The 41463-nt window shown below is 62.3% G+C and carries 32 protein-coding genes and 2 pseudogenes; 22 read left to right on the top strand and 12 right to left on the bottom strand.

From position 1 onward, the window contains the following. The 4 genes from ACWI6D_RS04490 to ACWI6D_RS04475 form a co-directional block, all read right to left on the bottom strand. On the bottom strand, nucleotides 1-481 hold a 481-nt coding region (locus ACWI6D_RS04490; protein ID WP_449133801.1), incomplete at its 3' end, for an ABC transporter ATP-binding protein. 231 nt (nucleotides 482-712) lie between these two features. Continuing rightward, a complete protein-coding gene (locus ACWI6D_RS04485; RefSeq protein WP_449133800.1) occupies nucleotides 713-1930 on the bottom strand; it encodes a sensor histidine kinase in 1218 nt (405 codons plus the stop codon). Beyond that, nucleotides 1927-2601 carry a response regulator transcription factor gene (locus ACWI6D_RS04480; protein WP_449133799.1) on the bottom strand — a complete coding sequence of 225 codons (675 nt, stop codon included), beginning with the start codon at nucleotides 2599-2601 and terminating at the stop codon, nucleotides 1927-1929. Before ACWI6D_RS04480 ends, ACWI6D_RS04485 begins: the two co-directional genes overlap by 4 nt. A gap of 189 nt (nucleotides 2602-2790) precedes the next feature. Beyond that, nucleotides 2791-3441, bottom strand: a complete 651-nt coding sequence (locus ACWI6D_RS04475; RefSeq protein ID WP_449133798.1) for a Crp/Fnr family transcriptional regulator — start codon at nucleotides 3439-3441, stop codon at nucleotides 2791-2793. A gap of 96 nt (nucleotides 3442-3537) precedes the next feature. On the opposite strand from ACWI6D_RS04475, the gene hcp reads away from it, so the two are divergent. Continuing rightward, nucleotides 3538-5112, top strand: a complete 1575-nt coding sequence (gene hcp / locus ACWI6D_RS04470) for a hydroxylamine reductase (RefSeq protein WP_449133797.1) — start codon at nucleotides 3538-3540, stop codon at nucleotides 5110-5112. Between the two features lie 523 nt (nucleotides 5113-5635). Here hcp and ACWI6D_RS04465 read toward each other — a convergent pair. Further along, the gene (locus tag ACWI6D_RS04465) at nucleotides 5636-6961 is read right to left on the bottom strand and encodes an ATP-binding protein (RefSeq protein ID WP_449133796.1); all 1326 of its coding nucleotides are present in this window, start codon (nucleotides 6959-6961) and stop codon (nucleotides 5636-5638) included. A 377-nt stretch (nucleotides 6962-7338) separates the two neighbouring features. Between ACWI6D_RS04465 and thrH the strand changes: the two genes are divergently transcribed. From thrH to ACWI6D_RS04445, 4 genes are all read left to right on the top strand, one after another. Continuing rightward, on the top strand, nucleotides 7339-7944 hold the full coding sequence (thrH, locus tag ACWI6D_RS04460) for a bifunctional phosphoserine phosphatase/homoserine phosphotransferase ThrH (protein ID WP_337368874.1): 606 nt from the start codon (nucleotides 7339-7341) through the stop codon (nucleotides 7942-7944). A 398-nt stretch (nucleotides 7945-8342) separates the two neighbouring features. Next, a complete protein-coding gene (locus tag ACWI6D_RS04455) occupies nucleotides 8343-10223 on the top strand; it encodes an NAD(P)-binding protein (RefSeq protein WP_449133795.1) in 1881 nt (626 codons plus the stop codon). After that, entirely contained in the window at nucleotides 10216-12927 is a 2712-nt protein-coding gene (gene fdhF / locus ACWI6D_RS04450) for a formate dehydrogenase subunit alpha (protein WP_449133794.1), read from the top strand. The genes ACWI6D_RS04455 and fdhF overlap by 8 nt, the downstream gene beginning before the upstream one ends. A gap of 394 nt (nucleotides 12928-13321) precedes the next feature. Beyond that, nucleotides 13322-14677, top strand: a complete 1356-nt coding sequence (locus tag ACWI6D_RS04445; RefSeq protein ID WP_449133793.1) for an ATP-binding protein — start codon at nucleotides 13322-13324, stop codon at nucleotides 14675-14677. Nucleotides 14678-14754: 77 nt separating this feature from the next. Here ACWI6D_RS04445 and ACWI6D_RS04440 read toward each other — a convergent pair whose 3' ends face one another. Next, a complete protein-coding gene (locus tag ACWI6D_RS04440) occupies nucleotides 14755-15804 on the bottom strand; it encodes a response regulator transcription factor (protein WP_449133792.1) in 1050 nt (349 codons plus the stop codon). A gap of 262 nt (nucleotides 15805-16066) precedes the next feature. Between ACWI6D_RS04440 and ACWI6D_RS04435 the strand changes: the two genes are divergently transcribed. From ACWI6D_RS04435 to ACWI6D_RS04415, 5 genes are all read left to right on the top strand, one after another. Further along, on the top strand, nucleotides 16067-17035 hold the full coding sequence (locus ACWI6D_RS04435; protein WP_449133791.1) for an ATP-binding cassette domain-containing protein: 969 nt from the start codon (nucleotides 16067-16069) through the stop codon (nucleotides 17033-17035). Between the two features lie 9 nt (nucleotides 17036-17044). Further along, on the top strand, nucleotides 17045-18274 hold the full coding sequence (locus tag ACWI6D_RS04430; protein ID WP_449133790.1) for an ABC transporter permease: 1230 nt from the start codon (nucleotides 17045-17047) through the stop codon (nucleotides 18272-18274). Next, the gene (locus tag ACWI6D_RS04425; RefSeq protein WP_449133789.1) at nucleotides 18261-19451 is read left to right on the top strand and encodes an ABC transporter permease; all 1191 of its coding nucleotides are present in this window, start codon (nucleotides 18261-18263) and stop codon (nucleotides 19449-19451) included. The genes ACWI6D_RS04430 and ACWI6D_RS04425 overlap by 14 nt, the downstream gene beginning before the upstream one ends. A gap of 132 nt (nucleotides 19452-19583) precedes the next feature. Next, a complete protein-coding gene (locus ACWI6D_RS04420; protein WP_449133803.1) occupies nucleotides 19584-20306 on the top strand; it encodes a GTP-binding protein in 723 nt (240 codons plus the stop codon). Between the two features lie 52 nt (nucleotides 20307-20358). Further along, nucleotides 20359-21498, top strand: a complete 1140-nt coding sequence (locus tag ACWI6D_RS04415; RefSeq protein WP_449133788.1) for an asparaginase — start codon at nucleotides 20359-20361, stop codon at nucleotides 21496-21498. 347 nt (nucleotides 21499-21845) lie between these two features. Here the strand turns inward: ACWI6D_RS04415 and ACWI6D_RS04410 are convergent, their stop codons facing one another. Next, nucleotides 21846-22184, bottom strand: coding sequence for a winged helix-turn-helix transcriptional regulator (locus tag ACWI6D_RS04410; protein ID WP_303251697.1), 339 nt, complete (start codon nucleotides 22182-22184; stop codon nucleotides 21846-21848). Between the two features lie 181 nt (nucleotides 22185-22365). Here ACWI6D_RS04410 and ACWI6D_RS04405 point away from each other — a divergent pair, with 181 nt between their 5' ends. The 9 genes from ACWI6D_RS04405 (at nucleotide 22366) to ACWI6D_RS04365 (ending at nucleotide 31437) form a co-directional block, all read left to right on the top strand. Then, on the top strand, nucleotides 22366-22761 hold the full coding sequence (locus ACWI6D_RS04405) for a pyridoxamine 5'-phosphate oxidase family protein (RefSeq protein ID WP_449133787.1): 396 nt from the start codon (nucleotides 22366-22368) through the stop codon (nucleotides 22759-22761). Between the two features lie 264 nt (nucleotides 22762-23025). Next, a complete protein-coding gene (locus ACWI6D_RS04400; RefSeq protein WP_449133786.1) occupies nucleotides 23026-23343 on the top strand; it encodes a PadR family transcriptional regulator in 318 nt (105 codons plus the stop codon). Beyond that, on the top strand, nucleotides 23336-24172 hold the full coding sequence (locus tag ACWI6D_RS04395) for a DUF1700 domain-containing protein (protein WP_302937104.1): 837 nt from the start codon (nucleotides 23336-23338) through the stop codon (nucleotides 24170-24172). The genes ACWI6D_RS04400 and ACWI6D_RS04395 overlap by 8 nt, the downstream gene beginning before the upstream one ends. A 487-nt stretch (nucleotides 24173-24659) precedes the next feature. After that, nucleotides 24660-25070 carry a large conductance mechanosensitive channel protein MscL gene (gene mscL, locus ACWI6D_RS04390; RefSeq protein ID WP_449133785.1) on the top strand — a complete coding sequence of 137 codons (411 nt, stop codon included), beginning with the start codon at nucleotides 24660-24662 and terminating at the stop codon, nucleotides 25068-25070. A 511-nt stretch (nucleotides 25071-25581) separates the two neighbouring features. Then, the gene (locus tag ACWI6D_RS04385) at nucleotides 25582-25869 is read left to right on the top strand and encodes a hypothetical protein (RefSeq protein WP_449133784.1); all 288 of its coding nucleotides are present in this window, start codon (nucleotides 25582-25584) and stop codon (nucleotides 25867-25869) included. Next, complete coding sequence (locus tag ACWI6D_RS04380; RefSeq protein ID WP_449133783.1) at nucleotides 25847-26128, top strand: hypothetical protein; 282 nt, start codon at nucleotides 25847-25849, stop codon at nucleotides 26126-26128. The genes ACWI6D_RS04385 and ACWI6D_RS04380 overlap by 23 nt, the downstream gene beginning before the upstream one ends. Before the next feature lie 8 nt (nucleotides 26129-26136). Then, nucleotides 26137-27507 (top strand): exonuclease SbcCD subunit D, encoded by a 1371-nt coding sequence (locus tag ACWI6D_RS04375; protein ID WP_449133782.1) that lies wholly within the window; start codon nucleotides 26137-26139, stop codon nucleotides 27505-27507. Next, nucleotides 27504-30761, top strand: coding sequence for an AAA family ATPase (locus tag ACWI6D_RS04370; protein WP_449133781.1), 3258 nt, complete (start codon nucleotides 27504-27506; stop codon nucleotides 30759-30761). The genes ACWI6D_RS04375 and ACWI6D_RS04370 overlap by 4 nt, the downstream gene beginning before the upstream one ends. Nucleotides 30762-31047: 286 nt before the next feature. Continuing rightward, nucleotides 31048-31437 carry a YbaN family protein gene (locus ACWI6D_RS04365; protein ID WP_288285041.1) on the top strand — a complete coding sequence of 130 codons (390 nt, stop codon included), beginning with the start codon at nucleotides 31048-31050 and terminating at the stop codon, nucleotides 31435-31437. A 36-nt stretch (nucleotides 31438-31473) separates the two neighbouring features. Here ACWI6D_RS04365 and ACWI6D_RS04360 read toward each other — a convergent pair whose 3' ends face one another. The 5 genes and pseudogenes from ACWI6D_RS04360 to ACWI6D_RS04340 all read right to left on the bottom strand — a co-directional run bounded on the left by ACWI6D_RS04360 (nucleotide 31474) and on the right by ACWI6D_RS04340 (nucleotide 37464). Continuing rightward, entirely contained in the window at nucleotides 31474-31935 is a 462-nt protein-coding gene (locus tag ACWI6D_RS04360) for a response regulator (protein WP_449133802.1), read from the bottom strand. Between the two features lie 42 nt (nucleotides 31936-31977). Then, nucleotides 31978-32244 (bottom strand): annotated as a pseudogene (locus tag ACWI6D_RS04355) (sensor histidine kinase); the annotation flags it as partial. Between the two features lie 181 nt (nucleotides 32245-32425). Continuing rightward, nucleotides 32426-34084 (bottom strand): annotated as a pseudogene (locus ACWI6D_RS04350) (transporter substrate-binding domain-containing protein); the annotation flags it as partial. Between the two features lie 370 nt (nucleotides 34085-34454). After that, on the bottom strand, nucleotides 34455-35798 hold the full coding sequence (locus tag ACWI6D_RS04345) for an ATP-binding protein (RefSeq protein WP_449133780.1): 1344 nt from the start codon (nucleotides 35796-35798) through the stop codon (nucleotides 34455-34457). Nucleotides 35799-35967: 169 nt separating this feature from the next. After that, the gene (locus tag ACWI6D_RS04340) at nucleotides 35968-37464 is read right to left on the bottom strand and encodes a response regulator transcription factor (protein ID WP_449133779.1); all 1497 of its coding nucleotides are present in this window, start codon (nucleotides 37462-37464) and stop codon (nucleotides 35968-35970) included. Between the two features lie 218 nt (nucleotides 37465-37682). Between ACWI6D_RS04340 and ACWI6D_RS04335 the strand changes: the two genes are divergently transcribed. The 3 genes from ACWI6D_RS04335 to ACWI6D_RS04325 all read left to right on the top strand — a co-directional run. Then, entirely contained in the window at nucleotides 37683-40580 is a 2898-nt protein-coding gene (locus ACWI6D_RS04335) for a molybdopterin-containing oxidoreductase family protein (protein WP_449133778.1), read from the top strand. Between the two features lie 15 nt (nucleotides 40581-40595). Beyond that, the gene (locus tag ACWI6D_RS04330) at nucleotides 40596-41264 is read left to right on the top strand and encodes a 4Fe-4S dicluster domain-containing protein (RefSeq protein WP_302937086.1); all 669 of its coding nucleotides are present in this window, start codon (nucleotides 40596-40598) and stop codon (nucleotides 41262-41264) included. A 3-nt stretch (nucleotides 41265-41267) separates the two neighbouring features. Continuing rightward, nucleotides 41268-41463: DmsC/YnfH family molybdoenzyme membrane anchor subunit (locus tag ACWI6D_RS04325; protein ID WP_449133777.1), on the top strand; the 196-nt coding region annotated here is incomplete at its 3' end.

The raw sequence follows: 41463 nt of genomic DNA, 5'->3' as shown, positions 1-41463 counted from the left end.
ATTTCTGCAGGACGTCCGTCACGCCGAGCATGTTCGCGGTGCTATCGACCTTCGCGCGGACGGCATCGGCCTTCTCGCCCTTGATGGTAAGGGCCAGGGCGATGTTCTCGAAACCGGTCAGGGTGTCCAGCAGGTTGGCGTCCTGGAAGATGAAGCCCAGGTCGTCGCGACGGAACTTTGAGAGCTGGCGGCTGCGCAGCTGCGTGATGTCAAGCCCGTTCAGGATGATGTTCCCGCTGGTCACGGTGTCGATGGTGGAGATGCAGTTCAAAAGCGTGCTCTTGCCCGAGCCCGACGGGCCCATCACGCCGACGAACTCGCCTTGCGCGATGTCGAACGACACGTCATCGAGCGCGCGGGTGACGGCCTCGCGCGAGCCGTATACCTTGCGGACGTCGCGCACGGATAGCAGGACGTTGCGGTTGTCGGACGCGCCCGCGTTCGCGATGCCTGCCGGAGGGGTTGCGGTAACCACGGTCATGGAGGATTCCTTTCTCTTCGATTCGGTATATCCCCATGATGCGGTGCTCGCGAAAACGGAGCCATCGAAGGGCCTTACCGCAAACTTACGATTCTGTAAGGTTAGCCGCCGTCGGCGCCTGTGGGCTGCGAAGCCGGCGGGAAGCGCAGGGACGCCATGGCCTGCGCTTCCCGGGCGCCTCGCGTCGCGCTGAGGGCGTCCGGGTTCGCCATGGCCCGCACCGAGCGGCTGCTAAATCCCAGCCAAATCCATGCGCGTGCGGTCGAGGGGGAAGGTCAGCGCGACGGTGGTGCCCGTTCCCTCTTCCGAGGAAATGCGCAGGCCGAGGCCCATTCTTTCGCAGGCCACGGCGGCTAGGTGCAGCCCCATGCCCGTTGCCTTGTGATGCGTGCGGCCCCGGCTTCCCGTGAAGCCTCGGTCGAACACGCGCGGCACATCGGCGGCGGGGATGCCGTCGCCGTCGTCGCAAATCGCTAGCTCGATGCAGCCGTCTTTCGTGCCCGCGTTCTTCACCGTGCCCTCGAAGCGGATGGTCTTCGCGCCGTACTTCGCCGAGTTCTCCAGGACCTGGCCGATGATGAAGTCGGTCCATTTCGCGTCGGCGAGTACTTCGAGCGCCTCGTCGATGCCGAACTCGAGCGAGACCCCTGTGCCGATGAGCGTGCGGGACCGTTGGCGGCATGCTTTGCGCGCGAGGGCCGCAAGGTTGAGCTTCTCGATGGAGAAGTCCTCGCTTAAGGTAGCCGAGCGTGCGTAGTAAAGCACCTGCTCAACGCGTGATTCGATGCGGTCGAGATCGCCGCGGACCTTGCCGATCTCGGGCCCGTGAAGGCTTGCCAACGCTAGCTGCGCCGACGCGATGGGCGTTTTGGCTTCGTGGACCCAGAGCTCGATGTAGTCGCGGTACTCCTTCATGTCGCGAGATCGTGCGGCTAGCTCGTCGGAGGCGGCTTTGCCCTGCACGGCGAGCGCGCGGTAGGCGACGAAGCCTTCCAAGGTGCGCGGCTCGTCCAGGATCGACGAAAGGTAGCGCGCGTTTTCGGGCGAGTCGCAGAACAGGTCCAGCTGCTGGTAGAACTCGCGATCGCGCAAAAAGCCCGCGGCAAGCGCAACGCAGGCGAACAGGGCTTCGCAGAGGGAAACGAGCGCGATCGCCGAAGCGTTCGAGCCGGTGACGGCCATGACACCCGCAACGACGGCTATCAAGGCGACCGCTCCGAGCGCGAACCCGGCGTGCGAGCGGAGGTGCGCGCCGAAGGAGTAGGCGCGCTCCGGGCCGTTGACCTGGCTGTCGGCGGCGGGCGGCGTGGGCACGGGCGAAGTGGGCGCGGGACCGTGCGGCAAGTCGGCCGGCGAGCCGGGCGCAGCAGCCGGCGAGCCCGGCGCCGGGCAGGCGGGTGGGTTGGGCACCTGCGTGGCCGCAGCGTTTCCCCGAATCGATGCGCTCATCGGACCACGTAGCCTAGGCCGCGGCGGGTGGTGATGAAATCCTCGGGCACGCCAGCGGATCGCAAGCTGCGGCGCAGGCGGTTCACGTTCACCGTGAGCGTGTTGTCGTCGACGAACGCATCGGTTTGCCACAGCTCGTCCATCAGCTCGCTGCGCGAGATGATGGAGCCCGCGCTCTCCATGAGGATGCGCAAGATCAACAGCTCGTTGCGCGACAGCTCCACGCTTTCGCCGCGATACGAGACCTCGGCCCGCACGGGGTCGAGCGAGACGCCGTCGTGCTCAAGCAGCCCGCGCGCCGGGTCGGCAGATCCGCTGCGCGTAAGCGCGCGGTCGATGCGGGCGAGCAGCGCGGCGGGGCGATAGGGCTTGACCACGTAGTCGTCCGCGCCGACGTTCATGCTCATGACCTCGTCGAACTCGCTATCGGAGGAGGTCAGGACGATGATGGGGACGTTGCTTCCCTGGCGGATGGAGCGGCAGACCTCGTGGCCGTACGCGCCGGGGAGCGAAAGATCGAGCAGGATGCAATCAGGACATGCCGCCAAAGCCTCGGCCGCGGCGTTCGCAAACGACCCGCAGCAAAGGCATTCGTGCCCCTTAAGTTTGAGCATGCGCACAAGATTTTCCCGCAAGGAGGCATCGTCCTCGACAATGAACAACCGCGCCATCGGTCCCCTTCCATATCGAACGGATGAGTTGATGATAGCGCAACGCCGCGGGTTGCCGGCGCTTCGTCATAAGCCTGACGCTTTGGGGACGTAGCGTTATCTGTCAGCGACGCGATTACCTTATCGGGTGCCGTTTCCCCGTTCGCTCGCGGCATTGACCGCAACGTGGCAGAGAATCGCCTGCGCGCGCTACAGGAGCCGGTACGTGCGGCCTTCGTAGTCGATGACGCCTTCCCTGCGCAGCTTCGACAGCTCGTTCGACAGCGCACTGCGGTCGACGCTGAGGTAGCTTGCCAGCTTGGTTTGGCTGTAGGGGATGGCGAAGGCGCGGGTGCCGGCCTTTTTCTGCTGTTGCGAGAGGAAGGCGAGGATCTTGCCCCGGATGGTTTTGGGGGTCATGGCGATGGCGCGGCGGTTCATGTCAAGGTTGCTTAGCGCCAAGGCGCGCATGAGGTTCGAGGAGATGTGCGCGTGGCAGCCGCACTGCTTGGGACAAGGGTGGATGATCCGTTCTGCTTTGAGCAGCACCACCTCGCAGGCCGAATCAGCCAGCACATCGATGTCAAGTGGCTCCATGCTGCAGGCGTATCCGTGGGCGAAAAGCGATCCAGGCCCCAGCATATCCAGGATCGTCGTCTCGCCCCAGGCGTCCGAGACCTCGATTCGCACGCGCCCGGACAGGACGACGCCGAGGTATTCGGTGGGCTGGCCGGCGCGCATGATCCGCTCCTCCCGGCTGAAAGCCCTTCTTGTCGCCCCAAGGCAAGGCAGCATCAGGTCCGCTTCGGCCTGGGTTATGCCGGCGAAAAGCATTGAAGAAGAAATGAGGATATCGTTCATTGGCTTCACCTGTAGGTTCTACAACAGAAATATATGAGATACCACAGTATAGTGCAGCCACACCGAAAAGGCACCCTATGATTGAGGAGCGCGAAAATGACTGACGGGAACATGTTCTGCTTCCAATGCGAGCAAACGGCGGGATGCACTGCCTGCACCGGAGCCGCCGGCGTATGCGGCAAGACCGCCGATGTGGCTCGATTGCAAGACGAGCTGACCGGGGCATTGGTCGCCCTGGCCCGATCGGAGAACGGCGGAAAGGGGGATTCCGAGTCCGACGGGCTTATGCTGGAGGGCATGTTCGCCTGCGTGAGCAATGTCAGCTTCGACCCCGAGGCCATCGCCGCCCTTGAGCGCCGCGTTCGCGCTAAGGCTATCGCCCTGGGCGAATTCGACCTGTACGACATGGGCTTGCTGTGGGACGCGCAGGAGGATATCCGCAGCCTGAAGAGCTTGCTGCTCTTCGGCATGCGCGGCGTGGCGGCGTATGCCTATCATGCGCAGATGCTGGGGAAGTCGGACCCTGCTGTGACGGCGTTCCTGTATGAGGGTATGCGGGCCGTCGGCTCCGACCTGGGCATGGACGAGCTGCTGCCTTTGGTTCTCAAATGCGGCGAGGTCAACTTGGCCGCCATGGCCGCTTTGGAGGACGCGAACATCTCCGCCTACGGCAAACCCGAGCCGGCGACGATTGAGCTCAAGGTCGAGGCGGGCCCTTTCATCGTGGTCACCGGCCATGATCTGCACGACCTCAAGCAGCTTTTGGAGCAGACCGAAGGCCGCGGCGTGAACGTGTACACCCACGGCGAGATGCTGCCTGCAAACGCCTATCCCGAGCTGCGCAAGTATCCGCACCTGAAAGGCAACTACGGCACCGCATGGCAGAACCAGCGCAAGGAGTTCAAGGACCTTCCCGCGCCGATCTTGTGGACTACCAATTGTTTGTTGAAGCCGGACGAGTCGTATGCCGACCGCGTGTTCACCACCGGCCCTGTGAGCTTCCCGGGCGCGCATGTCGTCGAGGCGGGCGAAGACGGCGCCAAGGACTTCTCGGCGCTTATCGATAAGGCGTTGGAGCTGGGCGGCTGGGCCGCCGATCGAACCTTTGCCGGCATCAACGGCGGCACCAGCGTCACCACCGGATTCGGCTACGACACCGTGATGAGCGTCGTCCCCGCTGTCATCGATGCGGTCAAGTCCGGTGACATCAAGCGCTTCATCCTGCTTGCGGGCTGCGACGGCATGCGCAAGGAGCGCAGCTACTACACCGACTTCGCCAAGCTCGCCCCCTCCGACTCCGTCATCTTGACCCTTGCCTGCGGCAAGTATCGCTTCAACGATCTGGACCTGGGCAGCATCGCCGGCATTCCGCGCCTGCTGGACGTCGGCCAGTGCAACGACGCCTACGGCGCGATCAAGATTGCTCTCGCGCTTGCGGATGCCTTCGGCTGCGGCGTGAACGATCTGCCGCTTTCCATGGTGCTCTCGTGGTACGAGCAGAAGGCGGTGTGCATCCTGCTCACGCTGCTGCACCTGGGCATCAAGGGCATCTACTTGGGCCCCACGCTTCCGGCGTTCGTGAGCCCCGGCGTGCTGCAGGTGCTGGTGGACAACTACGGCATTCGCCCCATATCCACTCCCGAGGCCGACTTTGCCCAGATCATGGGCTAGCCGATCGACCATTCCCCTTAGGCGGGATTCGTCCGTTGGCGGGGCCGCAACCTGCGTTGCGGCCTCCTCCTTTCGGAGAGATCGTCCGCGTTTCTTTCCGTGTCGGTCGGCATTGCTGTCGCGGTTGCGCTTGCCTTGAAAGAACGGAGCCTTCGTTATTCGCCTGGTCGCGTGAGGCGAGAATCGGCCTTCATCTCTTCATCTGTCGTCTAAGCATGCTGCCTTCTTGCCGTTTCCTCGTTTGCTCGCGGCATTGGCCGGAACGTGGTCGGGCGCATCGGCGAGTTAGCCTATGGTTATGCGCATAAGAGGCTTGCGAAAGCAACGACGGCGTGAAAGGGATCCTCATGGGAATGAATATCGTATGTCTGGACCTGGAAGGCGTGCCTGTACGCAAAGTTTCTTTCGATTCATCGAAAGAAACTGGTTCCAGAAGCCAAAACGTTCGATTCATCGAAAGAAATTAAAGACACTTTGGAACATTCGTCTGCCCTATTTTCATTGGAGTGGGTGGAATCGACGGCTAGAGATGCGGGTGCTGTTCCCGGCCAAGCAACTTCTCGAACTGCCCGATGGCCCAAAGGGGCACGTTCGTGAGCCGCCCGTCGTTTCGGTAAGGCGAGAGCGATGTTCGCAGCGCCTTGTCGAGTCCGAACTTGTCGCAGACAACTCGAAGGCTTTTCGAGCGGAGGTTTTCGCCGGCTTTAACCTCTATGGGAATTGGCTTGCCGTCAAACGCAATGCAGAAGTCGGTTTCGGCAGCGCCCGTGTCAGACGACCAGTACGCCGGCTGATATCGCTTGCGGCGCAGCTCCTGCGCGACGTATTGTTCCGTCAGCGCGCCCTTGAACTCGGTGAACAGGCGAGAGCCGTCAAGCACGGCGGCAGGATCAAGGTCGGCAAGCGCGCCGAGCAGCCCGACGTCCGTGCAGAATAGCTTGAAGGCGGACAGGTCTTTGTAGCTTGCGAGGGGCAGTCGAAGCGCCGACACGCGAGGGACTTTCGCGATTGCGCCGTAATCCGATAGCCACTGCAAGCTTTCTTCGAAATCGCGTGCGCGCGCGCCAGGCCGGACGGCCCCGTACATAAACTTTTTATTTTCGCGGGCAAGCTGGCCGGGGAGGGATTTCCAAACAAGCCGCATGCGCTCGAGAATGCGGCCAGGGGCATGTTTGCTGAAGTCGGCATCGTAGCTGTCGAGAATCTGCTGTTGAAGCCTTCGCGTTTCGGTAAAGCTGGCACCTTGCTGGTGTGCGCTAACGATTTCGGGCATGCCCCCCGTGATGAAATATTCCTTCAGGTGGCGCTCAAGCGTGTCGGAAAGGGCTGCGAGGTCATCCATCTGGGCGTTTTCAAGCGCGTCGGCCAACGGGTCGCCCGCTAAAGCGCGAAGATATTCCGAAAAGCAAAGCGGATACAGCGTGAGCTGATCAACCTTGCCAACGGGGAAGGACTCCCCTTCGCGCCTGATCGACATGCCCATATAGGAGCCGGCGGCGACGATATGATATTGTCGTGCCTGCTCACAGAAGTATTTCAGGGAAGTGAGACCACGTGGGGCCTCTTGGATTTCGTCGAAAATGATAAGCGTTTGCTCGGGGTCGATCGTCCGCCCATAGCGAAGCTGCATTTGTCGAATGATTCGCTGCGGGTCAAGGTCTTGCTCGAACAAGCTTTGCGCCGATTCGTCATACATGAAGTCGATTTTCACGTAGTCGCGAAATTCTTGCTTGGCGAAGGCCTCCATAAGCCACGTTTTCCCTGTTTGGCGCGCGCCGCGTATCAGCAAGGGCTTGCGGCTTGGGCTGGACTTCCAAGAAACCAGGTCATTCATCAATAATCTGCGCATATGATGCCTCCTTGCCGCTGTTGTCAGAGGGTACTATAGCAAGTTCCCTTGGAAAATGTGGGACTCTCACACAAAGTTCCATCGAAAAATGTGGGAGTCCCGCACAAAGTTCCTGGGAAAAATGTGGGAGCGCGCGGGCAGGGTGCGGGAGCAAGTCAGGCTTTTCGGTTTAGCGGCACTAGCGCGAGGGCGCTGGTTGGCGCGCGCGAATGGCACTTTCAGCTCGCTGGTATCCCGCAATTGTCACTCATTCGCTGCCGTTTCCCGGTCGCTGGTGGCCTTGGCCGATGTGCGGGACGCGCTGCGGTTGCGCGGCCGTATGCTTGTGCGCGTGAGAGATTCGCGAAAGCGTATGGTTGCGTGAAAGGATGCGCGGTATGGGAATGAACGTTGTGTGCCTGGACCTGGAAGGTGTGCTGGCGCCCGAGATTTGGGTTGCGTTTGCGGAAGCGGCCGGCGTGCCCGATTTGATGCGCACCACGCGCGACGAGCCTGATTACGACAAACTTATGCAGTTCCGCCTTGACGTGCTGCGTCGCAACGGCCTGGGCCTGCCGCAGATCCAGGAAGTCATTGCCGGTATCGACCCGGTGCCCGGCGCGAAGGAGTTTTTGGACGATCTGCGCGCCACCACGCAGGTGATTATCATCAGCGACACGTTCGAGCAGTTTGCCCAACCTATCATGGAAAAGCTTGGCTGGCCCACCATCTTCTGCAACACGTTGGAAGTTGCCGACGACGGCACCATCACCGGTTACAAGATGCGCTGCGACCAGACGAAGCTGACCACGGTGCGCGCGCTGCATTCATGCGGGTTCGATACCATCGCCTCGGGCGACAGCTACAACGACCTGGGTATGATTAAGGCGTCGAAGGCGGGCTTCTTGTTCCGCAGCACCACGGCCATCAAGATCGAGCACCCGGAAATTCCGGCGTACGAAACGTTTGAGGACCTGTCGCGCGCCATCAAGGCGGCGCTGTAGCGGGTTGCGTCTCGCCCGTTGCGTTACCGGAAGGTGACGTGAGGCGAGCGTGCGTTCGGCGGTGGGCCCGATTGACGAGGCGGGCTTGCGGCTGCCGGGCGGGCGGATGCTGTGGCTGCGGCGCTGGTTTGCGAAGGTTGCAAGCTGGCTTGGTCGATGCAGCCCGCGAAGGCCGACTCCGACGATCGGCTTCGCGAGCTTGCACGCGGTCGCCCGCTTTCCGCGTGAAGCCCTTGTGGTTTGTGCGGGCGGTTAACAAAGCTGAAACGCAAAACGGCAGGCGGTGCAATAAGCTACTGCACAGGTATCAAAACTCCACGATGAACAGGCGAGGCGGCGCCCAGCGCCGCCTCGTTTAAGTACTACGGCCTGTGAAAACAGGCGAAACGGGGGAAGAAATGACGAGATTGTCCATTGCGCCCGCCTCGGCGGACGACGCCCGCATCGGCGGGTTCCTGGACCGGCAGAAACGCCGCGTCGACGCCATGCCGCCGGGCATGTGCCCGCTGGCGCAGCAGTTGACGCTGCTGGAAGAGGGCGCGCTGCAAACGTGCGGCAAGTGCGTGCCGTGCCGCGACGGCCTGCCGCAGCTGGCCGCCATGCTGCGCCATCTGGTGGATTGCCAGGCCGACGCCGCCGAGGTCGAGCGCATGCGCGCGCTGGCCGAGATGGTGCGCGACACGTCCGACTGCGCCATCGGCTACGAGGCCGCCGGCGCGCTGCTGGAAGGCCTCGACACCTTCGCCGCCGAAGTGGAAAGCCATGTGAGCAAGCATGCGTGCCAGCGCGGCGCGGGCCAGTCGGTGCCGTGCGAGACGTTCTGCCCGGCGCACGTGAACGTGCCCGCGTACATCGCGCTGGTGGCGGCGGGCGACAACGCCGGCGCCGTGCAGATGATCCGCAAGGACAACCCGTTCCCCACCGCATGCGGCCTGGTGTGCGAGCACCCCTGCGAGAAGCGCTGCCGTCGCACGCTTATCGATGCGCCGCTGAACATCCGCGGCATCAAGGAGTACGCGTGCGAGCATGCGCGCGCCGACCAGGTGCCCGTGCCTGAGCGCCAGCCCTCCACCGGTCGCCGCGTGGCGGTTGTGGGCGGCGGCCCCTCCGGCATGACCTGCGCATACTTCGCCGCGCTCATGGGCCACGACGTCGACGTGTTCGAAAGCCGCAAGCAACTTGGAGGCATGATGCGCTACGGTATTCCGGCGTACCGCTTCCCGCGCGAGCGCCTGGATGAGGACATCCGCGGCATCTTGGCCGTCGGCGGCATCACCGTGTATACCGAAAGCCCCGTCGACGCCGCGCGCATGGCGCAGCTGTCTGTGGAATACGACGCCGTGTACGTGGCCATCGGCGCGCAAACAGGCAAGGGCCTGCGCATCGACGGCACGGATGCCGAAGGCGTGTTTTCCGCTGTTGACCTGCTGGGACGCATCGGCGATGGTGACTACCCCGACTTCACGGGCAAGAAGGTGGCCGTCATCGGCGGCGGCAACGTGGCCATGGACTGCTGTCGCACGGCCGTGCGCGCCGGCGCCGAAGAGGTGTCGGTGGTGTACCGTCGCCGCATCGCGGACATGACGGCGCTGCCGGCCGAAATCGAGTCGGCCATCGCCGAGGGCGTGGAGATGATCACGCTGCAGGCGCCGGCCGCCATCGAGACCGACGAACAGGGCCGCTGCACCGCGCTGCTGACGAATCCGCAGATGATCGGCCCCGTGAAGCGCGGCCGCCCCGCGCCCATCGCGGCCGACAAGCCGCAGATGCGCATCCCGGCCGACATCGTGCTGATTGCCGTGGGCCAGAACATCGTGTCCGCGCCGTTCGAGGAGTTCGGCATGGCCGCCGAATGGGGCGAGTTCGAGGCTGACGCGCAGCTGCATGCGCAGATGGACGCCGATAAGCTGGTCGAACGCGGCGCCGACGCTGCCACCGGGGCCAACGTGTTCGTGGGCGGCGACTGCCAGACGGGCCCGGCCACGGTCATCAAGGCCATTGCGGCCGGCAAGGTTGCCGCGCGCAACATCGACGACATGCTCGGGTTCAACCACACGCTCGACTGTGGCGTTTCCGCACCTGCGCCCGCGCCGAATGACCGCGCGGCGTTCGGTCGCGTCGAGGTGCTTGAGCGCCCGGCGCGCGAGCGCAAGCACGATTTCGAAGGCGTTGAAGTGCCCATGAGCACGGAAGAGGCCATGCAGGAGTGCGGGCGCTGCCTGCGCTGCGACCATTTCGGTGCCGGTGCCTGCGAAGGGGGGCGCATTCAGTATGCTTAACATCACCATTGACGGTCGCTCGCTTGAGGCGCGCGAAGGCCAGACCATCCTGGAAGTTGCCCGCGAGGCCGGCATCCATATCCCCACGCTGTGCTACCTGGCGGAGCGTAGCGCCATCGGCAGCTGCCGCGTGTGCGTGGTCGACGTGGAGGGCCAGGCGGCCCCCGTGCCCGCGTGCACCACGCCCGTTGTGGACGGCATGCAGGTGCAAACGGACACCGAGCGCGTGCTGAAATATCGACGCATGGCCGTTGACCTGCTAATTTCCAATCACGGGCTCGACTCGACCGACTACTGCTTCAGCTGCGTGAAAAACGGCGCGTGCGAGCTGCAAGCCGTGGCACGCGAGGTGGGCGTGTCGCACCCGACGTTTCCCGTTGAGCAGGTGCGCAAGCCCGTGCTGGACTCCAACCCGTTTTTGCGCTTCGACCCCAACCTGTGCATCGCCTGCCAGCGCTGCGTGGGCGCGTGCAACAACGCGGCGGGCAACCACGTGCTGCAAACGGGCAAGCGCGGCGTGCGCACCACCATCCGCGCACCGTTCGGCCCGAACTGGGACCGTACCATCTGCGAAAGCTGCGGCAACTGCGCCCAGGCGTGCCCGACGGGCGCCCTGGTGGAGAAGCGCCGCGGTCTGTACCGCGAATGGGACACGCGCAAGGTGCGCACCACGTGCCCACACTGCGGCGTTGGCTGCCAGCTTGACCTGGTGGTGAAGGACGATCAGATTGTCGATGTGCAGGCGGCCGACGGCCCGTCGAACGCAGGGCTTTTGTGCGTGAAGGGTCGCAGTGGCAGCTTCGATTTCGTCAATTCGCCCGACCGCATCACTACGCCGCTGGTGAAAAACCCCGAGACCGGTGGGTTCGAGCCGGCCGATTGGGATACGGCGCTCGACTTGGTGGCGCGTAGGTTCGCCGAGCTCAAGGAGGAGCACGGCGGCGAGAGCATCGCGGCGTTCGCGTGCTCGCGTTCCACCAACGAGGATATCTATCTCTTCCAGAAGATGGCGAGGTGCGCATTCGACAGCCCCAATGTCGATAACTGCGCACGTGTTTGACACGCCCCTACCGTTGCCGGTCTGGCAACTACACTTGGTTCGGGCGCAATGACGAACTCCATCAAGGATGTCTGCGAGGACTCGCAGGTCATCTTGCTGGTGGGCAGCAATCCGGAAGAGGCGCACCCGGTCATGGGCATGCGTCTGCGACAGGCGGTCGAGCGCGGCGCGAAGCTGATCGTGGTGGACCCGCGCGAGATCGGGCTGGCGAAGAAGGCCGACATCCACCTGAAGCTGCGCCCCGGCACGAACGTGGCGTTCGCGAACGGCATGGTGAACGTGCTGATACAGAAGGGGCTGGTGGACCGCGGGTTCGTGGAAAGCCGCACCGAGGGCTTCGACGAGCTTGCCGCCATGGTGGCCGACTATACCCCCGAGCGCGTGGCCGAGATCTGCGGCATCGATGCGCGCGACCTGGAGGCGGCCGCCGAGATGTACGCGACGACCGAGCGCGCCCCCATCGTCTACTGCCTGGGCGTGGTCGAGCATTCCACAGGCACCGAGGGCGTCATGGCGCTGTCGAACCTGGCGCTGGCCGCGGGCAAGCTGGGCCGTCCCGGCTGCGGCATCAACCCGCTGCGCGGCCAGAACAACGTGCAGGGCGCGTGCGACATGGGCGCGGGCCCGGCGGACTTCACGGGCTATCAGAAGGTGGCGAACCCCGAGATGCGCGCGAAGTTCGAGGCCGCATGGGGCGTCGAGCTGAACCAGGCGGCGGGTCTGAAGGCCACCGAGTGCTTCCCCGCCATGATCGACGGGCGCATCCGCGGCCTGTTCCTGTTCGGCGAGGATCCCGTGCGCACCGATCCGGATACGCATCACGTGATTCGCGCGCTTGAGGCGCTGGACTTCCTGGTGGTCGAGGAGCTGTTCATGACGGAGACGGCGAAGTACGCCGACGTCATTTTGCCTGGTCGCAGCTATGCGGAGAAGGAAGGCACGTTCACGAACACCGAGCGTCGCGTGCAGCGTGTGCGCAAGGCGGTAAGCGGGCCGGCCGGGCCGCGCTTGGACACCGAGGTGTTCGCGGACATTATGCGCCGCATGGGGTACGACCAGCCCACGCTGACGGGCGCCCAGATCATGGACGAGGTGGCAAGCCTGACGCCGTCGTATGCGGGCATCAGCCATGCACGCCTGGATTCCGCCGCCGTGGCGGGTCAGGGGCTGCAGTGGCCGTGCACCGGGCCGGACCATCCGGGCACGCGCATCATGCACGAGGGCAAGTTTGCTCGCGGGCTTGGGTCGTATTCGCTGGCGGAGTACCGCCCGTCGGCTGAGCAGCCTGATGCGGAATATCCGCTTATCATGATGACGGGCCGTGTGCTTGCGCAGTACAACGCACAGGCGATGACGGGTCGCACCGAGGGGCTCAACCGCATCGATGGGTCGTCGTTTATTGAGGTCAACAGCGCCGATGCCGCTGCGACGGGCATCGTCGACGGCGACCGCGTGCGCGTGAGCAGCCGTCGCGGGTCCATCGAGTCGACGGCGCGCGTGTCGGGCAAGACCAATCCCGGCCAAGTGTGGATGCCGTTCCATTTCCAAGACGGCAACGCCAACTGGCTGACGAACGCTGCGCTCGACAACGTGTCGGCCACGCCAGAGTACAAGGTGTGCGCCGTGCGCGTGGAGAAGGCGTAAGGGCGAGCGCGCTGCGAGCTGACGGAAGCTGGCAAGCCGAAGGGCCGCATCGGGAGTTCCCGATGCGGCCCTTTTTGCGCGCCGGTTGTCGCTAACGTGTTCGGGTCGGGGAAGACCTCGCAGGTCGACTTCGTGGCGTCGAGCGCAAGCTCGTCACTTATTGGAAAGCGCGAAGCACGCCAGATTGTAATCGCCGCTGTGCGGCGGGAGAAATGGACACGCATCTTTGGACGCTGCTGCAAGAAGCTAGCTTTCGCTTCGTGCTATTTTCCGATTTGTGTGGTTTCTAGCCTTTGCTATCTTCCGATTTATGCAGTATTTGGCCATTGTTATTTCCCGATTTGTGCAATAATAGGGCTATCCTATTTCCCGATTTGTGCGGTTGAGGAGACGAATGCTGCAGCGTAAGGTGACAAAAAGGCTGGTCAAATGGAAAAATGAATCCAACAAGGCACTGTTGGTGACCGGTGCTCGACAAATTGGGAAAAGCTATGCCATTCGCGAATTCGGGAAATCGAGCTATTCCTGCTATTTCGAGGTGAACTTACTGCTTGATAAGGCGGCGAAAAGCACGCTTGCCAGCGCTGAAAGCGCCGTGGACTTCATTAACCGCATTGCGCTGCTGTCGGATGTGCCCTTGGCGGAAGGCGACACGCTCGTTTTCGTCGATGAGATTCAGGAGCATCCGGACATCGTCACGCTTATGAAGGCGCTTGTCGAGGACGGTCGTTATTCGTTCGTGTTCTCCGGCTCCATGCTGGGCACTGAGTTTAAGGGCATCTCTTCGTTTCCCGTGGGATACGTCGAGCAGATTGTCATGCGGCCGATGGACTTCGAGGAGTTCTGCTGGGCCGTGGGTGTCGAGCAGCGGTTTCTCGACCAGATTCGCGAATGCTTGCGCGAGCGGCGCGCTGTTGATGGGTACCTGCACGACGTCATGATGCGCAACTATCGGGCGTACATGGTTGCCGGCGGCATGCCCGAGGTGGTACAGCGGTATGTGGACACGGGCTACTCGCTGGCTGAAACGCGGACGTTGCAGGCATCGCTGGTGCAGCAGTACGCGCAGGACATCGGCAAGTATGCGGGCACTCGTGCGTTCGAGGTTCGCGCTATCTTCGACCAGATTCCCTTGCAACTTGAGGGCGACCTGCATCGATTCAAGCTGGCGTCGCTGAAGAAGGCGGCGCGCATGGAGTCGTTCCATCACGATTTTTTGTGGCTGGTGAATGCGGGCGTGGGGCTGCAGGTGCTGCAGACCACCGAGGCGCGCTGCCCGTTGAAACGCACGGAGCAGGCTTCGCGGTTCAAGCTATACGAGTCGGACACGGGAATGCTAGTGTCGCGGTATCCGCTAGCTACGGCGCGGTCGATTTACCTGGACATGAAGGACCCGAATCTGGGCGGCGTGTATGAAAACGTGGTGGCGCAGGAGCTTGCCGCGCAGGGCGTTGACCTGTGGTATTACCAGTCGGAAGCGGCAGATGAAGTGGACTTTCTTATGGAGGGTAAAAGCGGCAACGTCATTCCGATTGAGGTGAAGTCGGGCAAGAAAGTGCGGGCGCATGCGGCGCTTGACCACCTGATGGGCATTCGCGATTACAAGCTGAAGGAAGCGTTTGTGCTGTCGCGCAACAACCTGTCGCAAGAAGGCGTGATCACGTACGCCCCGCTGTACATGACGTTTTGCCTGAACGAGCTAACGGGACAGGATGCAGGCGACTTTACGTTCGCCCCCGCCCTGCCGTAAATGGGGGTTGACGTGCAGTTCGTGGGCGGCTGAGTGCCGATTTTTGCGCAAAGGCTTGCCGGGTTGCCGGTGCGCGCCTAGTTTTCCCTGCTTTTCCAGAAGGTGACGGCAATTTGGGTGCGGTTCTTGAGGGACATTTTCGACAGGATGTTGCTGATGTTATTGCGGACGGTGCCTTCGCTGAGGTAGGCCTCGGCGGCTATCTCGCGGTTGTCCAGGCCTTCGGCCACTAGGCGGGCCACCTCCCATTCGCGTTCGGTAAGGCAGGCGAAGGCGGCGGGCCGCGGCGGGTTGGCGAGGGCTTGGTCGGCGGCGCCGGCGGCAAGGCCTGCTGCGCCAGCGCGCGAGTTTGCGGCGCCGCTGGCGCTTGGGGTAGCTGTGCGGCTGTTGCCGGGGCTAGTTGTGATAATGCCGGCGTTTAGGTTTGCGATGCGACGTTTGCTGGGGCTTGCCGCGCTGGCGTCGTCTGGCGCGTGGTTGCCGTCCGGTCCTGCGAAGCATTCGGCGCTTGCTGCGCGTCTGCCGTTTGGACTTGCGGGGCGTTCGACGTTCGAGCGTGCCGCGCGGCCGGCCGATTCGCTCTCGAGCTCTTCGAGCGCTTCGGTAAGGTTGCGGTTTTTGCTGCGCAGGGTGATGGCCTGCGATTTTAACGCGTCGCGCGTGCGGTAAGCGATGCGCTGCCGCGCTTCGGCGCTGCTGGTGCGTGCGGAAAGGGCCGCGGTCGCCGCGGTTATGCAGACCAGCACGATGGTGGCAACAGGCGGAAGCGCCTGGCGCGCGATGCACGTTGCAAGGGCGGCCAAGGCAAGAAGGCCCGCTGCGCGCGAGGCATCGGGTCGGAATACGCAGCGCATGAAATCGTAAGCCGCAAGGGGAATGAACGCGGTGGCTTGCCCGCATGCGAGCGCGGCTGCGCAGTACGCGCTGGGTGCGAGCACGTTCCATGGCGCTGGGGCTATCTCGAAGGCGGCGCTGCAAGCAAGTGCGCCTAGCATGCTGAGGGCAAGCGCCAGGGTTTGCGTGCTCGCTAGCGCAGAGTTTTGCGCCGCTCCGCTTTCGGCAAGCGCGCAGCCGCAAACTGCCAAGCAGCACGCCGTAACGATGGCTTTGTCCAGAAATCTATCCATGTCGGCCATACTAGCAGACGCGGTGCCGTTGTTGGCGGGCGCGAAGACGCTTGCGCGGACGCAGCGCGCAATTCGGGCTGCTCATCAGGCATTTCGCAGATTCGTGACAAAAGTCACTAGTTTGTTAACGGCGAATACTGCATGATGGCGTCATGTGAAAACGTTCTGTTGGACCTGCATCGGCACCATGCGCTGGAATGGGACAAAGGGACTGTCCCTTTGTCCCATTTCTTGTCAGGTTCCTCGGAGAAAGGTGACCGAAATGGAAACGACGAACGTGTCGCGGCCGGTGGTGTCGGTGGTGGATTTGGTGAAGCGTTACGGCGATGTGCTGGCGCTGGACCACTTCAACTTGAGCATCGACAAAGGCGAGATTTTCGGCCTTCTGGGGCCGAACGGCTGCGGTAAAACCACGGCCATGAATTGCATGCTGCAGCTGCTCACCTACGACAAGGGCGACATCCGTCTGTTCGGCGAGCCTATGTCGCCGACGCGTTACGACCTGAAGCGCCGTATAGGCGTGGTGCCGCAGCAGGTGGCCGTGTTCGACGAGTTGACCGTGGCTGAAAACGTCGACTGCTTCTGCGCGCTGTATGTTCCCGACAAAAAGCGCCGTCGCGCGCTGGTGGACGAGGCCATCGAGTTCGTGGGCCTGGAAGATTACCGCCGCATGCGTCCGGGCAAGCTGTCGGGCGGTTTGCTGCGCAGGCTGAACATCGCGTGCGGCATCGCGCACAAGCCCGAGCTCATCTTCTTCGACGAACCCACCGTGGCCGTGGACCCGCAAAGCCGCAACTCCATCCTGGACGGTATCGTGCGGCTGCGCGACGAGGGCGCCACCGTGGTCTACACCAGCCATTACATGGAGGAAGTCGAGCAAATCTGCACGCGCATCATGATCATGGACGGCGGGCGCATTCTGGCGCAGGGCACCAACGACGAGCTGAAGCGCGGCATTGCCGTGGGCGAGAAGATTGTGGTGGAGCTGCCCGGCGCACCGGACGCGTGCGGCCAGGCGGCGGCCAGCGCGGTTCGCGCGCTACCGCATGTCATCGGCTGCGAATTCGCGAACGGCCAGCTCAGCGCCACGTGCGAGGCTAGCGAGCGGAACCTGCTGGACGTGCTGGGCGCGCTGAAGGCCGCGCGCGTGGCCGTGGGCCGCGTCTATTCCGAGCCGCCCACGCTCAACGATGTGTTCCTGGAAATCACCGGCCGCGAGCTGCGCGACTAAGGGGGCGTCATGAAAGCGCTGTTCATCCATACCGTTCGCATGCTGGTGCGCCAACGCGACGTGCTGGTGTGGGTCATCGCGTTCCCGCTGGTGCTGGCGACGCTGTTCCACGTGATGTTCGCGAACTTCGACGAATACTATCGTGCCGACCCCGTAAGTTGCGCGGTGGTGGCTGACGAGAACTATCACGCCACGCGTGCCACGTTCTTCCGCGAGATGCTGGCGCAGGTGTCGGCCGAAGGCGACGACCAACTGCTGGACGTGCTCGAGGTGGCGAATGCCGATGCGGCCCGTGACCTGGTGCTTTCCGGCGATGCGGCCGCGGCGATCACGGTGGACGGTGAAGGGCTGCCGTCCATGGACGTCTCGCCGCTTGCCTCCGACACGCTTGACCAGAGCATCGTGCGCGCGGTGCTCGACCGCTATCGGCAGCTGTATGCGGAAATGAAGCAAGTGTTCCTGGCGCAGGCGGGCGCGGCCGACCTGCAGGCCCCGCCGACCGATGCGCAGCTGGAGGCGTTTGCGCAAACGCCCGACGCTGACCAGACGGTTCAGGCATTCATGGCCGACGCGGTGGGCACGCAGCAGGTCGACGTGCTGCGCGTGGCGTCAAGCGGCACCGTGCGCTACTACTATGCGCTTATGGGCTTCGCGGCGCTCATGTCCATCACGGTGGCCATCCACTCGGTCTCGGCGGTGCGCGCGAACACGTCGGCGGTGGGCGCGCGCCGGCAGGTGTCGGGTGCTTCAACCACGTGCCAGCTGGCCGTTTCCATGGCTGCCAGCTTCGCGGTGGTGTTCGCATGCTTGCTTCTGGCTTTCGCGTACATGCGGCTGGTGCTGGGCGTGGAATTCGGCGGTCGCGATGGGCTGGCGGTGGTGGCCATCGCGGCTTGCGCGCTTATGTCGGTGGGCTTCGGCGCGGTGCTTGGCGCGCTGCCGGGCATGCCCGTTGCGGGCAAGGTGGGCCTGGCTACGGGCATCACCTGTCTGTGCGCCCTGTTCGCGGGCCTGTACGGCGAGCCGGCCATGCAGCTGGCGGACCAGATTTCGCAAACCGCGCCGTGGGCGGTGCTGATCAACCCGGCGGCGCAGGCGGCCAACGCGTTCTACGACCTGACGTACTACGACTCGCTCACGCCGTTCTTCAGTACGGTGGGCGTGCTGGTTGCCATGGCTGCCGTGTTCTTCGTGGCGGCGGCGCTGCTGATGAGGGGGCACAACTATGAACGTCTTTAAGCTTGCGTTGAAAGTGGCCGCGCGCCATTGGAATTACTTGCTCATATATATGGTTGCGCTGGGGGCCATGTCGTTGTTGGGCTCGGGTGCCATCGAGGTTGCGCCGCATGGCGAGTTCAAGGCCGACTCCCCGAAGGTGGCGGTGATCGACCGCGACGGGACCGATGCGTCGGCGGCGCTTGCCGCGTTCGCCTTGAAGGATGCCGAAGAGGTGCACGTGGACGACAGCACGTTCGGGCTGCAGGACGCGTCGGCGAAAGACCTGGCCAGCTACGTGTTGATCATCCCCGAGGGGTTTCAGGGCGACTTGCTTGCCGCCGCGCGCACGGGCGGGGACGCTCCCGAGCTGCAAACGGTGATCAGCTACCAGAGCGCTCGCGGGTCGTTGGTCGACCAGCGCGTGAGGGGATTCGCGCAGTCGCTGTACGGCTTCGCGGCAAGCGATGCGACGGCGTCGGCGGTCGACGTTGCGCGCAGCGCGGATAAGGCGTGTGCGAACGAGACGCCGGTGGGATTTCTTGCGGTGGATTCGCAGGGCCTTTCGGCGAAGTACGTGAATTACGCGGCGTTTTCGGCATATGCCCTGTTCGCGGCGTCGTCGATCTTCATTGCCGTGGGGCTGTCGTCGCTGCGGCGCGGCGCGTTGCGGCGACGCTTGGTGCTGGGCCCCGTGCCAAGCGGGCGCTATGGCTTGCAGGTGGGGTTGGCGTGCGCGCTGTTCTCGGTGGCCATCTGGGCCGTAATCGCCGCGGCAGGGCTGGTGGTGTTCAACCCGCTTGGGCAGGGCGCGCCGCTTGCCGCCGTGTGCGTGGTGCTTGCCGCGCAGCTGGGGTTTGCCCTGGTGGGAGGCGCGGCGGGCTTCCTTATGTGGCAGCTTGGCGCCAGCGACACCATGGCAAACGGCGCGGGCAATATCTTCGGCCTGGTGTGCAGCTTCTTCAGCGGCGCCTGGATTCCGCTTTCGGTGATGGGCGAAAACACGCGCCTGGCCGCGGCGTTCACGCCGTTTTACTGGGCCACCGACGCCATGACGCAAGTGTCGGAAGCCGCCGATATCACGGCAAGCTTGGCGCTGCAGGCGTTCGGCGAAGTGGGCGTGACGTTCGCGTGGGCCGCCGTCATAGCGCTCGTAGCCGTAGCGCTCGGCCGCGCACGCCTGCGCGAGAGCGGGGCGTAAGGGGGCGAGCCGCGCTTTCCCGGGCGGCAGGCGCGCAAAATACCGATCGGAAACCGTGTAATTTACCGAACTAAAAGCGTATAAAGGGTTGTTTTTACAGTAGCGCTAACAGCGGGCAGGGCCCGCGACGAGCTGCGCCGCTGCGACGTGGCCGTGCTGGTGGTGGACGCCACCCGCGGCGTGTCCGACCGGGACTGCGAGCTGCTGTCGGCGTTCGCCGAGAAGGCCATGCCCTGCGTGGTCGCCTTCAACAAGGTCGACCTCCTTGCGGCGGGGCGGGACACGTGCGGGGAAGGGGGCGCGGCCTTCGAAGATGCGGCGCTTAAGCTTCCCGAGGGGGCCATCGTGCGAAAGATCGCCGTGAGCGCCGCGACGGGCATGAACGTCCGAGAGCTCAGGGAGTCGGTGGCCGCCGTGGCCGGCCATGCGAAGCCCGCAAGGCGGCTCATCGCCGACTTGGTGAACCCCGGGGATGTCGTGGTGCTCATGATTCCCATCGACTCGTCGGCGCCGAAGGGGCGCATCATCCTTCCCCAGCAGATGGTCCTGCGCGACCTCCTTGACGCGCACGCGGCGGCGCTGGCGTGCCAGCCCGATGAGCTCGCCGGGCTGCTCGGGTCGCTTGCGAGGCCGCCGAAGCTCGTCGTGACGGACTCCCAGGCCTTCTCCCAGGTTGCGGCCATCGTGTCCCCGGAGGTGCCGCTGACGTCCTTCTCCATCCTGATGGCGCGCCTGGACGGCTGCGGCTACGGGTTCGGCGGTTGCGGGTTTGGTTTTGGTGTGGGCGTCCTTGCCAGCCATTTCGGGGATTTGCGGGTTCGAGGGGCTGGTTGCGCGTATCTCGGGGTACAGTAGCGATCGGTATTTGCTTAACGGAGCCGCGGATCATTTGGGGGAAGGGGCGCATATGAAACGGGTTTTGGTAATTGCGACGGGCGGGACCATCGCGTCGGCTGAAGAGGGCAGCGGGCTTGCGCCGGCGTTGACGGGCGAGCAGCTGGTTGCGTTCGTTCCCGAGGTCGCGCAGATGTGCCATGCCGAGGTGTCGCAGGTCATGAACGTGGACAGCACGAACATGCGCCCGGAGGGATGGCTGGCCATCGCGGGCGAGGTGCGTCGGCGCTACGACGATTTCGACGGGTTTGTGGTCCTTCACGGCACCGATACGTTGGCGTACACGGCGGCGGGGCTGTCGTATCTGGTGCAGCGCAGCCCGAAGCCCGTGGTGCTGACCGGCTCGCAGCTGCCCATGGGCGATCCCGGCACCGATGGCAAGCGCAACCTGCTCGATGCCGTGTGCGTGGCCTGCGACGATGCGGCTGCGGGCGTGTTGGTGGCGTTCGGCGGCAAGGTGATCGCGGGCACGGCGGCGCGCAAGGTGCGCACGCGCGATTTCGAGGCGTTCGACAGTTTGAACGTGCCCGATTTGGGTGCGGTTGGCGAAAACGGCGTGCAGTGGGCGGCGGCTGCGCGCGAGCTGATGGCGCCGGGCGCGGCGGACGGTTGTGCGCCGGCGGGCGAAGCGAGGGCCGGCAGAGAGGACTTTTCGGCTGACGGCGGCTCTGCGTGCGAAGAGCACGGAAGCGTTTCTGTGCCTTCGGGTGCTGCCGAACGTGGTTTTGCGGTGGCGGGGCCTTCCGCTCCGCGGTTCTTCGACACGCTGAACCCGCGCGTGATGGCGCTCAAGGTGACGCCGGGCATAGACGGGCGCGTGGTCGATGCGCTGCGCCCGCTGTGCGACGCGCTGGTGGTGGAAGCGTTCGGGCTGGGCGGCATCCCGGAGTACGCGGGCGTGACGGACGCGCTGCTGAACTGGGCCGATGCCGGCAAAACGCTGGTGATGACCACGCAGTGCCCCTTCGAGGGCGCCGACTTGAGCGTGTACGAGGTGGGTCGCGCGTTCTGCAACCGCCCCGGCGTGCTCATGGGCGGCGCGGCAACCACCGAAGCGCTGCTGGCGAAAACCATGTGGGCCCTCGCGCAAGCCGAACGCCCCGACGGCGCCATCGACCGCGAAAAACTCGCGGCCCTGTTCGCCAGCCGCTAGGGGATGGGACACGGTAGATCGCGGATTGTTTTGGCGGCGAGGTATGCAGGCGCCATGCGCGCCCTTTTCGCTTCGGGAGATAGTCGGTAACGGAAGGAAATCGCAATATCCTTCCGTAAGGAGCGGCATAACGGAAGGATATTGCGATTTCCTTCCGTTAGCATCGCCTGACAAGGTGGTCGAGCCTTGCGCTCTGGGCAAGCGAGTCGTGGTTGAAGGTGGTAGTACTCGGCGCGTGATGGCTTTTCTGACGCTTGCGAGGCATGCTTGCTTGGCGACGCCGATGGCGATATGGGCGGTTCGATCTGCTCGCCTTATTCGATTGCGGCACGCTTTTTGCTTGGCGCCTATTGTCCGAAGCGTTGCTTGTAGTTTTCGCCCCAGGCCCACATGGAGTTGAGGATGGGTTTGAGGCTTTCGCCCAGGTCGGTGAGGGAATATTCCACGCGCGGCGGCACTTCGGCGAACACTTCGCGATGCACGAGGCCGTCGGCTTCCATGGAACGCAGCTGCGCGGTCAAAACCTTTTGCGACACGTTGCCGATGGACTTTTGCAGCTGCCCAAAACGCTTTTTACCCGGCGCGAGGTCGCGCAGGATGAGCACTTTCCATTTGTTGCCGATAAGTGACAGCGTGGTTTCCACAGGGCAGGCCGGCAGCGCGGCTTCCGGTGTTTGCTGAGTCATAGTGGACCTTTCTTCACATTTTGAATTTTCTGTAACCGCAGGTAAGACGCAATAGTTACTAACAGGTACCTACAGCACAAAAAGGTGCTTACTTTCAAATCGAGTGCTACGGTGATTATATATCCACAGCGAAAGGAACGCGAAGCCTTTCCGAGCGAAAGTCGTACAGGAGGTATTCATCATGGAAAAAGTCGTCGAGTTTTTGCAGGCCAACCCCGTGCAGTATCTGGCCACCGTCGGTCGTGACGGCAAGGCGAAGTGCCGCCCGTTCATGTTCTCGGGCGAGAAGGACGGCAAGCTGTGGTTCTGCACGAACAACACGAAGGACGTGTACAAGGACATGCAGGAAAACCCCGAGATCGAGATTTCGGTGTCCAGCCCCGAGTATGCGTGGATTCGCTTGCACGGCACGGCCGTGTTCGTGAACGATATGTCCGTGAAGGAGGTGTGCCTGGAAAACCCCATCGTGAAGGGCCAGTACGAAACCGCCGACAACCCCATTTTCGAGGTGTTCTACCTGAAGGACGCGCACGGCGCCATCGCCGACTTCTCCGGCAACCCGCCCTACGAGTTCTAAATAGCGCATGATGCAAGGCGGGTTTGCCGCCGCTTGCGAGTTGCGTCTCGACGTCGAACGCTGCGCTCGAAGCCCCGTTTCCGAATCTGATCGGTTTGGAAACGGGGCATTTCTGCGTTACGGGGTCGGTTGCGAATGCTCTGATGTTTTTGCTTGACATTCATACTGTGCAACGTATAGTATGAATACTACGTTACGCATAGTATTCGTTGTACGCGATGCGATTGCGTCGTTTGCGGATGCGCATCAGGGAAGGGAGGCGAAATGGATTCGCAGGTCAAACGTGGGTTTTTGGACGCTTGCGTGTTGGCAACCATCGCGCGGGGCGACTCGTACGGCTATCAGATCGTCAAGGGCGCGCCGGCTGCGCTGGGGCTTTCCGAGTCTACGTTGTACCCGATTCTTCGCCGTTTGAAGGCGTCGGGGCAGGTGACGGAGTATGCGCAGGAGCACAACGGGCGCACGCGCAAGTACTACTCCATTACGTCGCAGGGGCGTGACTGGCTGGCGGCGTTCGTTCAGCAGAAGTCGGAGATTGAAGACGTGCTTCGCTATATCGAAGGGGGCGTGAACCATGACTAAAAACGAGTGGATTGCAGAGCTTCGCGGGCTGCTGGAGCGTCGCGGCGTGCCGGCGTCTGAGGTTGCCGACGCGCTGGAATATTACGCCGAGGCCATCGACGACCGCGTTGAGCAGGGGTTTTCGGAGCAGCAAGCGCTTGAGGAGATTGGCAGCCCCGCGCAGGCGTGCGACGCCGTTGCCGAAACCGTGCCCGTGGCGAAGCGCGCCGTGGCAGCGGCGACGGCAACGCGCGAGCGCAAGGCGCTGATCGGGGTGTTGCTGCTGGTGAGCGCCGTGTTTTGGGTGCCGCTGGCGTTCGGGCTGCTTGGCGCGGCGGCGAGCGTGTACGCCACCATCTGGGCGGCGGTGCTGGTGGTGTGGACCGGCATCGGGTCGCTTCTAGCGTGCGGCCTCGGGGCCGTGCCGCTGGCGTGCTACTCCGCGTCGTGCGGCGCGCTGGCCGAGGGGTTGTTCTCGGGCGGGGGTCTGCTGGCACTCGGCGCGCTGGGCGTGATGCTGATTCCGCTGGGAATCATCGCATCGGTGCTGCTGTTCAAGGCATCGGTGCTGTTCGTTCGCTGGGTCGCGCACTTCTTCCTGCGTGTGGCGCGCGGCGGGCAGCAGCCTGAGCCGCCAGCGCTTGGCGCTATGGCATGGCTGCGGCGCAACGCGCAGGCATGGAAGGCGTTTCTGCTGGTCGGAGGCGTGCTGCTGGCGGTTGCGGCCATTGCCGCGGGCGTGGCGTTTGCCCTTGGCGTGCCTGAACCGTCGCTGTTCCCTGCGCTGCCCGATGCTCAAACGCCCTTCGGGATCCTGCACTTCACGACCGGCGGCATCACGTTGGGCTAGCAAGCGGGTTGCGGCCGCGCGGACGTTGGCCACGTAACGTTGCGTGCTGATGCGCATTGGCATTGCTGGTGAGTCAAAGCCGTAAGCGGCAATTTGCCACGACTACGGGCGGGCGAGACGTGCTGCTGTGAAGGTCGCTTGATGCTTGACGAAGCGCGGATGAAAAGCTTGCTGATGCGGCCGACGTTGCAAATCGCAGCGTCGGCCGTGTTTTGCAACGGGGCTCCAAACAAAAATCGCTCATGTATGTGATTTAATCGCCCTGCACGTTGAAGCCCGAAAATCGACCCGTCTGTGAACTGGGAAAACGTAAACTTGTTGACCTCGCTATCAAAAACATCCAAGTTAAATCACATACATGAGCGATTTTTGCCAACAGGCCTCGCGCCCTATTGGCCTTTGCGCTAAGCCCTTGCTGCAATGGCGCCGTTTGTGTTGAAAGCGGCGTTGTTTTGCGGCGTGCCATCTGGGAAGAAGGGGGTTGAGGGTGAAGAAGTTTCTCGCCGAGTTCAAGGAGTTCATTAATCGCGGCAACGTTATGGACCTGGCCGTTGGCGTTATCATCGGCGGTGCGTTCACGTCTATCGTGACGGCGCTGACCACGAACATCATCAACCCACTGATTTCCGTCATCGCAGGTGGCGGCGCCGATACCATTTCCGGTTTGGTGGTGCCCGGCACCGACATCGACTTTGGCGCGTTCATCAGCGCGTGCATTAACTTCCTCATTGTGGCATTCGTGGTGTTTGTGCTGGTGAAGGCCGTGAACAAGGCGCAGAACATCGGCGTGAAACTGACGGGCAAGGAAGAAGAGGCGCCCGCGGCTGTGCCCACGTGCCCGTTCTGCCTGGAAGAGGTTAAGGAAGGCGCCATGCGCTGCCCGCATTGCGCCGGCTAGTTCGATGCGCCCGCGAAGGCGGAGTAGCTTTCGGGGCTTGGCGCCGCTGCATTTGGCAGCAGATTGAGCCTTGCGGCTCCAAGTGGCAAAGCCGCTCGCGAAATTGCGGGCGGCTTTATTGTTATTTGGGACTGGGGTCGGTTGGCGGTAAAAATAAGGATGGCTCTAACGGAATAAACTTGTTGCTCGGCGCCGCAGTTTGTGGCGCCGAGCTGTCAATATGCTTTTGTGAGCTGGCTGGATGGCGCGCAAATCTATCCAGCCAGCTCGTGCTTTCCCCGATGCGCGAGGCGCGGCGTGCAAATCGGATGCTCGGGCGTGCGACAACTCCGAGCTTTTCGCAAGAACCCAACGAGCTCGTCGGCATAGTTCGTGCAAGGCTTCGCAGCGCTTTGCGCAAGCTTTGGACAAAAGCCCTGCAAGGTCGCTTTGATAGGCTACATCCACTGCGATGTGGCGAGTTGAATGGACAATTGCGAGGGCGTATTATGCAAGACATAAGTAGGGTCCGATGAATGACGTGTTCGTGCACGAGCATGCGCTGGTGCATGGTTTGACGGAGCAGCAAGTTCTTCACGCGTGGCGCAATGCCGTTGCTGTGGCGCGGCGTGCTTGTTCGAATGGAGAAGTCGATTTTGTTGCCATCGGATTCGATCAGCATGGGCGGTCGATTGAGGTTGTGGGCCGCAAAAAGCCGTTCGGAGTGCTCATTTTTCACGCGAATACGCCGCCGACGGCTCGTGCTTATAAAGAGCTCGGTTTGACGGGAGGCGCGCATGGCCGCGATCGGAGACAATGAGTTGAAGAGCAGGTTTTCTCTGTGCGACGAGGAAATCAAACAGCTGCATATCGATTCGCAGGCATACGAATCTGGCGAATGGCCGGAAGGGGAGACCGTTGTGGTCGGCCGCCCAAGTTTGTTCGGCAGTCGCATGAAATCCATTACGTATCGCGATACCGAAGATGAGGTTCGACGAATGGATGAGCGTGCTGAAAGCCTGTCGATGAGCAGGTCAGACTATCTTCGCTATCTTGTTCGCAAGGACCTGGAAGGGTAGGGGTTGCCATGAGGTTGCTGCATGTGTCCGACTTGCATATTGGCAAGCGGTTGAATGGCGTCTCGCTGCTGGATGATCAGCGGCATATTTTGCGGCAAATTCTGCGAATTGCAGAAGAGCGCCAGGTTAAAGCCTTGCTTATTGCTGGTGATATTTACGACAAGGCGTCGCCAAGTGCGGAAGCCGTCACGGTATTCGATGCGTTTTTGACCGATGCGGTGGCGGCGGGCCTTCGCGTGCTTGCTATTCCCGGCAACCATGATTCGGCGGAGCGTATTGCGTATGCGCAGGGTTTGCTGGAAAGCCAGGGCGTGTGTTTCCCGCCGGTGTATGCGGGTGAGGTCGAGCGCGTTGTTCTGGAAGACGAATGGGGCGACGTGGCATTTTGGCTGCTGCCGTTTTTGAAGCCGGGCGATGTGCGCCGGTATTTTCCCGATGTGGAAATAGGGGACGATTACTCGGCTGCCCTGCGTGCGGTGTTGGGCGCGTGTGAGGTTGATGCGAATGCGCGCAATGTCGTGCTGTCGCATCAGCTGGTAACGGCATATGGTGTTTCGCCTGATCGCGCGGACGACGAAATCAAGCTTGGCGGTATCGATAACGTGGATGTGTCGGTGTACGACGCGTTTGATTACGTGGCGCTGGGGCATGTACATCGCCCGCAGCGCGTGGGTCGTGACACGGTGCGTTATTCGGGTTCGCCGCTGAAGTATTCGTTTAGCGAAGCGCGCTACAACAAAAGTGTTGTGCTTGTTGACCTGGGGAAAAAGGCGCCTGGTGATGCAGCTGGCGCATGCGTTTCAACGGAGCTTATCCCGCTTGAGCCGTTGCATGATGTTCGCGAAGTACGCGGCGCGCTGGGAACGCTGCTGGCCGTGTCGGCCGATACGGGTTGCGAAGGCGCCGATGATACCGATGGGCGATTGGAGCAGGGGCAGACCGGCCACGTCGGTGCTGATGGGCCGGCGGCTTGCGGTGCGGATGACGTTTGTGGGGCGAGCGCGACAGATTCCGATGGGGCGGCAGTTGCGCCGGACGGTGAAGCGGTCGAGTTGCGCGATCCGCTGCAGGACTACGTGCATATCACGCTAACCGACGAGCATCCGCAGCTTGATGCGCTCGCGAAGCTTCGCGAGGTGTATCCGAACGTTATGTCGCTTGATTATGACAACCTCAACGTGCTGGTGAATCGCACGCAGACTGTCTCGACTTCGGACCCGGATAAGCTGGACATGCTGGAGCTGTTCTCGATGTTTTACGAGGGCCAGGTTGGCAATGAACTTGACGAGGTTCAGAAAACGTTCGCGCGCAAGGTTATTGCCGGCGTTGAGCACGACATGGCAAAAGGTCCCGATGGGCAGGAAGGGGGCGCGAATTGAGGCCGCTGAAGCTGACGATTTCCGCGTTTGGTCCGTACGCAGATGAAACGGTCATCGATTTTCGCACGCTTGGCGCGTCGGGTGTGTACCTGGTGTGCGGCGACACGGGTGCGGGCAAAACCATGATTTTCGACGCCATTTGCTTCGCGTTGTTCGGCGAAGCAAGCGGCGACAGCAAAAACGGGGCGCGCAGCGCATCGAGCTTGCGCAGCGATTATGCTGACCCAGCAAGCAAAACGTTCGTTGAGCTGGAGTTTTTGTATCGCGGGCAAACGTATCGCGTGAAGCGCAACCCCGATTACGAACGCGCAAAGCTGCGCGGAGAAGGCACCACGAAGGAAGCGGCGAATGCCGAGATCGAATTTCCCGGCGGGCGCTGCATCAGCGGCGTTCGGAAGGTAACAACCGAAGTCGAAGAGCTGCTTGGCATCGATGCAAGCCAGTTTAAACAGATCGTTATGCTGGCGCAAGGGGAGTTCCGTAAGCTTTTGACCGCCGACACGGCCACGCGCGAGGGCATCTTCCGCAAGCTGTTCGCCACGCAAAAGCACGAGCGATTGCAGGAGCGGTTGGGCGAGGAAAGCCGCAAGCTCGAGCGCGAAAACGAGTCGTTGAAGCGCGAGGTTGTTGCGAATGCCCGAGCGGTTGCGTTCCCGCCCGAAGACCCGCGTGAGCAAGAACTGGCGGAACGTGTCCGCGGAGCTGCGCCGCTGGGTGATTGGCTTGCCGAGCTGCTTGAGAGCTTGCTGGGCGCTGACCGTCCGGAGCTGCAGCGCTTGCACGGGGAAACCGAGGCGTTGCGCAACAAGTGGCGAGAGGCCAATGGCTTGACGATGCGCGCTCAAACGCGTGAGCAAACGTTGCTGGACCAAAAGAGGTTGCAAAGCGTTCTTGCGGAACATGAGGCGAAGTCGGCACAGCTTCAGGCTGATTTCGAGGCTGCGAAAGCTACCGATAACCAGTGCGCACGGGCTGTTGAGCGGGCGGCGGTGATCGAGGGCACGCTGGGTAAATACGAAGCGCTTCAGGAAGTCGAGCAGAAGCTGCGGGAAGAAGCTGCGGCAGCGGAATCGGCGCAAAAGGCCAGCGCGAACGCGAAGGAAGCAGCGGAAGCTGCGGAGCGTCAGCGGGCTGATGCCGCATTAGCGGTGGAAAAGCTGTCTGATGCGGAAGTGCGCCAGGCTGAAGCGCAGGGGTGCTTCGACGCCGCGCAGGCGAAGGTGGACGAGGCAGCGCGCGTGTTGGCAGATGCTCGCGAATATGCGAACAAGGCCGCTGCGGCGCAAGCTGCTGCGCTGCGCGCGCAAAAACTCGATGAGGATCTGAAGACGTGCATTGTGCAGGAGTCTGCTGCGGAGGATTTGGCCAAGCGGGCGCAAGCCGCGTTCGACTCGTTTGCCGGCGCCGATACGGCTTGCAGCGAGGCGCATGCGGCAGTCGAGCGTGCCCAAACGGCGCAGCGCGATGCGCAGCAGGTGGTCGACCGTCGTGCTGAGCTGGCGCGTGCGGCAGCGCTTGCGGAAGGGCCTCACCAGCAGGCGTTGTGCAGCCTGAAAGAGGCGGAAGCGCACCACGATGCCGATGCGTCGGCGTTGCAGCGGCTGCAAAAGCTGCAACGTGCGGGGCGCGCGGGCATGCTGGCGGCCGACCTGCAAGAAGGCGAGCCCTGTCCTGTGTGCGGATCCGTGCACCATCCGGCTCCGGCTGTTGCAACGGAATCGATTCCAAGCGACGACGAAGTTGATGCTGCGGCGGAGCGGGAAGCTGGATCCCGGGGCGTTGCGGAACAGGCGTCCCGCGAGGCGGAGCGTTGTCGGACCGTGCTCGAGTCGGCGCAGAGCGCATTACGCTCGTTTGACGCCGAGTGCGGCGGCGAAGCGGCGGCATCTGAAGCACTTGGCCAGGCCGCAAACAAGCTCGAGCGCGCACAGCAGGCTTTTGCGGAGGCTCAGCAGCGCCAGGAAAAGGCGACGTCTGCGCACACCATTGTACAGCGTGCGCACGATGCGATGGACAAGGCGCGCAATGACGTTGCAAAGGCGAAAGATGCTCAACATGAAGCGCAGCGAGAGGCGGACGCGCAGATGGCTGCGGCGGACGCGTTGCGTCAGCGCTTGACGGTTGCCGATGCCAACGAGGCGTTGCGCGTGCACAAAGCGGCCCAAGATGATGCGGCGGTAGCTTGCACGCATCTGAATAACGCGAAACAGGCGGTTGGGCAGCTGGCGGCGGCGAAGCGGCGTTGCGGCAAAGCGGAAGCGGCGGCTCAGCAGGCGCTTGCCCAATCGCAGCAAGCGGAGGAATCATGGCGGCAGCTTTCCCAGAATTGTGAACTTGTCCGGCAGCACATTGCACATTTAAAGGTTGACCTGGAGTTTCCGTCGCTGGATGCTGCTCGTGGTAAGGCGAACGCGCTTCGAGCGCAAGCTGATGAGCTTAAGGCGCGTCGCGATGCGGCGGAGCAGGCACTTACGGTCAATAAGCAGCACATCGAGACGAATCGCAAGCTGCTGGAAGATAAGGCCAAGCAGCTTGCGGAGCTGCCGCAGATCGATGTTGAAAAAGCGCAGGCGCAGCAAGATGAGCTTCTCAAGCTGGGGCAGGAGTCAGCGGCGCGTGAAAGCGCGGTGAGCGCGCGCATCCAGGCGAACGAGCGGGTGCTGCGCCAGCTGAAGGATGTGCTGCAGCGTACGGGCGATATCGAGCAGCGCTACGGCCGCATCAAGCTGATGGCCGATGCGGCGAATGGCAACCTGACCGGGCAGGCAAAGATTCGCTTCGAGGCGTACGTGCAGGGCATGTACTTCGATCGCGTCATCGCGGCGGCGAACGAGCGCTTGCGCGTATTGACGGCGGGACAGTTCGAGCTGGTGCGCTGGGCCGAGTCGTCGGGAAATTCGAAGGCTGGCCTGGGGCTTTACGTTATCGACAGCTTTACTGGCAGGGCGCGCGACGCGTCTTCCCTTTCCGGCGGTGAATCGTTCCAGGCGTCGCTGTGCTTGGCGTTGGGCCTGTCCGACATCGTGCAAGCGCATGCTGGTGGCGTGGAATTCGACACCATGTTCGTAGACGAAGGCTTCGGGTCGCTTGACCAAGGAGCGCTTGGCAACGCCATCAGCTTGCTGTCGGATTTGTCGGGTGGCAACAAGCTTGTGGGCATCATCAGTCATGTGGAGGACCTGAAGGCGAACATCCCCAAACGCATCACCGTCACGAAATCGCGCACCGGCTCGAAAGCGGTCGTGGAAGGATAGCCAGTTTGGGCGGGTCTCAAACCGCCCGACGGCTCCCCCTTTCCTTGCTATGCGTACTGACTTGCTTCTGGCATATCATTGCCTGCCGCCTCTTGGCGCGGCCTGCTGCGGCGAGAGCTCTGAAGGGAGTCTTGCGTTCGGGGGTAAGCGAACAATTTGGGAAAGATACGATTCGGGATAATCGCAGTCTGGGAATCTATTGAAGGGTTTATCCCTATCGCGGGGATGATGGGGGCTTTGTTATTATGAGCGAGTGGATTATTAAACCTAGTAGGTAGGAATTGGTTTGAGCGCTCTTAAGAAATGCTTGTTCGTTATCCTTGGCTCGTTGTGCACGGCGCTGGGCATTGCTGGCGTGTTCTTGCCTGTTCTGCCCACTACGCCATTGTTGCTTGCGGCGGCGTTTTTCTTCTCGCGCAGTTCGGAGCGCTTGAATGCTTGGCTTGTTGAGACGAAGGCTTATAAAGCTTACGTTGAACCCTTCAAGAGCGGCCGAGGCGTTACGGTGAAGAAGAAGCTGACCATATTGGGCATCTCGTACTCGATTATGGCGGTGAGCGCTATTCTGGTTGCCAAACCCATCGTGTGGGGCATCCTTGGATGTGTCGCGGTATTCCTCCTGTGGCTTGTGGCGTTTTATCTACCGACCGAGCGCAGCGTGTTCGACGAGGAATAATGTTTCGGCAAATGCCGGTGATTGCCTGCGCGGCTGCTACCCGTGGCGGTATTTCGCTAGGGCTTCCTTAAGAATGTCGAGCTGGATGGGCTTGGAAACGTGGTCGTTCATGCCGGCTTCTTTGGCGGTTTGCACGTCCTCGGCGAACGCGTTGGCCGTCATGGCCACGATGGGCACGGTGGCGGCGTCGGGGCGGTCGCTCAAGCGGATGGCGCGCGTGGCCTCGTAGCCGTTCATCTTCGGCATCATCACGTCCATGAGGATGACGTCGAACGTGCCCGGCGTCTTGCTGCAGAACAGGTCAACGGCTTCCTGACCATCGGCGGCGCACGTAACCTGCGCGCCTTCGTTCTCCAGCAGCGTGCGGGCGATCTCGGTGTTCAGCTCGTTGTCTTCAACCAGCATGATGCTCATGCCGGCAAGGGAGATGTCGCTGGCGTTTTCGTCGTCGCCTTGATGCGTCTGCGGGTTGCGGTCGATGGTGAACGGCAGCGTCACTGCGAACGTGCTGCCTTCGCCTAGCGTGCTGGTTGCCGTGATGACGCCGCCCATCTCCTCGACAAGCGCCTTTACGATGGGCATGCCCATGCCGGTGCCCTGGTAGTTGCTGCGCGCGTCGTCGTTGGCCTGCGTGAACGGCTCGAAGATGCGCTCGAGGAATTCCGACGTCATGCCGATGCCCGTGTCGGCGATGGTAAAGCGGTACGTCACCACGTCGCCCTCTACGCCCAGGTTCACGGTTGTGCAGGTGACGCTGCCGCCGGGTTTGTTGTACTTGATGCAGTTGTCGACAAGGTTCAGCAGCACGCGTCGCACGTGCACGGGGCTGCCGTACACGTTGGGGAAGTCGAGGGTGCGTGGCGCCTTTAATGGTGAGGTCGACGCCGCGCTCGTTGGCGCGCAGCTGCCCCAGCATGTAGATATCGCGGATGAGGTCCTCAAGATTGAACGGCTCGTTCTCCAGCTCAACGGCGCGGTCTTCGATTTTGCTCATCTCAAGGATGTCGTTGATGAGCGTGAGCAGATGGTCGGCCGCCACTTTCGCCTTCTTGCGGTTTTGCGTGGCAAGCTTCGCGTCGTCGGGATGCAGGTCGCCGATTTCCAGCAGGCCGATGATGCCGTTTAAGGGCGTGCGGATGTCGTGGCTCATGCGCGACAAGAACGCCGTTTTCGCGGCGTTGGCGGCTTGCGCTTCCTGTTGCGCGAGGCGTGCGCGCCGCAGCAGCCACACGAGGACAAGGATAAACACTATCAGCACCATAAGCACGCTGACGACGATGATAATTTGATGCTTGCTGACGAATTCCACGAAAGCGGATTCGTCTTCGGTGCGGGTATCTTGCGAGTACGTTGCCGCCGTGAGGGCGTCTTTCGAGTTGATGACGCCTTTGCTCACGATGCTGAGCAGGGTGTAATCGCCCTTGCGCATCCAGCAGGTCAGCTCGGCGCCTTCGGCAAGTTCCGTTGTTTTCAGGTCGCTCATATCGACCTTTTCGCGAAGGGGATTCAATGCGGGAACTGACACAATCGTGCAGCCAGCGCGCCCGGTCTTCACGGCTTCGATGCACTCGACTGCATCAGCGTATTCGGTGATGTTTGCCTGGGGGTAGCGCGTGTCCAGCACGGCTTTGTTCACCAGTTGCGCAGGCGCTTGGGCGATGGAACCCAATGCGGCGTCAAGGTCGTTGCTGCTGTACAGGGCAACAAGTGCCGTGCTGGCAAACGATGCCGATTGGATGCATCCGGCCTGCTCGGCAATCCAGTAGTCCTTGTAAACGGGCGCAATAACGTCAACGGCGCCATTTGCAAGCGCGTCTTGCAGCTCCGCGTTCGACTGGAAAGCCGTTGCTTCTATTTTTACCTCAAACTGGTTTTCCAGCGTGTTGATCAGCTCGGTCAGCGCGCCTGCAAGCTCGCTGCCGCTTTCGGTGCTGTAGGGCAGCACGTTGTCAAGATAGCCGAACTTGATGGTGTTGCCGCGCGCGGCAAGCCACGAGCGCTCGGTGTTCGTGAGCGCCGACGTGCCGGCGTTGCCTACGGAGTAGCGGGTTTTCACCTCATCGTTGTAGCGCGGGTTCGCCGCGCTGATGGACGTCATGGCGGCGTTGATCTGGCTCATAAGGTCGGGGCGAGATTTAGGCGTGACCAGGAAGTAGTTGCTTTCGCCAACGCTGAACACGGGCTGCGCATCCTCGGACGACATCGTGTCGTTCATGATGATGGCGTCCACTTCGTCGTTCGAAAGGGCGTCGAACAGCTCGTTGCCGGTGCTGTAGAACTTATAGTTGCAGGTCACGCCTTCGTCGGAGAGCCATTGCATGCCCGCTTCGGTTTGTATGACGCCGCTGTTGCAGCCGATGGTCATGCCATTGAGCGCCGCAGGGTCGCCTTGCGTGAGCGCATCGTTGCTGGGCTTGGCGTAGATGTAGTAGTGTTCGGTGCCTTGCGCGTTCGTGGAATACAGCAGCTTTTCGGCGCGCTCGGGCGTGTAGGAGATGTTGGGCATAAGGTCGATTTCGCCGGCCTCAAGCTTGTCCATAAGCTCGGTGAACGTGCCGGGAACGTATTCGTAATTCCACGCGGGCGCGTAGTACGAAAGGGTTTGCAAGTATTCGTAACCCCAGCCCGATTGGTATTCGCCGGGCATGCCGCTTTGAAAGTCCTGGTTGTTCAGCAGCCAGCCGACGCGCACGGTTTGCGCGCCGTTGGTTTCGCCGTCGGACGTGGCGGTATTTTGGTTGCCGGCGTTCGAGGCGTTGCTTTCCGTGGAAGCGGCTTCGCTGTTGTGGAGCGATTCGTCGACGGGGGTGGAGGCTTCGCTGGGGGCGGCGAATCGCTCGCTTGCGTTCATGTCTGCGGCCTGCGCCGTGCCGGGGGCGGCGGGAACGCATGCGAACGCCAGCAGCGCGCACAAAAGCAGCGCGACTGCGCGGTTTGCGGCCGATGTCAGGTTGCACGAAGCTGGCAAAAGCGCCCTTTCTCCTCGGGGTTTAATCTCGCACGATTCTAACAAACAGCTACGAGCGAACTCCAGCATTGTCCGCCGGCGAACACGGAACGTTCAAGGGGGCGCTTGATCCCCACAGCTTCTCGCTGAACATGGCATAGAGCGGCACGTTCGCCATCCAGTCTTGTTGTTGGTAGCCGGAAAGGGAAAACCGCAGCGCTTGAACATCGGGATAGCGTTCTTTGAAAGCGCGTAAACTTTTTGCTCGAAGGTTCTCTTCGGCCTTTACTTCGATGGCGTAAGTTTTCCCGGCCTTTTGTGCAAGAAAGTCAATTTCTCCGCGGGAATTGTCGGCGGACCAGTAAAACGGTTCAAGTCCGCAGCTTGCGACAAGCTGCTGGCAGACGTACTGCTCGGTCAGCGCGCCTTTGAATTCCGTGAATGCCGCGTTGCCTTCTGCGATAGCTTGCTGGTTGAGCCCCGAAAGTGCCCCAAGCAAGCCTATATCCAGGCAAAATAGTTTGAATGCGTTGTCGCTTGCATACGAGGAAAGGGGGACGCCTGGTTTCGAGATTCGGTCGACCCTTGTTGCGAGCCCAACCTGGACAAGCCAGGTTATCGCCGAGCGGTAATCGCGCGCTCTGGCGCCATCATGGATTTGGCCGAACACGAACTTTTTGTTCTCGCGTGACAGGTGAGCAGGTAGTGAATCCCAGACTGCAAGGACGTGCTCGGTTTCGCGTGCGCTTAGGTGCTTTGACGCATCGAGTCGATACGAGCGAAGGATTTCCTCCTGCACGTTACGCGCGCTTTCGAGAGCGCCGTCGTCGATGAACGCCGCAACGGCTTCCGGCATGCCTCCAACGAAATAATATTGTTTGAGCAGCTCGGTAAGCTTCGGTCCAAATGCGTTGATGCTTGTCGGGTCGCCTTCGTCAACGAGCTCGCGCAGCATGGTGTTTCCCGTTGCGTCGAGAAACTCACGGAAGTCGAGCGGGTGCAAATCAAGCATATTGACTTTGCCGACGGGAAACCCCGTGCCTTCGTGAACGGTAAGGCCGAGCAGCGATCCGGCGGCGGCAACGTGGATGTTGGGCGCTTGTTCCTGGAAGTATTTAAGCGAGGTTAGCGCGCGCGGGCACTCTTGAATCTCGTCGAGGATAAGCAGCGTGGAGCCTTCGACGATTTTCTCCCCCGTGGCCGCTTGCAGGTTGGTGAGGATTCGCCGCATATCGAAGTCGGCGGCAAAAGACGCGGCAAGTGCTACTGATCCATCAAAGTTGGCGTAGGCGACGTTGTCGTAGCGCGTTGTGCCGAATTCTTTGAGTAGCCATGTTTTGCCGACCTGGCGGGCTCCGTTGAGGATAAGGGGCTTGCGGCGCTTGGAGTTCTTCCATGCATCGAGCGCTGTCATGAGGTGTCTCTTCATGATGCGGCCTTTCGATAGTATTGGAATTACGTCCTGATTTTAACCAAAAATGGCGAAAACAAGGACGTAAAATCGCCAAAAATGGCGAAAATCAGGACGTAATTGGAAATCTGGCAAAGGGTTTGCCCCCCTGCCGGGTGGCTGACTCCGCTTGTTAGCCCTTTTCTTCTTGGATGAGGTCGATCATCTCTTGGGCGGAGTGGACGCCGAGCTTTTGGTAGATGTGTTGGCGGTGCGTGCTGACGGTGCTCTTCGACAGGCACAGCTCCTCCTGCACGTAGGGTAGGTTGCGGCCTTTCGCGAACATGATCATGACCTCGCCTTCGCGCTCGGTCAGGCCGTAGCGCTCGATGACGGCGCGGCAGCGGTCTTGGAAGCGCTGCTTGCGGTCGGTGGGCATGATGCTTAACGCCAGCGCCAGCGAGCGCTCGGTGAACACGAAGTTGTTCACCAGCACGATAAGCAGCACGCACGTGGCCGCCGCGGTGAACGCGCCCTGCACGTCAAGCCCCACGCCGTACCACAGCCAGCGTCCTACCAGCATGCCCACAAGCGGGCCGGCGGCCCAGGCTGCGCGGATGATGCCGAACGCGAACAGGCATGACGTTTGGTAGCGGCGGCACAGGCCGGCAACCAGGATCCACATGCCCATGCCCAGGCACTGAAACGCCGCAACGTCGATGGACAGCGGCACGAACGCGGGCACTTCGGGAAACAGCAGCGGCACGGGCAAAAGCAGTGCGCCTATCAGCAGAAACGTGGTGATCAGGCGATAGACCACCTCGGGGCCTTTGATGCCGCGCGACGTGATAAGCACCAGCGCCACGCCGATGGATCCCACGGCCGTCAACGTGGTGACGGCGCCCTGCGCCACGGCGTAGGGCGTGACGGTGCCCGCGGCGAAGTGCCCCATCTGCACGTATAGCGTGCGCGACAGCTCGTAGGATGCGCCGGCCACCAGCATGGTTAGGCCGAACGCCAAGATAAGGCTGTGCAGTTGGCGCTTGTCGGCGTCGTCGGGGTCGGTCTGCGCCGGCAGCGAGTTCGCCTGCCGCTTGTCCATCTTCAGGTCGGACACGCCGTAGAACAGAAACACGGCGGCAACGGGCCCCATGCTGGCGCACATGAGCGTGGCCTCAAGCTGTCCGAAGAACAGAAACGCGAAGAACAGCACGCTGGAAAGCAGGTAGCCGATGGCGATGGCGGCGGCCGATTGCCTGATGGAAAGCATGCCGATGACGGCACCGAAATTCATCAGGAACAAGCCCGAGAACACGCCCGTTGCCAGGCCGAAGCCCACGGCGAACGCCGTGCCGGCGGCTCCGGGTGCGCCGGCGCCCAAGATAAGCAGCGTGCCTATAGCCATGCCCGCGGGGAAAACCCAGCGCGCGAGCACCGAGCCCAACACGCGGTCGAAGCTTTTGCGGAACAGGCCGCACGCCGCCAGCGTGGCGCACGTGGCAACAATGGATAGCAGGTATGTTTGATCGAGGATAGCCTCGCGATTGTCGAACCCGGCGTACAGGTTCATGCTCTGAAACGCCATGAGCGGCCACGCCAGCACGCACCCCAACGCAATGCCGATGCCCCAAATGGCCGGCGTCAGCAGCTGCGCCGTAGCGCGCTGTGTTTTGGCTTCCCTTTCCCCCAAAAGTGTCCCCCTCGGCAACTCATATCGATTTGCTTTCATTATAGGTATGCTTCACCCGCTGGGAACGCCCCGATTTTCGCGAATTCGCAAAACCCCAGTTCAGCGCATGTCATGTCTTTCGCACGATATGGTGAAATCGGCTCTCGTACCCGATTCGCGCCCCTCATCTCGCCCGGTATCGTCGGTTTCGTTGAGAAGACGAGAGAAGGAGGAGATGCATGGGCAAGCTTACGATGACGCGTCGCGCGTTCACGAAGTTGGCCGCCGCCACCGCGGCCGCCGCTGCCGTGGTTGCGCCTGCGGGCGCCGCGCTGGCTGAGTCGAGCACGGTCACTGCAAGCAAGGCGGGCGACACCAAGCGCGTGCGTTCCTGCTGCCGCGGTTGCGGCAAGATGGAATGCGGCGTGTGGGTTATCGTCGAAAACGGCCGAGCAATCCGCACCGAGGGCGACGAGAGCGCCTTCCATTCCATGGGCAACCATTGCGGCAAGGGTCAGGCGTCGCTGCAGGCGGCGTATCACCCCGACCGCCTGTACCATCCGATGAAGCGCACGAATGCGCGCGGCGAGGACGATCCCGGTTGGGTGCGCATCACGTGGGACGAGGCGATGAGCACCATCGCCGAGAAGCTGCAGGAAACCATCGACCGCTACGGCGGCGAGGCCATCTTCGGCATGTCCGGCACGTCGCGCATTTGGGGCATGTTCGCTTACGGCGCGCTCGGCCAGCTGGTCGGCAGCCCGAACATGTGCATCCCGTGGCAGGTGTGCAAGGGCCCGCGCTTCTTCGCCACCGCCATGAACTCCATGATGCAGGCTTCCTGGATGGAGACGGTTGGCCGCCCGAAGGTGTACACGTCCTGGGGCACCGGCCCGGAGCTTTCCAACTACGACGACTCGTGCCGTACCGTGGTCGACGTCGCCGAGAAGGCAGACACGCACATCATCGTCGACCCGCGCATGACCAACCTGGGCAAGGAAGCCGACATCTGGCTGAACCTGCGCCCCGGCACCGACGGCGCCATGGCCATGGGCTGGCTGAACATCCTCATCAACAACGAGCTGTACGACGACCTGTTCGCCAAGAAGTGGACCAACGGCCCGTTCCTCGTGTGCAACGACGTGGAGCCGTCCGGCTACGAGACGTACCGCTTCACGCGCGGCAAGTTCAACCTGAAGACGCGCCTGCTCAAGGAAAGCGACCTGAAGGAAGACGGCGACCCGCACAGGTTCATGGTGTGGGACAACCTGAACAACCGCATGACCTACTTCGACGCGGACAGCGGCCTGTGGGAAGGCGAAACCTGGAGCAAGCCTACGGCTGGCCACGAGGGCATGCAGGAGCACTTGGTGCCCGGCGTGTCGCAGGGTTGGGTGCCCGACCCTACGCCGTTCGATCCCGAGATCGACCCGGCGCTGTATGGCGAGTTCGAGGTTGAGCTTAAGGACGGCAAGAAGTCCAAGGTCACGCCTGTGTGGCAGCTGTTCACCGACCGCGTGAGCGAGTACACGCCCGAGAAGGTCTCCGAGATCACCGGCGTGCCGGCCGAGACCATTAAGGAGGCGTGCCTGATTCACGCCAAGCGCATTGACCCGTCCACCGGTTACGGCAACGGCGGCATCCAGTATCAGCTGGCCATCGAGCACAGCTGCAACGCCATCGCCATGTGCCGTGCCATGGACACCTACATCGGCCTGTCCGGTAACTGGGACGTTCCCGCAGGTCACCGTGGTGGTACGCAAGGCGACTTCGTGTTCAAGGCAGGTCTGGGCGCCGTGGCTCCGGGCATCCCGAACATCTCCGCCGAGGAGTTCAACAAGACGCTCGGCATCGAGGATTACCCGCTGCTTGGTTGGTGGCAGGGCTGGGCGGACGACGCCAGCGTGTGGAAGGCCATCGAGACGGGCAACCCGTACCCGGTCAAGGCCGGTTGGTGCTCCACGGGCGACTTCATGTGCATGTCGAACAGCCTGCAGAAGTGGAAGGCATTCCCCAACCTGGACTTCTTCGTGTGCGAGGACCTGTGGAAGACGCCGACCGCTGGCATGGCCGACATCCTGCTGCCCGCGCAGCACTGGCTTGAGACCGACTGCCCCCGCATGAGCCAAGGCCCCTCGGGCGGCCAGGGCGCAACCGTGCGCGCCATCGAGCCGCCGGCGGACACGAAGCACGACATCGAGATCGCCACGATGATCTACCAGTACATGGGCAAGCAGTGGGGCCCCGACGACAACAAGTGGCCTGACCGCATCGAGAACCTTGACATCATGCTGAACACCGGCCGCCAGGGTGCGCCCACCACGTGGGAAGAGTACCGCGACGACTTCGAGCAGAACGGCTGGAAGGACGCCAAGGTGGTCGCGCCCGACACGTGGGGCACGTATCGCCGCTACGAGACGGGCATGATGCCGCTGAAAGCCTACGGCGACAAGGAAGCGCTCGTCGAGTTCGGCAAGCCCGGTTTCGGCACCCCGACGCGCAAGATGGAGATCTGGTCCACGCTCATCGAGACGTTCATGCCCGATGACGAGGAAGACTTCCTGCCCACGTACAAGGAGCCGCCGCTGAGCCCGATCGCCGACCCGGAGATGAACGAGAAGTACCCGTTCACCGCCACCACCGGCCGCCGCATCCCGGTGTACTTCCACAGCGAGCATCGCCAGCTGCCGTGGTGCCGCGAGATGTGGCCGGCGCCGCGCATCGAGATCAACCCGCAGGATGCCGCGCGCTTGGGCATCGAGCAGGGCGACTGGGTGTGGATCGAGAACGACAACGGCAAGATCCGCCAGGTGGCCGACCTGTACCACGGCGTCGCGCCCGGCGTGGTGAACTTGGAGCACCAGTGGTGGTTCCCCGAGCTTGACCAGGCCGACAAGGGCTACGACCTGTGCGGCTGCAATTGCCTGGTCACTACGGGTAAGGGCTACCAAGACCGCATTTCCGGCACGAGCTACCTGCGCGCCTACCCGGTCAACATCTACAAGGCCACGCCGGAGAACTCGCCGTTCGGCAACCCCGTGCCGTGCGACCACAAGGGCAACGAGATCATTCACGACGCGTCTGACCCGCGCCTGAAGGAATGGCTGCCGAACTACGACATCCGCAACGAAGCGTAAAGGGAGGTGCGGAACATGACTCATTATGCGATTGCGACGGATCTGAACCGTTGCGTGGGCTGCCTGGCGTGCAGCGTCGCTTGCAAGGCCATGAACAATGTGCCGGTGGGCGATTACTGGAACAAGACGTTGCGCATCGGCCCGAACCCGAAGAAGGACGGCTGCGGCACGTGGCCGGACATCGAGATGTACTTCATGACCGTGCAGTGCCAGCATTGCAAGGACCCGGAGTGCGTGAAGGTGTGCCCGACCGAGGCGAGCCACATCGCCGAGGACGGCACGGTGCAGATCGACAAGTCGAAGTGCATCGGCTGCCAGTTCTGCGCCATGAGCTGCCCTTATGGCGTGCGTTACCTCAACACCGAGGAGCGCGTGGTCGAGAAGTGCACGCTGTGCGAGCAGAAGATCGCCCAGGGCGAGCTGCCGGCGTGCGTCGCCCAGTGCGGCGGCCGTGCGCGCTTCTTCGGCGACCTTGACAAGGGCATCGACAGCTTCGAGGCGCCGTGGGTGGTTGACGTCACCAAGGGCGACCCGAGCTACGACAAGACGCTGCACAACCGCATCACGCTGAAGGATTGCGTGCAGTCGTACAAGGAATCCGACGTGCATCACCTGCCTGACGTGGGCAATCATCCGTCGTTCGTGTACATCCTGCGCAACCGCGATTGGCAAGGGGAGGAATAAATCATGGAACTGCAATGGCCTTTGATTCTGTTCACCACCCTTATCGCCTGGGCCTGCGGCGTGTTCGGCGTGCAGGGCGTGCTGGCCTTGAAGGGCGCCGGGAAGAAGTCGCAGCAGCTGCTGGCGGTCTTGAGCTGCGTGCTGCTGGCGCTCGGCGGGATCGCGGTGTTCTTCCACCTGCAGCACTGGGAGCGCATCT

The organism is Senegalimassilia sp. (assembly GCF_977052095.1).
This window is presented reverse-complemented; position numbering and strand designations above follow the sequence as displayed.

Excerpts from the sequence above, each read along its gene's own strand:
- ACWI6D_RS04485 (WP_449133800.1), bottom strand. The coding sequence starts at position 1,930 with ATGAGCGCATCGATTCGGGGAAACGCTGCGGCCACGCAGGTGCCCAAC.
- thrH (WP_337368874.1), top strand. The coding sequence starts at position 7,339 with ATGGGAATGAACGTTGTGTGCCTGGACCTGGAAGGTGTGCTGGCGCCC.
- ACWI6D_RS04380 (WP_449133783.1), top strand. The coding sequence starts at position 25,847 with ATGGCCGCGATCGGAGACAATGAGTTGAAGAGCAGGTTTTCTCTGTGC.
- ACWI6D_RS04480 (WP_449133799.1), bottom strand. The coding sequence starts at position 2,601 with ATGGCGCGGTTGTTCATTGTCGAGGACGATGCCTCCTTGCGGGAAAAT.
- ACWI6D_RS04435 (WP_449133791.1), top strand. The coding sequence starts at position 16,067 with ATGGAAACGACGAACGTGTCGCGGCCGGTGGTGTCGGTGGTGGATTTG.
- ACWI6D_RS04395 (WP_302937104.1), top strand. The coding sequence starts at position 23,336 with ATGACTAAAAACGAGTGGATTGCAGAGCTTCGCGGGCTGCTGGAGCGT.
- ACWI6D_RS04425 (WP_449133789.1), top strand. The coding sequence starts at position 18,261 with ATGAACGTCTTTAAGCTTGCGTTGAAAGTGGCCGCGCGCCATTGGAAT.
- ACWI6D_RS04385 (WP_449133784.1), top strand. The coding sequence starts at position 25,582 with ATGAATGACGTGTTCGTGCACGAGCATGCGCTGGTGCATGGTTTGACG.
- ACWI6D_RS04400 (WP_449133786.1), top strand. The coding sequence starts at position 23,026 with ATGGATTCGCAGGTCAAACGTGGGTTTTTGGACGCTTGCGTGTTGGCA.
- ACWI6D_RS04375 (WP_449133782.1), top strand. The coding sequence starts at position 26,137 with ATGAGGTTGCTGCATGTGTCCGACTTGCATATTGGCAAGCGGTTGAAT.
- ACWI6D_RS04410 (WP_303251697.1), bottom strand. The coding sequence starts at position 22,184 with ATGACTCAGCAAACACCGGAAGCCGCGCTGCCGGCCTGCCCTGTGGAA.
- hcp (WP_449133797.1), top strand. The coding sequence starts at position 3,538 with ATGACTGACGGGAACATGTTCTGCTTCCAATGCGAGCAAACGGCGGGA.
- ACWI6D_RS04415 (WP_449133788.1), top strand. The coding sequence starts at position 20,359 with ATGAAACGGGTTTTGGTAATTGCGACGGGCGGGACCATCGCGTCGGCT.
- ACWI6D_RS04330 (WP_302937086.1), top strand. The coding sequence starts at position 40,596 with ATGACTCATTATGCGATTGCGACGGATCTGAACCGTTGCGTGGGCTGC.
- ACWI6D_RS04475 (WP_449133798.1), bottom strand. The coding sequence starts at position 3,441 with ATGAACGATATCCTCATTTCTTCTTCAATGCTTTTCGCCGGCATAACC.
- ACWI6D_RS04345 (WP_449133780.1), bottom strand. The coding sequence starts at position 35,798 with ATGACAGCGCTCGATGCATGGAAGAACTCCAAGCGCCGCAAGCCCCTT.
- ACWI6D_RS04440 (WP_449133792.1), bottom strand. The coding sequence starts at position 15,804 with ATGGATAGATTTCTGGACAAAGCCATCGTTACGGCGTGCTGCTTGGCA.
- ACWI6D_RS04405 (WP_449133787.1), top strand. The coding sequence starts at position 22,366 with ATGGAAAAAGTCGTCGAGTTTTTGCAGGCCAACCCCGTGCAGTATCTG.
- ACWI6D_RS04335 (WP_449133778.1), top strand. The coding sequence starts at position 37,683 with ATGGGCAAGCTTACGATGACGCGTCGCGCGTTCACGAAGTTGGCCGCC.
- ACWI6D_RS04465 (WP_449133796.1), bottom strand. The coding sequence starts at position 6,961 with ATGCGCAGATTATTGATGAATGACCTGGTTTCTTGGAAGTCCAGCCCA.
- ACWI6D_RS04455 (WP_449133795.1), top strand. The coding sequence starts at position 8,343 with ATGACGAGATTGTCCATTGCGCCCGCCTCGGCGGACGACGCCCGCATC.
- ACWI6D_RS04445 (WP_449133793.1), top strand. The coding sequence starts at position 13,322 with ATGCTGCAGCGTAAGGTGACAAAAAGGCTGGTCAAATGGAAAAATGAA.
- ACWI6D_RS04430 (WP_449133790.1), top strand. The coding sequence starts at position 17,045 with ATGAAAGCGCTGTTCATCCATACCGTTCGCATGCTGGTGCGCCAACGC.